We start from the raw sequence: 57,671 nt of genomic DNA, 5'->3' as shown, positions 1-57,671 counted from the left end.
ATTGTGCCGCCCGATGGCTGGCTGAAAGCCATGCGCGATGTCTGCACCGAGCTGGACATTCTGTTCGTCGCCGACGAAGTCATCACTGGCTTTGGCCGCACCGGTCCCTTGTTTGCCTGTACAGACGATGGCGTGGTACCGGATCTGATGACCACCGCCAAGGGCCTCACCTCTGGCTATGTGCCGATGGGTGCGGTGTTCTTGTCCGACAAGATCTACAACACCATTGCCGATGGTGCCGGATCGGCAGCGATTGGCCATGGTTATACCTATTCGGCCCATCCGGTCAGTGCCGCTGTTGGCCTTGCCGTTTTGAAGCTTTACGAAGACGGCTTGCTGGACAACGGCCGCAAAATGGGCGCACGTCTGATGGCTGGGCTAGAAAGCCTGAAAGACCATCCATTGGTGGGCGATGTGCGCGGTCGCGGCATGCTGGCCGCCATTGAAATGGTGGTGGACAAGGACAAGAAAACCCCGCTGCCAGCCGCCGCCGCACCTGCCACGCGGGTGTTTGACCGGGCCTGGGACAATGGCCTCGTCATTCGCGCCTTCGCCAATGGCATTCTGGGCTATGCGCCACCGCTTTGCTGCACGGAAAGCGAAATCGACGCCATTGTCGAGCGCACCAGGAAGACGCTGGATCAAACGCTGGAAGATCCGGACGTTCGCACTGCCATGGCCTAAGACCACAGCCAGTCGGACGAAATACCGCCGAGCGATCAGATTCAGAATTTTCTGCCGTCTGAAGATCGGCATTCAGGAAGAAACAGTCCCTATCTCCTGTAATACTTCGAATGCGCCCCGGTAGAAAATGCCAGGGCGCATTCAAGATAGAAACAAAAGCCAGATAAAAACAAAATTAAGCGAGGAAACCGAGGGATCGTGAGCAAAAGGAACGGCATTTGCCGGACCTGATGCATGAGGATGTGCAAGCTAGAGGATGCAGTGATGGCAAAGGCCTTTGCGGATTTCAAATATCTCACCTTCGACGTGGTCGGCACGCTGATTGATTTTGAGAACGGCATTACCGATTGCCTCGCTGAGATTGCCGCAGAGACAGGCGTGACGATGGATGGAGAACACGCCCTTTCGCTCTATCGTGCGGCCCGCTATGACGATGAAGCCTTGCTTTTTCCCGATGATCTCGCGCGGGTCTACGTAAAGATCGCCCCCGCCCTCGGCCTGCCGACAGATGCGGCGTTTGGCGAGCGCTTGCGTGGCTCCGTCACCGATTGGAAGCCTTTTGCCGATAGCGTTGCCGCGCTGGCACAGCTGAAAACCCGCTACCGGCTGATCGCCATGACCAATGCGCAGCGCTGGGCTTTTGCGTATTTCGATGAGGCTTTGGGCGAGCCCTTCCATGCCGCCTTCACCACCGATGATACCGGCACGGAAAAGCCCGATCCGGCGTTTTTCGAAACGGTTTTCGCGTTCGTGGAATCGGAGGGCAACAGCCGCGCAGACATCCTGCATGTGGCGCAAAGCCAGTATCACGACATCGGCATCTCACGCCAACTCGGCTTGACCAATTGCTGGATCGAGCGGCGCCATGCCCAAAAAGGCTATGGCGGCACGATCGAGCCTGAATCCTTCGTAAAACCCGATTTTCACTTTACCTCGATGGCGGGACTTGCCGAGGCCATAGAGTTGAATCGTGCCGCCTGAAGCCAACACACGATGACATCAGCATACAATGACGTGCCACCAAAAGGCCCGCAAAACAGTCAACAACAATAAGGGGAATGTCATGACAGACAAGCAGACGACAAACTGGACCGGCGCTGACGATGCCATGGTGGAGAACGCCATTCGCCGCGGTGCCACCCGCCGGGAATTGATGCAGATGATGCTGGCTGGTGGCGTTGCCCTCACCGCCGCCGGCTCCATCATGGGCCGCGCCTCAAGCGCGCTGGCCGCAACGCCGGTCAAGGGCGGATCTTTGAAAGCCGCCGGCTACTCTGCCTCCAATGCTGATACGCTGGACCCGGCCAAGGCCTCGCTCTCCACCGACTACGTGCGCTGCTGCGCGCTCTATAACCGCCTGACCATTCTCGATAAAACCGGAGCTCCGCAGATGGAGCTGGCAGAATCGGTTGAAAGCAAAGATGCTCAGGTCTGGACGATCAAGCTGAAAAGCGGCGTGACCTTCCACGACGGCAAAACGCTGACCGCCGACGACGTGGTCTATTCGCTGAAGCGCCATCTCGATCCGGCCACCGGCTCCAAGGTTGCCAAGATCGCTGCCCAGATGACCGGCATCAAGGCCGTCGACAAGCAGACCGTGGAAATCTCCCTGGCCCATGCCAATGCTGACATGCCGTCCATTCTCGCCATCCATCAGTTCATGATCGTTGCCGATGGCACCACGGATTTCTCCAAGGGCAATGGCACCGGTGCCTTCGTTCTCGAAAAATTCGAGCCCGGCGTCCGCTCGATCATGAAGCGGAATGGCAATTACTGGAAAGCTGGCGGCCCGAATGTCGACAGTTTCGAATTCTTCGCGATCAGCGAGGACAATGCCCGTGTCAACGCGCTCCTGTCGGGTGACATCCAACTGGCCGCCTCCATCAATCCGCGCTCCATGCGTCTGGTCGATACCCAGGACGGCTTCGTGCTGTCGAAGACGACATCGGGCAATTACACCAATCTCAACATGCGCATGGACATGGCGCCCGGCAATAAGAAGGACTTCATCGACGGCATGAAGCTGATCGTTAACAGGGAGCAGATCATCAAGTCGGCAATGCGCGGCCTTGGTGAAATCGGCAACGACCAGCCGCTGTCGTCTGCCAGCTTCTATCATAATGCCGACCTGAAGCCGAAGGCCTTCGATCCCGACAAGGCGAAATTCCACTTCCAGAAGGCGGGCGTGCTTGGCCAGTCCATCCCGGTTATCGCATCAGAAGCCGCAAGCTCTTCGATAGACATGGCGATGGTTATCCAGGCATCGGCGGCCGAAATCGGCATGAAGCTCGATGTCCAGCGCGTACCCTCCGATGGTTATTGGGACAAATACTGGTTGAAGGCACCGGTCCATTTCGGCAATATCAACCCACGTCCAACACCAGATATCCTGTTCTCGCTGCTCTATTCTTCCGATGCTCCGTGGAACGAAAGCCAGTATAAGTCGCCGAAATTCGACAAGATGCTGCTCGAAGCTCGTGGCCTTCTCGATCAGGCCAAGCGCAAGGAAATCTATGGCGAAATGCAGGTGATGATCGCAGAGGAAGCAGGGACGGTTATTCCCGCCTATCTTTCCAATGTCGATGCCATCACCGCCAAGCTGAAAGGGCTTGAACCCAGCCCGCTGGGTGGCATGATGGGTTATGCCTTCGCCGAATATGTCTGGCTGGAAGCCTGATACAAATTCGGCAGACCTTCTACGAGCGGGCCTTGGCAAATGGCTTTGGATCGATGCGTACTTTATCCAGCGCATCGCGGCAAAACCGTTTGCCAGCCTGGCGGCACACTATCACGGTCATCCGCATTCCGATTACCCGAAGCGATTGCCGAAGATTGATCGCCCTAACCCAGCTGGAGCATGTGCGTGAACGCCCGAGCCTTTTCCCTTGTTGTCAACAGGCTGATGATCGCCCTGATCACCTTGATCATCGTGTCGCTGGCCGTTTTCATGGCGACTGCGCTCTTGCCAGGCGATACGGCGACCATGCTGCTCGGTCAGGCCGCGACACCGGAAGCCGTCGAGGGCCTGCGTCAGACCATGCATCTCAACGATCCCGCAATCTTGCGTTTCCTGCGTTGGGCAACGGGCTTGTTGCAAGGCGATCTCGGCACGTCCTACGCCAATAACATGCCGATTGCCGAGCTGATTTCCGGCCGTCTGGTCAATTCCATGAAGCTTGCCGGCATTACCGCCCTCCTGGCTGTTCCCATCGCACTGACGCTGGGTATTACCTCGGCCATGCTGCGCGGCTCTCTCTATGACCGCTGCGTCACCGTGGTGACCATTGGGGTGATTTCCGTGCCGGAATTCATGATTGCCACCTCCGCCGTTCTGCTGTTTGCGGTCTATCTGAAATGGCTACCGGCGCTGTCCTTTGCCAATGAGGTTCACACATTTGCTGGCCTGGTGCGGGTCTATGCCATGCCTGTCATCACACTCACCTTCGGTGTTTCAGCCCAGATGATCCGCATGACCCGGGCAGCTGTGATCGAAACCCTCGATACGCCCTATGTGGAAATGGCTTTGCTGAAAGGCGCCTCACGCCGCCGCATCGTGCTGCGCCATGCGCTGCCCAATGCGCTGGGGCCAATCGTCAATGCCATGGCGCTATCACTGTCCTATCTGATCGGCGGGGTCATTATCGTCGAGACGATCTTCAACTATCCCGGCATTGCCAAGCTGATGGTCGATGCCGTCGCCACCCGTGACCTGCCGCTGATCCAGAGCTGCGCGATGATCTTCTGCGTCGGCTATCTCGTGTTGATCACCATTGCCGATATCGTTTCCATTCTCTCCAATCCGAGGCTGCGATGACTATGACGCCACTGAACGGCACGCCATCAACAGCACCAATCGCTCGCAGACGCCGGTCATTCGGCTATCGCATCAATGCCGTTGGCATTGCTGGCCTCACTGTCATCAGCGCTTGGGCGCTGGTGGCGATATTCGCGCCCCTGCTCATTCCGCATCCGGTCGGTGAGATCGTCGATTTCGACTATTTCGGGCCGATGAGCAACACGCTCTGGCTGGGGTCCGATTATCTCGGTCGGGACATGCTGTCGCGCATCATCATGGGTGCGCGCTACACGGTCGGCATTTCGCTGGCCGCCGTCACTATCGCCTGCTTTTCCGGCGTCGTGCTCGGCATGATCGCCGCCGTCGCCGGTGGCTGGATCGATACCGTGCTCAGCCGTTTTCTCGATGCGATGAACTCCATTCCCAGCAAGCTCTTCGGTCTGGTGGTGGTCGCTGCCGTCGGATCGTCGATCCCGGTTCTGGTCATGACCCTATCGGTGATCTACACGCCCGGCGCCTATCGCTTTGCCCGCGCGTTGGCCATCAACATCAATGCCATGGATTTCATCAGCGTCGCACGCATCCGGGGCGAAACTATTTTCTACATCATCCGCTCTGAAATCCTGCCGAATATTACCGGACCGGTGCTGGCGGATTTTGGGCTGCGCTTTGTCTTCATCGTGTTGCTGCTCTCAGGGCTTTCCTTCCTGGGCCTCGGTGTCCAGCCACCCAATGCAGACTGGGGTGCGCTGGTGCGCGAAAATATCGGCGGCCTGCCCTTTGCGGCACCAGCGGTGATTTTCCCGTCACTGGCGATTGCCAGCCTGACGATCAGCGTCAATATGCTGATCGATAATCTTCCCCGCAAGATCCGCGACAGGAGCGCATGATGGCAAACCTCGTGGAAATCCGCGACCTCAAGGTCCAGGCCACCACCGATTCCGGCCGCAAGGTCGAGATTATCAAGGGCATCAGCCTGGACATACCGGAGGGCGAAATCGTTGCCTTGATCGGCGAGAGCGGCTCTGGAAAAACCACCATCGCCTTGACGCTGATGGGCTATACCCGCCCCGGATGCCGTATAACCGGCGGCACGATCAGTGTCGCGGGCAAGGATATGGCCGCACTTTCCGAGCGCGATCGCGCCGGTATTCGCGGCACCGATGTCGCCTATGTGCCGCAATCGGCGGCGGCGGCTTTCAATCCGGCCATCCGGATCATGGACCAAGTGATCGAGGTCACCCGCATTCACGACCTGATGTCGAAGGAGGAAGCCCGCACCCGCGCCGTGGCGCTGTTTCGGGCGCTGTCGCTGCCCAATCCCGAAACGATTGGCACACGCTATCCGCATCAGGTCTCCGGCGGACAGTTACAGCGTCTGTCAGCGGCCATGGCGCTAATCGGCGACCCGAAGCTGGTGATTTTCGACGAGCCAACCACGGCGCTTGACGTGACGACGCAAATCGAAGTGCTGCGCGCCTTCAAGTCGGTGATGCGCAAGGACGGCATCTCCGGGGTCTATGTCTCCCATGATCTGGCCGTCGTTGCCCAGATTGCCGACCGGATCGTCGTGCTCAAGGGTGGCGAAGTGCAGGAAACCGGCACCACCGCCGAGCTGCTGGCGCATGCGCAACATCCTTATACCCGTGAACTTCTGTCTGCCTTTGAACCGAAGCCCCGCACAACACCGCTTGCCGAAGACAAGAGCCTCAAGCCCCTGCTGGAAATCGAAAACCTGATTGCTGGCTATGGTGATCTGCAAGCGGATGGCCTGCCACTCGTTCAGGCGGTGCAGTCCGTCAGCCTGACGGTGCGCAATGGCCGCAACCTCGGCATTATCGGCGAATCCGGCTGCGGTAAATCCACCTTAGCGCGTAGCATTGCCGGTCTCCTGCCATTGGCGGCAGGCCATATCATTTTCAATGGCCGTGAACTGGGCCGCCATGCCCGCGACCGCACCCGCAATCAGCTGCGCGAAATGCAGATCGTCTTCCAATCCGCCGACACGGCACTGAACCCGGCGAAATCCATTGAGGACATCCTCGGTCGCCCGCTGACCTTTTACCATGGCATGAAGGGCAAGGCGCGTGATGCGCGCATCAACCAATTGCTCGACATGGTGCATCTGCCGCAATCGCTGCGCCAGCGCCGCCCGTCGGAACTGTCCGGCGGCCAGAAGCAGCGGGTTAATTTCGCCCGGGCGCTGGCGGCGGAACCAAAGCTGATCCTGTGTGACGAAATCACCTCGGCGCTCGACACCGTGGTCGCCGCCGCCGTCATCGAGCTTTTGAAGGAATTGCAGCGCGAACTTGGCCTGTCCTACATTTTCATCAGCCACGATCTTTCGGTGGTGGAAGCGATCTGCGACGAGATCGTGGTGATGTATGCGGGCAAAAAGGTCGAGCAGATCTCGCCGCAACAGCTTGCCGCCCCGCAGCATCCCTATTCGAAACTGCTGTTTTCCTCGGTGCCGAAACTCGACCCGACCTGGCTCGATACGCTGCAACAGGACCCGGAACTGGTGAGGACCTACCGCATCAATCCGTGAGGCCTGGATTTCGAGACCTCAATCCCTGCCAACCGTATGCTGGGTCAATGTGCTGCTGGCATCGCCGACAATTTCGACATGGCGATAGGCCGCTTCGGCAGCGGCAGTCTTTTCACCGCGCAGGATGGCATTGACGATGGCCTCATGTTCCTGGAAAGACAGAGACAAGCGGCCCGTCAAGCGAAACTGTGCCCGGCGAAAGGGCGCCAGCCGCGACCGGGTCTGCGTCACCAGTTCCAGAATATGCTGGTTATGGGCGCCCTGATAGATCCGGTTGTGAAACTCGATATTATAGGCGGAATAGTCCTCCGTCTGCCCCGCCTGGACGATGCGGATTGAATCGCGGTGCATCCGCTCCAGCAACCGGCGCTCCTCCAGCGTCATGCGCTCTGCTGCAAGTCTGGCGCACATCCCTTCAAGCTCCGCCATCGCCTCGAACATCGAGGTCAGAAACCCGCCGGTGACGTTGGTGACAACAGCGCTCTTGTTCGGCTTGCGCTCCACCAGACCCATGGCGCACAATTGTCGAAGCGCCTCGCGCACCGGCGTGCGTGACACCTCAAAGCGGGCGGCAAGCGATCCTTCATCCAGTTTATCATCCGGCTGCAAATCACCGACGATAATCAGGTCGGCAATGGCGCGCACCAGCTGTTCGACCGTGTTGCCGGCACGAACAAGTTCGCGCACCCTCGGCTGATTCATTGAGATTTCCCAGTCTTATTATCGTCTGTATGCAGTTTTAAAAATCACTTGTTTTGGCAGGTTAACCCACTGCCCTACTGATATCAAAGCACGATTTTCACAAAAATACACAACTTTCGTGCGAGATCAGGAACTTTTCCCTGAAGGATTTAGCAAATTTAATAGTCGCGCTCAAAAAATATTCATCTGAATTTTAAAAGTGCATACAGATGCACGGGCAGCAACCAGAGACCGCCAGGAAGCTCCTTTCGAGCATAGCCTTCAGATCTGGCATGGTGATTGCATACACTTTCTCAAATCATCCGCACCGGACGAGAGCCGGATCAAACAGGGGAACCTATCGATGACCAGATCGCCTTCCTTTACCCGCCGTCATTTCCTGCAAACCTCCGCCCTGGGTGCCGCTGCCGCCATTGCCGCCCCCGGCATGCTGCGTTCAGCGCAGGCTGCCGATCTCACCGTCGGCTTCATCTATGTCGGGCCGAAGGATGATTATGGCTATAACCAGGCCCATGCCGAGGGTGCTGCCGTGGTCAAGGCCTTGTCCGGCGTGACAGTGGTCGAGGAAGAAAACGTACCTGAAACCGTCGATGTCCAGAAGACCATGGAATCGATGATCAATCTGGATGGTGCCAGCCTGCTGTTTCCGACCTCTTTCGGCTATTTCGACCCCCATATGCTGGCGGTCGCGCAGAAATATCCTGACGTGCAGTTTCGCCATTGCGGCGGCCTCTGGCAGAAGGGCAAGAACCCGGACAATACCGGCTCCTATTTCGGCTACATCTTCCAGGGCCAATATCTGAACGGCATTGCCGCCGCCTATGCCACCAAGTCGAAGAAGATCGGCTTCGTCGCCGCCAAACCCATTCCGCAGGTGGTGCAGAATATCAATGCCTTCCTGCTCGGTGCCCGCTCCGTCGATCCGTCCATCACCTGCCAGGTGATTTTCACAGGCGAGTGGTCGCTGGCCGTCAAGGAGGCCGAAGCCACCAATGCGCTGGTCGATCAGGGCGTCGATGTCATCACCTGCCATGTCGATAGCCCGAAGGTCGTGGTGCAGACCGCGGCTGGTCGCGGCGCTTTCGTCTGCGGCTATCACGCCAACCAGAGCCCGCTTGCCCCTGAAAAATACCTGACGGGCGCAGAATGGGCCTGGGGCAATGTCTATACCGATTTCGTCAAGAAGGCTCAGGCAGGCGAAAAGCTCGGCAATTTCGTGCGCGGCGGGTTGAAGGACGGCTTCGTCAAGATGAGCCCGCTGGGTCCCGGCGTCTCCGCTGAGGCCCGCACCAAGTTTGAAGCCACGCTTGCCACCATGAAGGCAGGCGGCTTCTCCGTCTTCAAGGGCGGCCAGAAGGACAACAAGGGCAATACCGTCATCCCCTCGGGCAAGGACTATGCCGAAGACGCCATCGAGCTGGAAAGCATGAACTACCTCGTCGAAGGCGTCATGGGGTCGATGGGCTGAACCAATGGAGGCGCGGGCCATGACCACGACACCTGAGAGCCGGACACACCTGCCGCATGGCTTGCAACCCAAGTCTGCGGGGCGCCACGCGCTGCGTCCGGTGGTGGAATGGCTGGCCCGCCGCGCCGAGCCGGTGGCCATCACGCTGCTGGCCGTGCTGATCGGGCTTTGCCTGTTCAGCCTGTTCATCACCGCCATCGGCAAATCGCCACTGCAACTGTTTCAGCTGATGTTTGCGGGCGGCTTCGGCTCGTGGTTTTCTCTGCAAAATGCCCTTAGCCGGGCAGCCCCGCTGCTGCTGACCGCACTCTGCGTGGCGCTTCCCGCCCGGCTCGGCCTGACAATCATTGGCGCGGAGGGCGCGCTGGTGCTGGGCGGCCTGGCGGCGGCGGCCATTGCCGTACCACTCGCGCCGGGCTTTAGTCCCCCTGCTCTTTGGCTTGTCATGGGGCTTTGCGCCATGCTGGCGGGCGGTGTGTGGATCGGCTTTGCCGGGGCGTTGAAACATTATCGCGGCGTCAATGAAACCATCTCCTCGCTGCTGCTGGCCTATATCGCCATCGCGCTGATGAACCACCTGATCGAAGGTCCGCTGCGCGATCCGGCCAGCCTTAACAAGCCCTCGACCCTGCCCCTGCCCGCCGCCGACATGATCGGCAAGATCCCCGGCATGGACGTGCATTGGGGGCTGGCGGTCGGCGTCATCGCCTGTATTCTCTCCTATATCGTTATCGAATGGACCAGCATCGGTTTTGCGGCCCGGATCGCTGGCGGCAATATGCGCGCCGCCCAGATCCAGGGCTTGCCAGTTGGCAGGTTGATCGTCGGCTTCACCGCGCTGGCCGGCGGTTTTGCCGGTCTTGCCGGGATGATCGAGGTGGCCGCTGTTCAGGGCAGCGCCAATGGCGCGCTGGTGGCGGGCTATGGCTATACCGGCATTCTCGTCGCTTTCCTCGCCCGGCAAAATCCGCTGGCGATCATTCCCGTCGCGATCTTCCTCGGCGGCATCACCGCGTCCGGCGGCTTGATCCAGCGCCGCATGGGCCTGCCGGATGCCACCGTGCTTGTGCTTCAAGGCACGCTGTTCGTGGTCATCCTGTTTTGCGAAACGCTGTATGGCCGGTTCCGCATCTTTAATCCCGAGCTTTGGAAACAGCCGGACGCCGCGAAAGGAGCCCAATGATGGACGATAGCGCACTTGGCCTCTGGGGCGTGCCGCTGGCGATATTGGCTGGTGCCATCCGTGTCTCCACCCCCTTCATCTTCGTCAGCCTTGGCGAAACCCTGACGGAACGGTCGGGCCGCATCAATCTCGGTCTTGAAGGCACATTGGTGTTCGGTGCCATGGCCGCCTATGCCGTGGCTGTCATAACCGGTTCGCCCTGGGCTGGCGTGGCGGCTGCCATGGTGGCCGGATCGCTGTTTGGCCTGCTGCATGGCTTTATCTGCAAGTTTCCAAAGGTCAACGACATCGCCATCGGCATTGCGATGATGCAGTTCGGGCTGGGCCTCGCCTTCTTCTTCGGCAAGCCGTTCATCCAGCCGGTCGCCCCGAAACTGCCGGTGATTTCGCTCGGCTTCTGGTCGCATCTGCCGCAAATCCAGGCGGCATTGACCGTCAACATCCTGTTTATCATCGGTCTTGTGCTGGCACTGGTACTCTGGTGGGCGCTGAAGAATACCCGGATCGGCCTGATCCTGCGGGTGGTAGGCGACAGTTCGGATGCGGCGCGTGCCATGGGCATCAACCCCGACACCGTGCGCCTGCTGGCAACCATGGCAGGCGGGGCGTTGGCAGCGGTGGGCGGCGCCTATCTGTCGCTGTTTTATCCCGGTTCGTGGAACGAGCGGATTTCGTCCGGCCAAGGCCTGATGGCGGTGGCGCTGGTGATTTTCGCCCGCTGGAACCCACTCGGTTGCGTGCTGGCGTCCCTGCTGTTTGGCGGGGCTGGTGCGCTCGGCCCGGCGTTGCAATCGGTCGGCGTTAGCGAGGGCTATTATCTGTTTTACGCCGCACCCTATGTGCTGACCCTGATCATTCTCATCATCACATCGTCACCGACACGGGCGCTGTCCGGCGCACCGGCGGCGCTTTCCTTGACGAAATAAAGCACAGGAGGTTCCCATGAACGGATTGGGCGGATTGAACAAATCGGAACACGGCGTCGGCATTGGCCTCGTGCAGCTACAACTTCCCGTCACCGTGACGCCGGAAGATCTGGCCCGCCAGACCCAGGTGATCGTCGATCTGGTCGGCAAAGCCCGGCGCAACCAGACAGGCATGGATCTGGTGGTGTTTCCCGAATATGCCCTGCACGGCCTGTCGATGGACATCAACCCCGAGATCATGTGCCGGATGGATGGCCCTGAAGTAGCCGCCTTCAAGGCTGCCTGCAAACAGAACCGCATCTGGGGCTGTTTCTCGATCATGGAATACAATCCCGGTGGCATGCCCTATAATTCCGGCATCATCATCGACGATACCGGCGCGCTGAAGCTCTATTACCGCAAGATGCATCCGTGGGTGCCAGTCGAGCCATGGGAGCCGGGCGATCTCGGCATTCCCGTCATCGACGGGCCGAAGGGCGCAAAGCTGGCGCTGATTATCTGCCACGACGGCATGTTCCCGGAAATGGCGAGGGAATGCGCCTATAAGGGCGCAGAAATCATGATCCGCACGGCGGGCTATACCGCACCGATCCGCGAATCCTGGCGCTTCACCAACCAGTCCAACGCCTTCTGCAATCTAATGGTGACTGCCAATGTCTGCATGTGCGGGTCGGACGGCACATTCGACAGCATGGGCGAAGGGATGATCTGCAATTTCGACGGCTCGATCATCGCCCATGGCACATCAGGCCGCGTCAACGAGATCATCACCGCCGAAGTCCGGCCCGATCTGGTGCGCGAGGCGCGGCTGGGCTGGGGCGTGGAAAACAACATCTACCAGTTGGGCCATCGCGGCTATGTCGCAGTCGCTGGCGGCGCGCAGGATGCGCCCTACACTTACATGCAAGACCTGGCAGCAGGCCGCTATCGCCTGCCCTGGGAAGACGAGGTGAAGATCACCGACGGCACAGCCTGCGGCTTTGAAAAACCCACTCGCCTCTACGGCAAGCCTGCCAAATCCGCCGCCGAATAGGAGCCATCATCGATATGTCCACAGAGACAAAACTTCACACGCTTGCCGCCGATCCCTATCCCTGGCCCTATAACGGCGATTGGCGTCCGGATAATACCGCACTCATCATCATCGACATGCAGACCGATTTCTGCGGCCCCGGCGGTTATGTCGATCATATGGGCTATGATCTGTCGCTGGTGCGCGCGCCGATCGAGCCGATCAAGGCGGTGCTGGCAGCGATGCGGGCCAAGGGCTACCACATCATCCATACCCGCGAAGGCCATCGCCCTGACCTCGCCGACCTGCCCGCCAACAAACGCTGGCGCTCGCAACGCATCAAGTCCGGGATCGGCGATCCCGGCCCCTGCGGTCGCATTCTGGTGCGCGGCGAGCCGGGCTGGAACATTATCGAGGAACTGGCTCCGCTGGACGGTGAAACCATTATCGACAAGCCCGGCAAAGGCTCTTTCTGCGCCACCGATCTCGAACTGATCCTCAATCAGAAGCGTATCCAGAATATCATCCTGACCGGCATCACCACCGATGTCTGTGTGCACACCACGATGCGCGAGGCCAATGACCGCGGCTTTGAATGCCTGTTGCTGGAAGATTGCTGCGGCGCGACTGACTACGGCAATCACCTCGCCGCCATCAAGATGGTGACGATGCAGGGCGGCGTGTTCGGCGCAGTCTCCAATTCGAAAGACCTGATCGAGGCACTGCCGTGACCACATGTTTCCGCGCCTCGGTTTACCGCGTTGCCGCCGCTGCCCCGGATGACATATCCGGTGTTGAAGCGCTGATTGCTGGTGGCCTCGATCCGCACAGTATCGTCGCGGTGCTGGGCAAGACCGAGGGCAATGGCTGCGTCAACGATTTCACCCGTGGCTTTGCCACAGCCACATTTGAACAGCTGTTTGCCCGCCACGGCGTGACAGGCGTTTCCATCGTCATGTCCGGCGGCACGGAAGGGGCGCTCTCGCCGCATTGGACGATTTTCACCCGCGAACGGGTGGAGGCAGCGCCCAACCGCTCGCTCGCCATCGGCGTTGCCCGCACCGCCTCGCTTCTGCCGGAACATCTGGGCCGCAAGGAACAGGTGGATCTGGTCGCCCAGGGCGTACGCACTGCCATGGCCGATGCCGGGATCGACGATCCGGCGGATGTGCATTTCGTTCAGATCAAATGCCCGCTGCTAACCTCGGCGCGCGTAGCGGAAGCCCAGGCGCGTGGCAAACGCACGGTTATTGCCGAGACGCTGAAATCCATGGGTTATTCACGTGGCGCCTCGGCGCTAGGTGTGGCTGTGGCGCTGGGCGAGCTTGACATGGACGACATCAAGGACACCGACATCTGCCGCACGCTGGACCTCTATTCCGCCCGCGCCTCCACCTCGGCTGGTGTTGAACTGACCGATCACGAAATCATCGTTCTCGGCATGAGCGATCATTGGAGCGGGCCATTTGCCATGACGCATACGGTGATGTTCGACGCCATGGATGCGCCGAGCGTGCGGGCCGCCTGGTCCGACATGCCGCTTGGAAAACTGAGCGCCGTGCTGGCCAAGGCCGAACCAGATCCGCGCGGCACCGTGCGGGGCAAGCGCCACACCATGCTCGAGGATAGCGACATTTCCGGCACCCGCCATGCCCGCGCCTTTGTCGGCGGCGTGTTGGCGGGCGTGTTCGGCGAAACGGACCTGTATGTGTCTGGTGGAGCCGAACATCAGGGACCGCCCGGCGGTGGGCCGGTGGCAATTATTGTCGAGCGGGAGGACGTGATATGAAGCCGCACGAAAGTGCCATAGGCATTGAAACCGCCGCCATGACCATGCGGTTCGGCAGCTTCACCGCCCTCGATGCCGTCTCCATCAAGGTTCAGGCCGGTTCATTCCACGCCTTGCTGGGCGAAAACGGTGCAGGAAAATCGACTCTGGTCAAATGCATCATGGGCTTTTACCGCCAGACCTCAGGCCAATTGCTGGTCGAAGACCGGGAAGTGGAAATCGCCTCGCCCCGCGATGCGGCAGCGCTAGGGCTTGGCATGGTCTACCAGCATTTCACGCTGGTGCCGTCGCTGACCGGAGCGGAAAATCTGGTCATCAGCCGTAATGCCGTGCCTGCAATGATCAACTGGCGGCGAGAGCGTCAGGCGCTCAACGATTTCATGGCAACCATGCCCTTCCAGATTCCGCTGGAGCGCCCGGTGCGGGAATTGTCGGCGGGTGAAAAGCAGAAGCTGGAAATTATCAAGCAACTCTATCTCGGACGCCGGTTCCTGATCCTTGACGAGCCGACATCGGTGCTGACCCCCGCCGAGGCGGATGACATGCTGGGCCTGGTGCGGGGCATGACCGAGCGTGGGGCGCTGACCGTGCTGATGATTTCCCACAAATTCCACGAGGTGCAAAAATTCGCCGATTCGGTGTCAGTGCTGCGGCGTGGCAAGCTGGTTGGCTCGGGCCGCACAGCAGACCTGACAACGCAGGACATGGCGGCAATGATGATCGGCGATGTCAAACTGGCCGAGCTGGACAGCCGTTTGCCGGTCGTGGAAGAAAGCCCTTCCATCCTGTCGATCCGGGGTATGAAAACCCGTGATCGCAGTGGCTTGAAGAGCATCGAGGTCGATGATCTCAAAGTCCGAGCTGGCGAAATCGTCGGGATTGCCGGCATTTCCGGCAATGGTCAAAAGGAACTGGCCGAAGTGCTGGCTGGGCAACGGCCTGCCGAGGCGGGCGATATCACCGTCAAGGACCGGCCTTATACGGCCACCCGTCAGGAAACGCGGGCCGCCAATGTCCGCTTCATCCCGGAAGAACCGCTGCTGAATGCCTGCGCGCCGAGAATGTCGGTGGCTGAGAACCTGAATTTTCGCGATTTCGATGTGGATGCCGAGGGAAAGACCCGGTTCTGGCTGAATGCCAAGGCGATGCGCGAGACAGCCGGGCGGTTGATTGCCGATTTCAAGATCAAGACGGCCTCGCCCGCCTCGCCGATTGCCTCGCTGTCCGGCGGCAATGTGCAGCGCGCTGTGCTGGCGCGGGAGCTGACCGGCGATGTCGATCTGCTGGTTGTCTCCAATCCATGCTTTGGTCTGGATTTCTCCGCCGTCGCCGAAATCCGCGCCCGGATCATGAAAGCGCGCAACAATGGCAGCGCCGTGCTGCTGTTTTCCGAGGATCTGGACGAGTTGATGGAAATGTCCGACCGCATTGTCGTGATGTCGGATGGCAGGCTGGTTTATGAGACCCCGGCGCGCGGCGCCGACATTGCCGTGATCGGCGCCCATATGGCAGGACATGCATGATGGTGGATATCAAGGCCCAACCCTTCGCCTTCCCATTGAAGCTGGACCAGGCGGCGATTGTCATCATCGACATGCAGCGCGATTTCACCGAGCCGGGCGGCTTTGGCGAAACACTTGGCAATGATGTCAGCCTCGTCAGCGCCATCGTGCCGGATGTGAAACGCTTGCTGGAGGCGGCCCGCGCCCACGGTCTTACCGTGATCCACACGATGGAATGCCACAGGCCCGATCTCTCCGACCTGCCGGATGCCAAGCGCAATCGCGGCAATCCTACCCTGCGGATCGGTGATCCCGGACCGATGGGCCGCATCCTGATTTCAGGGGAATACGGCACCGGCATTCTGCCGGAGCTAGCGCCTGTTGACGGCGAGTTGGTGATCGAAAAGCCCGGCAAGGGTGCGTTCTATGCTACCACTCTCGGTGAAGAGCTTACAGCGCGCGGCATTACCCAGTTGATCTTTGCCGGTGTCACCACCGAGGTCTGCGTGCAGACCACGATGCGCGAAGCCAATGACCGGGGCTATGACTGCCTGCTGATTGAAGAAGCCACCGCCAGCTATTTCCCGGCCTTCAAACAATCAACCCTGGAGATGATCCGCGCCCAAGGCGGCATTGTCGGCTGGACCGCCCATCTCGACCCCTTTCTGGAGGCGCTTGCCCATGGCTGAAACGACCCGTGACCATATGCTTTTAGGTGGCTGGAAAAGCCTGCCCTATGAGCCGTTCCGCAAGGGTGTGACCATTCACTGGATCCGCCACTTTGAGGGTGACCAGCCCGGCGTCGCGCTTCTCGCCTATCAGGCCGGAGCCTCGGTTCCTCGCCACCGCCACGAGGGGCTGGAAACCATTCTGGTGTTGGAAGGCAGCCAGTCGGACGAGACAGGCACCTACGGCACCGGCTCCTATATCGTCAATGCGGCAGGCACCGAACATTCTGTGTGGAGCATTGATGGCTGCACCGTCCTGATCCAATGGGATCGCCCCGTAACACTATTGGAAAATTGATCCATGGCATTTTCTCAAGCTTTTGATATTGCATCGCTTCACGCCGCCTATGCCTCTGGCTGGACACCACAGGAGATGATCGAAGAGGTATTTTCCCGCATCGCCGCCATCAACGATCCCGGCATTTTCCTTAAGCTTGCCGACAAGGCGGTCTTGCTGGAGCAAGCGCAGGCGCTCGGCGCTTTTTCACCGGAGACAAAGCCGCTCTGGGGCATTCCTTTTGCCGTCAAGGACAATATCGATGTCGCGGGCCTGCCAACCACCGCCGCCTGCCCGGACTATGCCTATACGCCCGAAACCGATTCAACTGTGGTGCGCCTGTTGAAAGAAGCCGGTGCCTTGGTGATCGGCAAGACCAATCTGGACCAGTTCGCCACTGGCCTGGTCGGCGTACGCACGCCCCATGCCATTCCCCGCAACGCAATCGATCCCAAACTGGTCCCCGGCGGCTCCAGTTCCGGTTCGGCTGTGGCGACGGCGCAGGGCATTGTCAGCTTCGCGCTCGGCACCGATACGGCAGGCTCTGGCCGCATTCCAGCCGGGTTGAACAATATTGTCGGGCTAAAGCCCTCGGTCGGGGCGCTGTCGGCCACCGGCGTCATCCCCGCCTGCCGCACCCTCGATTGCGTATCGATCTTCGCACTGACGGTGGAAGATGCCCACAAGGTCTTCACCGTCGCTGCAAAACTCGACGTAACGGACGCCTATTCCCGCCCCATGCCGGTGGGCCATGCGTTGGCGTCCGCGCCAGTCCTGCGCATTGGCGTTCCCGCCAAGGCCGACCGCGAATTCTTCGGCGACAGCCTTATGGAAGCAAGTTTCGAAAAAGCGCTGGCGGAGCTTTCGGCCATGGGCCACACGCTCGTGGACCTGCCGTTTTCCGGCTTTTACGAGGTCGCAAACCTGCTCTATGAAGGCGCCTGGGTGGCCGAGCGCTATGCGGCGGTCAAAGACTTTTTCGATGCGAAGCCCGAAAGCTTCCATCCGGTGACGCACACGATCTACAGCGCGGCGAAAACCCTGACTGCCGCCGATGCGTTTTCCGGCATGTACCGCCTGCAAGCGCTGAAGCAGCAGTTGGTGCCGGTGATCTCCTCCGTCGATGTGATCTGCGTGCCGACAGCCCCAACCCATTACACACTGGCCGATCTGCAAGAAGAGCCGATCAAGGCCAATTCACGCCTCGGCACCTATACCAATTTCGTCAATCTTCTGGACATGTGCGGCATTGCCGTGCCAACAGGCAAGCGTGGCGATGGCCTGCCTTCAAGCGTCACGTTGCTGGCACCCTCCGGTGCCGATGGCCTGACCGCAGCACTGGGTTCAGCCTTGCACAGCCGCCTTGGCACCACCATTGGTGCCACCGGATGGCCGCTGCCGCAAGCACCTGAAAGGCCAGTGGAAAAGGCGGAGGGCCTGATCCCTGTCATCGTCGTCGGCGCGCATCTGTCCGACATGCCGCTCAATCACCAACTGACCAGCCTCAACGCCAGGTTCCTGCGGGCAGGTACAACATCGGCCAGCTACAAGCTGTTTGCCCTACCCAACCAGACACCGCCCAAGCCTGGCCTGGTCCGGGTCGAGCAAGGTGCCGCGATTGCCGTGGAAATCTGGCAGTTGACGCCCGCTGGCTTCGGCCAGTTCGTCAACATGATTCCCTCGCCGATGTGTATCGGCACGGTTTTCCTGGATGACGGATCGAGCGCCAAGGGCTTCTTGGTAGAGCCTTCGGCGGTCGAAGGCGCTGAGGACATTACCCATCTCGGCGGCTGGCGGGCCTATATCGCCAGCCTTTGAGCCTCAATAAGCCCCTCAAGACCGTGGCGGCTGCGGCCAAGTGCTGATCCGCCCGGTCCAGCTTTCAAACAGTTTCGACAGTTTCAGCACGGTCAGATCAGCAAACCGTGGACCGACGATCTGCAAGCCAATCGGCATGCCGCTGCTTGAAAAGCCGCAATTGATCGATGCCGCAGGCTGTTCCGACATGTTCCACGGCACCGTGAAGGCAATATGCTCGAAAGGCTTCTGCGGATCATTGGTCGGCGAGGCCCATTCCGCCGGGTAGGAAACGACAGGATTGACCGGCGACAGAACCGCATCGACGCGGGTAAACAGGGCGCCGCAGGTCTTACGCATCTCGATGGTTTGGCCAAAGCCCTTGACCGCATCGACGCCACTGACATTGGCACCGCCCTCGGCCCATTCATAGATATAAGGCAGGATCATCTGGCGCTTTTCCGTGCTGAGGGCGGCAATATCACCCCAGAATTTTGCTCGCCAGAACACATCCAGCCCATCCAGCATGGCGCGGTTCATCACCGGGCCAACCTCGAAAACCTCGGCCCCTGCCGCCTCGAACCGCTTGGCGGCGGCAATAATTGCCTCGCGCACCTCCCCCTCGGCTGCAAGACCGCAGCCGGCATCCAGCATGAGGCCGATTTTCATGCCGCTGATATCGATAGCCTCGTCCAGCCAGTTGATTTCTTCTGGGGGAAGACTGGTCCCGTCACGCCAATCCGGGCGCGCCAGTGTCATCATCGAATAGGCGGCATCATCAACGCAACGGGTCATCGGCCCGGCGCAACGCCCGACATAATACGGATCAACAGGGATGCGGCCATGGCTGGGCTTAAAGCCGAACAGCCCGGTCCATCCGGCTGGCAGGCGCACAGAGCCGCCAATATCGGTGCCGATATGCAGCGGGCCGAACCCGGCAGCCCCTGCCGCTGCCGCACCGGCACTGGAGCCGCCGGGGTTTTGGCTCAAATCCCAGGGATTGCAGCTGAGCGGATGAAAACTCGACAGGCCCGAAGACAACATTCCATAATCCGGGCAGGTGGTCTTGGCGAAAATCACCGCACCGTCTTCGCGCATCCGTGCCGCAATCGGCGCGTCTGCCGCAGCAGGCACGAGATCAACGGCGGCAGTGCCAAGCGGCACCGGCTGGCCTTTCGTGGCGATTAACTCCTTCAGCGAGACGGGAATGCCGTCGAGCGGGCCGAGGGCCGCGCCGCGCTGCCAACGATCCGTCGAGGCGCGGGCCTGGGTGCCGGCACTTTCAGGGTCATAGAGGTAAAGCGCCTGAACCGAGGGCTCGAAAGCGTCGATCCGAGCCTCAACGGCGTTCCAATAGTCTTCCGGCGACAGGGTCTTGGCGCTGAAACCGGCAATCAGCTCCCGGATGGTCAAATCAACAAGATCGGTCATTCCTGGCTTTCTATATCTTTGGTCTTTTATCGGATGAAGGTGTCAGTCCCGGCCATCACCTCGGCGCGGTGGCAGGCCGCCTCGCGTCCAGGCATGATCTCGCGCAGCGCTGGCTGTTCCATGGTGCAGCGTGTCTGCGCCAGTGGACAGCGAGCGCGGAACGCGCAGCCAATATCGGGATTGCCGCTGATATCAGGCAGAGGGGCAGGCTTTTGCGGCTTGCCGAAACGGTGAACGCTTGGCTCGGCATCGGCCAGAATTTTCGTATAGGGGTGCAGGGGCTGCTCGAAGACCGCATGGGCCGGTCCCTGCTCCACCAGCTTGCCGCGATACATCACCCCGACCCGATCAGCGATACAATCAACCACCGCCAGATTATGGGTGATGAACAGAAAGCTGACCCCGCGTGTGCGGCGCAGATCCATCAACAAGTTGAGGACCTGCCCCTGCACCGAGAGATCGAGCGCCGAGACCGCCTCATCGGCCACGACAAGTTTCGGTTCGGTGATCAGGGCGCGGGCAATGGCGATCCGCTGACGCTGGCCGCCGGAAAACTCATGCGGATAGCGCTGCACATGACCTGCCTGCAAGCCGACGCTTTCCAGCATCGCGGCAACTTTCTCGCCGATTGCTGCCTTACCCGGCCTTGGCGACAGCACATGCAAGGGTTCAGCGATAATCCGCCCGATGGTCTGGCGCGGATCGAGAGAGCCGAACGGGTCCTGAAACACCATCTGGAAAGCTTGCCGCTTGCGCTTCAGCGCTTCTGGCGACAGTGAAAACAGATCGTCGCCGTCAAACAGGACATGGCCCGACGTTGGACGGTCGAGCGCCATCACCAGCCGGGCAAGGGTGGATTTTCCACAACCGCTTTCACCGACAATGCCATAGATCTCGCCGCGCCCAACCGTCAGCGACACCTCATCCAGCGCCCGGCTGGTATGCGGCTTCCCGAACAGCGGACGGCTGGTATAGTCGCGGGCAAGCATGCGGATATCGAGAAGGCTGGTTCCGGTCATCCGCGGATCTCCCCTTGCTCAGCGCGCAGACAGCGCACACGGCGATCCTCGCCCTGCCTCGACCAACCCGGCGCAGTGAGACGACATTCCGTCATCACATCAGGGCAGCGGTCGGAAAAGCAGCAGCCTTCAGGCAGCTGCGCAAACCCCGGAACCGTGCCGGGAATGGTGACAAGCCTGCCTTGCTCGCCATCCTTTCCAGGCACCCGCTTAGGCACAGCGGAGAGCAGGCCCCGCGTATAAGGATTGAGCGGGGCGGTCAGAACATCGCGGGTTGGACCTTCCTCCATCCGTCTTCCGGCATAGAGAACCAGGGTTCGGTCGCACATGCGGGCGATGACGCCGAGATCATGGCTGACGAGGATCAACGCCATCCGGTATTCGCGCACCAGATCATCGAGAATATCCAGCACTTCGGCCTGGACCGTCACATCAAGCGCCGTGGTCGGCTCATCGGCGATCATCAGCGCCGGTTTCAGTGCCAGTGCAATGGCGATGCCGACGCGCTGGCGCTGGCCGCCCGACATTTCATGCGGATAGGTCCCGGCCCGGCGCTTTGCGTCGGGAATGCGGACCTGATCGAGAAGCACCACCGCCTCGCGGCGCGCCTGCCGCCAGCTGAGGCCACGATGCCAGACCAGGCCTTCGGCGATCTGGTCGCCAATGGTCATCGCCGGATTGAGTGCCGTCAGCGGCTCCTGGAAGATCATGCCAATCCGGTTGCCACGGACCTTGCACAGCCGATCTTCGCTGGCGCTCAACAGGTCCTCTCCGTCAAGCAGGATCTGGCCAGCCGGGCGCGCAACGCGTGGCAAGAGGCCAATAACCGCGAGCGATGCCAGTGATTTTCCCGATCCGCTTTCACCGACAATGCCAAGCGTTTCGCCAGCTCGCAGATCAAAACTCAGGTCATCGATAATGGGCATGGAACGGCCATCGGGGAGATCAACCGCAATGGACAGGTCTCGAATGGAGAGCAATGGTTGTTCGCTCATGAACGCCCCTTTTCACGCGGGTCGAGAAGATCGCGCAGCCCATCGCCCAGCATGTTGAAGCCGAGCACGGTGAGCGCGATGGCAAGGCCCGGCAGGATAGCAAGCCAGGGCGCGGCAGCCAGATAGGTCTGGGAATCGGCCAGCATCCGCCCCCAGGTCGGCGCCGGTGGCGGCATGCCGAGACCAAGAAAGCTCAAGCCCGCCTCGGTCAGAATGGCCAGGCCAAGCTGGATGGCGACCTGTACGATGATCTGGCTGGCAATATTGGGCAGGACATGTTCGATGGTGATCAGCACCTGACCCTTACCTGCGGCGCGCGCCGCCAGCACATAATCCCGCGACCAGACCTGGAGGGCCGCACTGGCGGTAACGCGGGCAAAAACCGGCACCATGAACACGGCGATGGCGATAATGGCGGTAAACCGCCCAGTGCCGAGCAGCGCGCCGAGCATCATAGCCGACAGGATCGGCGGAATGGCGAAAATGACATCGTTGATCCGCATGGTCAGCGCCTCGACCATGCCGCGCCGCGCCGCAACCGTGACGCCGAACAGCGTGCCGACGCCTGCGCCAAGCACCACAGCCGCCATGGCTGTCGTCAGGGAATTCCAGGCGCCGACCATCAGCATCGAGGTCAGGTCGCGGCCCAGCTGGTCGGTTCCCAATAGGCCATGCACCAGCGGCGGTTTCAGCTTGTAGATGATTTGCATCCGGGTTGGCGGCAACGGTGTCCAGACCAGCGACAGCAGTGCGATCGCCACCAGCAGGATTATAATCAGCCCGCCGATCAGCAATGTCGGGCGAAGAAAAAGACGGGTCACCCTTCCGCTAGACGGTTTTGAGGTTGTCACGGTTGTGGTCATTTGCCCCTGCCCCGCAATCTTGGGTCCAGTACGAGATAAGAGAGATCGACAAGGAAATTCATGATGATGACCAGGCCCGCAAAGAACAGCACAACATCCTGCATGACGATAATGTCGCGCTGGTTCAGCGCCTGATAGGCAAGCCGCCCCAGACCCGGCAGGTTGAAGACATTTTCAATCAGGATGGCCCCGGCGATCAGGAAGGTGAATTGCAGGCCAAGAATGGTCATGACAGGCACCAGCGCATTCGGCACCGCATGACGCCACAAAGCCGCCCGTCGTGTCAGGCCCTTGGCGCGGGCGGTGCGGACGAAATCCTCGTTCATCACCTCAAGCACCGCCGAGCGGGTCACGCGGGTCAATACGCCTGCCTGCGGCAGCGCCAGTGCTATGGCCGGCAGGGTTAGCGACAGCAGCGCCGGGCCGACCCCTGCCTGCCACCCGGCAAAGCCACCAGCCGGCATCCAGCCAAGCCCTATGGAGAAGCCGAGCACCAGCAGCAGACCAACCCAGAAACCCGGAACGGCGATGAACAGTTGCGACAGAAAGCCAGCCGTATAATCAAAGCCGCTATTGCGTCGGGAGGCCGAGGCCACACCCATCGGGATGGCGATTGCCATGGACAAAAGGATCGCCATCACCGCCAAAGGCAGCGTAACGGTGAGGCGCTCGCCGATCAGGCCAGCCACCGGCACGCCGTAGGTATAGGACTGACCCAAATCCCCCGTCACGGCACCTGCCAACCAGTGCAGATAGCGGATCGCCAGCGGTTGATCGAGGCCAAGTTCATGGCGCAGCGCCGCCAGCGTATCGGGGCTTGCCGAGGTGCCTAACATGACGGCGGCGGGGTCGCCAGGTAACACATCCATCAAGATAAAGATCAGGATGGACACGGCAGCCAGTGTCAGGACAAGGCCGCCCAGCCGCCTGAGAATAAGGGCAAGCATCTCTGGTTTTCCTTCCGCACGGATTTTTCGGGCCCGCTCCGTGCTAGGACGAAACAGTCAATCTCACGTGCTCTTGCATCGGGAGGCGATGGCCGTTTCAGGTCATCGCCGATCAGGATCAATCCTCCCAATACACCTGTGACAAAACATTGGCGGGGATCGGTTCGTTTTCCCACAAGCCCTTGATTTTCTTGTTCCACACGCCAAGCTTCGGCATGACGAACAGATAGAGCGCTGGCACATCTTCGGCAAGAATCTGCTGCGCCTGACCGTAGAGCGTGGCCTGGGCCGCCGGATCGGATGTGGCCTGGATTTTCTTGATCGTCTCGTTGAAGACCGGGTTCTTATAGTTGAAATAATAGGGGTCGCGGGCATAGATATCGATATCCATTGGCTCGGCGTGAGCAACGATGGTCATGTCGTAATCCGTCCCCTTGAACACGTCCGACACCCATTTTCCCGGAAACTCGGTGGGCTCTATCGTCATCGTCACGCCAATTTCGGCCAGCATGGCCTGCATGATTTCGGCGCTGCGTGGCGCATAGGTCATTTGCGGGGTCTTGATGGTGAAGCTGAACCCATTCGGATAACCCGCTTCCTCCAGAAGCGCCTTGGCCTTTTCCGGGTTATAGGGCAGAACCTTGGTGGTATCGATATAACCCGGATCGTTCGGCGTATAATGGCTGCCGATCACAGTGCCGTAGCCGGACCAGGCGCCTTCCACCAGCGTCGAACGATCAATTGCCATCATCAACGCCTGGCGCACACGCTTGTCGTTGAATGGCTTGCGGGTGTTGTTCATGCCCGCCACGACCTTCAACTCGGTATTGCCGACCACAGTCGCAAGCTTGGCGTCGTCCTTGAAACTGTCCATCAGTTCCGGCGCGCTGAACTCTGGAAAGGCATCGACGCCGCCGGATTTCAGCGCCGCCGCCTGGGCCTGAGCATCGGGAATGAAGCGGAACACCACCTTGTCGAGGCCAAGCTTCACCTGCTTGTTCCAGTAATCAGGGTTGGCGGCAAGCTCCACCCGGTCGCCCTTGGTCCAGCTGACGAATTTGAACGGGCCTGTGCCGATGGGATTGGTCTTGTCGTCAGCAGCACTTTTCGGGGCCACCATCACGGAGGCGGGCCAGCCCAGCCAGTAGAGCAGCGAGCCCGCTGGTTCCTTCAGTTTCAAGACCAGCGTTGCCTTGTCCGGCGTCTCGATACTGTCGATGGCGCTGAAAAACCGTTTCTGGCCATTGGTCGAGTCCGGGCCACGCGCCCGGTCGAGCGTGAATTTCGCCACGGAGGAATCAAACGCCTCACCATCGTGGAACGTCACGCCCTCCTGGAGCTTGAATGTGTAGGTGAGACCGTCGGGGGAGATCTCCCAGCTTTTCGCCAGCTGCGGCACGATCTTGCCGTCACGGTCGATGGCAACCAGCCCTTCAAAAATATTCTGCCAGGTCACCTGGCCGATGGCCACGGGGGCTGCCACCGTCGGATCAAGCCCGGTCGGCTCGATATTCATGCCGAGTGTCAACGTCCTTTGGGCCGCCGTCGCCAGGCCGGGGCCGACAAAACAGACCGTCGTCGCCGCCAGCGTCATCAACGCGATGCGACGCAAAGTGCCCGGCTTGAAAAAGCGTGCATGAACCATCGTCAAATTCCCCTTCGTGAACGCTCGTTTTTCCGTGTTTACCACGGGTGGCGTCATTGCCGAAAATACTGTCATTTCGCAAGCAACCACACAATGCGGTTTTTTGTGTTCTGCGTGGAGCGCAAAACGCTACACGCATGTCTTCATTTCCCCATCTGCTCGCGCATGAACCGCTCAACCGCATCCACCAGCTTTGAAGCGGCAAACGACAATTGCCGGTCACCGGCGACGCAAAGATCGATGGGTGTGCGGATACCCGCCCCACCGGCAATCGGGATTACCACCAGTTCTCCAGACCGGCGTTCACGCGCCACCGTCTGGGCTGGTAGCAATGTCAGGGCGGCACCGCGCAAGACCAGTTCCCGCTGCATTTCCAGCGATCCCGTCACAAAGACCGGATCAAGCTCCAGACCGGCCTTGGAAAACCAGGCATCGAAGGCGCGGCGTGCACCAAAGGACCCATCCGGCACCGCCAGTGGAAAGCGGGCAAGCTCGGTGATGGTCATTTCCGCCAAGTGCGCTGCCGGATGATGGCTGGCGGCGATGACATCATAAATGATTTGCGCCCGTGCTCGCACCCTTATGCCCGGATCAGGCTCGGAAAACAGGGTAACAGCCATGTCCGCCTTGGCACTCGATAAGGCCTCCATCGCCTGACCAGCGCTGGAAATGGTCACCGAAAACCGGATATTGGGATAGACCAGGCTGAAATCGGCCAGAGCCGGTGCCAGCAAATTGGCAACCGTCGCACCGTTTGCGTGGATAGTGACATGGCCGCGCTTCAAGCCCTGGAGATCGTCGATCAGCTGGTGAACATGGTTCAGCTCCCGCAATGTCTTGCCCGCTCTTGCCGCCAGCAGCTCGCCCGCCGCCGTCAACTGGATGCCCCGGCTCGATCGCTCGATCAGCACCGTCCCGAAGTAATGCTCCAGCTGGTCGATCTGTCGGGCAAAGGCAGTCGGCTGCACATTCAGACGCTCGGCAGCAGCCCGCATCGAGCGGGTTCGCACCAGTTCATCGAAATAGATCAGTGCTTTTATCTGCATGCCCGTTCATCCCCGCCGCAGCAGAATTGCCAGATTTCTCCATGCCTTCCAAGTCCCGTCTGGGGTGATGTTTTTCCCATATTGGCCCTGTCGCTCCGTTAAGCGCGGTCGTTGCAGAAGACACAAGCGCGCAACCATTAAAGCCTATTAAATGGGCGAAAATTCCTGTTGACTATATTTTAACCTGGGCATAGCCTGCAAGTGAGCTTCCGATAATCCACACGGATTTAGGGGCAAACTGGCGACAGGACACCATTTATCGTCATTGTCGCCGATCACATGGCTTTGATGCCGAAGGCAAACACGCCCCGCCACTCGTCTTCACGGACGGGCCGGGGCTTTTTTTATGCGCGATTTTGACTGTCAGAGAAAATCGCATGACCAGAGAGACTGCATGACAAGGATGACCGTTCCGATTTCGATCCTGTTCTCGACCACCGGGCCCTATGCAGCACTCGGTCGGGAAGCCGTCGACGGGGCGATGGCGGCCATTGCGCAGATCAATAGCGATGCGGCATTTGCTGTTCAAATCGAGGCGAAACTGGCTGATCCCGGTGGTAATGCCGAGCGCTATGGACTGATGGCGGAAGCGGCCACCCGCGACGATGGCTGCAAGCATATCATCGGCGCCATCACATCCTGGAGCCGCAAGGAAGTCCTGCCGGTGGTCGAACGGTCCGGAGCCCTGCTCTGGTATGCCTTTCCCTATGAAGGCTATGAAGCAAGCGACAGCGCGCTTTATCTGGGTGCCTGTCCCAACCAGCACCTTCTGCCGCTGTTTGCGCATGTCCTGCCACGGTTCGGTCGGCAGCCTTTCATTGTCGGGTCCAATTATATCTGGGGCTGGGAAGTCAGCCGGATCGCCCGGGAACTGACCGAGGCCAGCGGCGGCCAGGTGGTCGCCGACCGGTATATGCCGCTCGGCTCGACCCAGGTTGATCACCTGATTGCCGAAATCCGTCAAAAGCGGCCCGATTTCATCCTGAGCAATCTCGTCGGCCAATCGGCAGCCGCCTTTCTGGCAGCCTATGACGCCCTGCGGCGCGAAGATCCAGATTTCGGCCCAGAACACTGTCCCGTCACCGCCTGCAATCTCTGCGAAACGGATCTCGCCGGTCTGGAGCCATCCGCCCGGATCGGCCACATTACCACATCTGTCTATTTTCAGGGATTGGAAACCGAGGAAAACCAGGAGTTCAAGGCAGGAATCGCACGGCGCCATGGGCAGGATCGCCGCCTGACCACACCTTTCGTTTCTGCCTATACCGCTGTCATGGTCCTGGCACAGGCCATTGCCGATGTGGGCAGCGACATGCCGGAGGCCGTGCGCCATGCCGCCACGAACCGGCTGTTTCGCACCCCGCTTGGGCCATTGAAAATCGACCCCCGCACCCAGCACGCCGCGCTTCGCCCGCATATCGCGCTTTCGGACCACGATGGTTCCTTCACGCTGTTTCAGAGTGCGACGGCGCCCATCGAGGCTGATCCCTATCTGGTGCGCAGCCAGCCAAAGCGAATGGAAGACACCCCGCCCGCCCCTAAACCTCAGACCTCACCGTCGCTGAAGGTGATCAAATGAAGCGGCCAGATCGTCCCCTGCTTGCCAATTGGCATGCGATCATCCTGCACCGTCCGCATCCTTCCGTCGATGCGCTGCAACGCCAGCTCGAACTCCTGCATATCCGGGTAACAATTGCTTGGCCGCAGCTGGATGAGAGCCATGCCGGGGCTGATATCGTGTTTTTCGACGCCGACATGGGCCATGACGGTCAATTTCCCTGGCCAGCCGGCTTTGCGCCAATGCCGATGGTCGCGCTGATCGGCTCGGAAACCCCGGGGCGGATCGAATGGGCGCTGTCGCAAGGCTCCAATGCCCATCTCCTAAAACCGGTCGGCTCTACCGGTGCCTATAGCGCCCTTTTGATCGCCGCCCATGCCTATCAGGCAGCCCGCAGCCAAGCAGATGACATCCGCAGTCTGGAAAACCGGGTCCGTCAAAGGCCGGTCGTTGTGCATGCCGTGCTGGAATTGCTGCGGCAGGGTGCCTGCACCGAGGCTGAGGCCTGGCGCAGATTGCGCATGGTGGCGATGGACTGGGGCATGACAATCGAGGATGCCGCGGAGGCCATCTGCCGCAATGACCGGCATATCGGCGAGCTTCCCATCCCGAAATCCAACTGAAACAGAATTGCAGTCCATAAGGAGTTTTTGCGTGTCGAGTATTGAAGGTTTCGCCCCCTACGGCGAGTATCAGACCTGGTACCGGGTCACCGGCGATCTCACCTCCGGCAAGCCGCCGTTGATCGTGGCGCATGGCGGTCCCGGCTGCACCCATGACTATGTCGACAGTTTCAAGGACATCGCCGCAACGGGCCGCGCCGTCATTCATTACGACCAGGTCGGCAATGGCAAATCCACCCATTTGCCCGACAAGGGCGGCGACTTCTGGACCGTTGCGTTCTTCAAGGCCGAACTGCACAATCTGATCGACCATCTGGGCATTCGCGGCGCCTATTGCCTGCTCGGTCAATCCTGGGGCGGCATGCTCGGCGCTGAATTTGCCGTGGACCAGCCCGAAGGGCTGAAAGCTCTGGTGATCGCCAATTCGCCCGCCTCGCTGCGCACCTGGGTCTCAGAAGCAAATCGGCTGCGTGAAGCGTTACCTGCTGACGTGCAGGCGACATTGCTGGCGCACGAACAGGCGGAAACCACTGATAGCGAAGACTATATGAAGGCCACCGATGTCTTCAACCAGCGCCATGTCTGCCGCGTCGTGCCGATGCCAGCAGAAGTGCAGCGCACCTTTGATGCGATTGCCGCCGATCCGACTGTTTATCACACGATGAACGGCCCCAATGAATTCCACGTTATCGGCACCATGAAGGACTGGACAATTGAGGGTCGGCTCTCGACCATCAATGTCCCGACCCTGCTGATTTCCGGCCGGTTCGACGAGGCGACCGAAGCCTGCGTGCAGCCCTTCGCAGACGAGATCCCCGATGTGCGCTGGCGGATTTTCGAACAGTCCAGCCACATGCCGCATGTGGAAGAGCGCGATGCCTGTATGGCGGAAGTCAGCGCCTTCCTTGACCAGAAAGCGCCCTGATAACGGCCCCGACAAGAGCCGCCAGAATGAACACAACCCAATAAGAACCAGAGGGAATGAACTCCATGACCAGATCGACCAAAGCCTTGTCCTGCAAGGCAGGCACATTTCTCGCAACCTGCCTTCTCGCCCAGACCGCACTTTCCGGCCTCTCCTATGCAGAGGACCGGGCGGCGCTGATGGCCCAGCATCGCGGCGGCACCATGGTGCTTTCCGCCGTTTCGGCAGCAGGCACCATTGACCCCGCCATCAACTATACCGGCCAATACTGGCAGGTGTTGCAGATGACCAATGACGGCTTGGTCAAGTTCAAGCAGGCCGCCGGCACTGAGGGCTTCAAGATCGTGCCTGATGTGGCAGAAGCCATTCCCGAGCCGCAGGACGATGGCAAAACCTATGTGTTCAAGATCCGCAAGGGCATCATGTTCTCGACCGGGCAGGAGTTGAAGCCATCGGATGTGGCTGCCTCCTTCCAGCGCATCTTCAAGGTCAATGGCCCCACCACCGGCAGCTTTTACAACGGCATTGTCGGCGCAGATAAATGCATTGCCGATGCAGCAAACTGCACGCTTGAAGGTGGCGTGGTTGCCGATGACGCGGCGGGTACCGTGACCATTCACCTGACCCAGGCGGATTCGGAATTCTTCGACAAGATGGCCGTGCCACATGCCAGCATCCTGCCCGCAGATACGCCCGCCAAGGACGCTGGCACGACGGCCCTGCCTGCCACCGGCCCCTATATGATTGCCAGCTACAACCCGAATGAAAAGATGGTGCTGAAGCGCAATCCGCATTTCAAGGAATGGAGCGTCGATGCCCAGCCGGATGGCTATGCCGACGAGATCGTCTATCAGTTCGGCATGACCGAGGAAGCCACGATCAACGCCATCCAGAACGGTCAGGTAGACTGGATGTTCGACACGCCGCCCGCCGACCGTCTTCCTGAACTGGGCTCGAAATATGCCAAGCAGATGCATATCGATCCGCTGGCCGCCTTCTGGTACCTGCCGATGAACACCAATCTGGCACCATTCAACAATATCAAGGTGCGCCAAGCGGTAAACTATGCGCTCGACCGCGACGCGCTGGTTGGACTGTTCGGCGGCGATGCGCTGGCCTCCCCAACCTGCCAGATCCTGCCGCCGGATTTCCCCGGCTATGCTCCCAATTGCCTCTATACCAAGAACCCCGGCGAAAGCTGGAGCGAGCCTGATATGGACAAGGCCAAGGCGCTGATCAAGGAAAGCGGCACAGCTGGCCAGAAAGTGACGATCATTGCCGAGGATAATGCGGTAGGCCGCGGCATCGGCACCTATGTGCAAAGCCTGTTGAACGAGCTGGGCTATGACGCCTCACTGAAAGCGATCTCGCCGAATATCGAGTTCACCTATATCCAGAACACCAACAACAACGTCCAGATCAGCGTCACGCAGTGGTACATGGATTATCCAGCCGCGTCCGACTTCATCAACGTGCTGCTGTCCTGCGACAGCATCCATCCGGGCAGCGATTCCTCCATCAACATCGCCGGTTACTGCAACAAGGAACTGGACAAGCAGATGCAGGACACGATGGCCCTCTCCATAAAGGACCCGAAAGCGGCTGACGCCAATTGGGCCAAAATCGACAAAGCCTTCATGGAACAGGCACCGCTCGCGCCATTGTTCACGCCAAAGAGCGTCAACTTCACCTCGGCACGGCTAGGCAACTACCTGTTCAACAAGCAGAACCGCTGGGTGATCTCGCAATCCTGGGTCAAGTAAAGGGCAGGCATACTGACGGGCGAAGCGTAAAAAAGCCCTCCCCTTTTGGGGAGGGTTGGGGAGAAGTCTTTTACTTAAAAAGCCTTCTCCCTCCATTTCCTCCATGAGCAAGCTTGAAGAGAAGCGCAGATGAACGATGTGTCGGAAGGCATGGCCAGCCATGCCCAATCCAATCGAGAGCCTGAACCGCAGGCCCCCAGAAAAGCCGGTGGCGCCAGCCCGTGGCACCGTGCCTGGCGGTTGCTTCGAAGGGATAAATCGGCCATTGCCGCCGCGCTCGTGCTGCTGGTCATCATCGCCTCCAGCCTCGCCGCCCCGCTCTATGCCTCGATGATCTCGGGCACCGACCCGTTCCGCTCCAATCTTAGCGGCAGGGTGACAATCGACGGTCAGCGGGTGAAGGTCATGCAGGCGTCTACCGAAGGCCTTGGCCTTGGCGTTACCCCCATTGGGCCAACCCTCAAAGGCCCGTACTTCCTTGGGGCCGACAGCCAGGGCCGCGATATTGCTGCCCGCCTGCTCTATGGCGGACGCAATTCGCTACTGATATCCGCATCATCAACCTTGATCTGTCTGGTGCTGGCCGCAATCGTCGGGATTTCGGCTGGCTTCTTCGGCGGCGTCACCGATATGGTCCTGTCGCGCATTCTCGACATTCTCTGGGCTTTCCCGGTCTATCTTCTGGCCATTTCACTGTCCATCGTGCTGATTTCGCAAGGCATTACCATCGGCCCCATCGAGATCAATTCCAGCAGCCTGCTGCTGCCCATCGGCATTATCGGCATTATCTACGTGCCTTACGTGGCGCGTCCGGTGCGCGGGCGGGTGCTTTCGCTCAAAAACAGCGAATTCGTGCTGGCCGCCATCGGCCTTGGCATTCCCAAATGGCGTATCCTGTTGAAGGACATCTTGCCGAATGTCTCGACCACGCTGATCGTTTTCATTCCGCTGATGATGGCGCTGAACATCATCACCGAATCCTCGCTGTCCTTCCTCTCCATCGGCGTACAGGCCCCGGATGCCAGCTGGGGCACGATCATCCAGGATGGCCAGGGACTGCTTTACACCCGCCCGCTGGTGGCCCTGGCGCCGGGCATTGCCATTGTGCTCTGCGTGCTGGCGCTCAACGTGCTGGGTGACAGCGTGCGCGATGCGCTCGACCCGCGCACCAAAGTGATTTGAGGAGCCGCCCGATGATTTACGCCCTCATTCAACGTTTCGCCCAGATGATCTTCGTGCTGTTCGGCATTTCGGCGCTGGTGTTCCTGATCTTTTTCGCCACGCCCGGCGCCGATCCTGCCGCCCGCATTGCCGGACGCAATGCCTCGCCGGAAACCGTGCAGGCGATCCGCAAGGAGTTCGGCTTCGACCGGCCGCTGCCGGTGCAATACGGCATCATGATGAAACGGCTGTTCATCACCCAGGATCTCGCCTCCTTCGTCAACCGCGGCATGAAAGTCGTGCCGCAAGTAACGGCGGCCGCCCCCGTGACCCTGTCGCTGGTATTCGGCGCCGCCGTGCTCTGGGTGATCGGCGGTATCGCGGTCGGGGTGATTGCCGCCATGGCCCGCGATACGGCGCTCGACCGCGGGTTGATGGTGCTGGCGCTGATCGGTGTTTCCATGCCGGTCTACTGGCTGGGCGAGGTGATGAACCTCATCTCCCAGAACCGATTCCACGACACGATCTTTTTCTCCTGGGTGCCATCGCTTGGCTACAAGCCGTTATTCACCGATCCCGCCGGATGGTTCAAGACGCTGATTATCCCGTGGTGTACATTGGCCGCACTTTATATCGGCATCTATGGCCGGGTGCTGCGGGCAACGCTGGTCGAATCCTATCAGGAAGATTTCATCCGCACTGCCCGGGCCAAGGGTCTTAGCCCGTCGCGCGTCATGCTGCACCATGCGCTCCGCACCTCACTCATTCCGTTCGTCACCATGTTCGGGCTGGATTTTGGCGCATTGGTCGGCGGCTCGGCACTGCTGACGGAAGTGGTGTTCGGGCTGAACGGCGTCGGACGCCTGACCTATCAGGCCCTGCTCAATCTCGACCTGCCGATGATCCTTGGCACTGTGATCTACGCCTCCTTCTTCGTCGTCATCGCCAATGCCCTGGTTGATGTCGTCTATGTGCTGATCGATCCGCGCGTGCGGGGGAATTGAGATGACCCAAGTAGAAAAACCCCTGCTGCTCGACGTTAACGGTCTCAGTGTCTCCTTCGCCACCGATCGCGGCTATGTGCGGGCCGTGCGCGATGTGTCCTTCGCCGTGCGCGAAGGCGAAATCCTGTCTATCGTCGGCGAATCCGGCTCCGGCAAATCAGTGACGCTGTTGTCGCTGCTCGGCCTGCATGACCGCAAGACCACGCGGGTGGACGGCACCGTCACCTTTCGCGGCCAGCGCATTCTGGAGATGTCGGCGAGCCAGATGCGGCGCATTCGCGGCAAGCAGATCGGCCTGATTTCCCAGGACCCGATGACGGCGCTGAACCCGGTGAAATCAGTGGGCTGGCAGATCGCCGAACAGATCCGCGCCCATGAGCCGATCTCGGCTCGGGCGGCACGGCTGCGGGCCATCGAACTGTTGGGCGAAGTCGGCCTGTCCAATCCAGGTGAAGCGGTGGACCGCTATCCGCATCAGCTCTCCGGCGGCATGCGCCAGCGCGTCGTCATTGCCATGGCGCTCTCCTGTAGCCCGGCGCTGCTGGTGGCCGACGAGCCGACAACGGCACTGGACGTTACCGTTCAGGCACAGGTGCTCGACCTGTTGATCCGTTTGCGCAAGGATTTCGGCTCGGCGATCATTCTCATCACCCATGACATGGGTGTGGTCGCCGAAGTCGCCGACCGGGTGGCGGTGATGTATGCGGGCCGCATCGTTGAGCGCGGCACAACCGACCAGATCTTCTCGACACCGATGCATCCGTATAGCTGGGGCCTGATGGCTTCGATACCGCCTTTGACCGGGCCGCGCCTGAAGCGGTTGAAATCCATTCCCGGCATGCCGCCCACTCCAGACAGCCTGACGGAGGGCTGTGGATTTGCACCGCGCTGTATGTTTGCGCGGGAGGGCTGCGCAGCACATCCGCCATTGCGGCGCATGGGAGAACAATCAGCGCTCTGCGTGCTGGAAGGGCCGGAGCGTGAGGCCCTTCGCCAAGACATCCTGCCGCTGGAGACCCTGGCATGAGCGAAACATCTCACACCACGCCCCTGCTCTCGACACAGGATCTCACCAAGAGTTTCACTGTCGGCAAGACCATGCGTCCCGGCTCCGGCAAACTGCTGCGCGCCGTCGAAGGCATCAGCCTCGACGTCTATCCCACGGAAACGCTGGGCCTGGTTGGCGAATCCGGCTCCGGCAAATCGACGCTCGGGCGGTGCCTGACCCGCCTTTACGATGTCAGCGGCGGATCGCTGACCTTCGACGGACAAGACATTACCAAGGTGGACGGCAAGACGCTGAAATCGGTGCGGCGCAAGATGCAGATGATCTTCCAGGACCCCTCCGCCTCGCTCAATCCGCGCCGCAAGGTGCGCGATGTACTGAGCGAAGTGCTGAAGGTTCACAAGATCCGCGAGGGTGCCGCTATCGAGGACCGGTTGGCCGAACTGATGGATCTCGTCGGGCTCCGGCGCGAATATCTCGACCGCTATCCGCATGAGTTTTCCGGCGGCCAGCGCCAGCGGATCGGCATTGCCCGGGCCCTGGCGGTCGAGCCGAAGATGATTGTTGCCGACGAGCCGGTCTCGGCGCTCGATGTTTCCGTGCAGGCGCAGATCGTCAATCTGTTCAGCGATTTGCGCGAAAAGCTCGACCTCACCTATGTATTCATCGCCCATGATCTCGCCGTGGTGCGGCAGGTGTCAACGCGGGTGGCGGTGATGTATCTCGGCTCCATCGTTGAGATCGGCGACACGGATGCGCTCTATGCCAATCCCAGCCATCCCTACACACAGGCGCTACTGTCGGCCATTCCGCAGCCGCATAAGCGTGACAAGCGCGAACGCATCCTGCTGACGGGCGAGATTCCAAGCCCCCTCAATCCGCCGGGCGGCTGCAAGTTTTCCACCCGCTGTCCTTATGCGAAGGATATCTGCCGCGACCTGCGGCCACCGCTGACGCCTGTCTCGGCAGAGCGCAAGGTCGCCTGTCATTTTCCGCTGGATTGAAGAAAAGGGAGCCTGCCATGTGCATCGCCTGCACCCACACCATCCACCGCGCCCAGCATCACTTTGGCTGGGACAAGGATTTCAAACCGGCGCTGGTCGCAAAGCCCGGCGAAACGATCCTGTTTGAATGCATGGATGCCTCCGGCGGCCAGCTTGGCGCCGATGCAACGGCTGCGAGCCTTGCGACCCTGGATTTTGCCGGAATTAACCCGGTGTCCGGCCCGGTTTATATCGAGGGCGCCATGCCCGGCGATGTGGTCAAGATCTCCATCCGCAAGTTTCATCCCTCCGGTCTCGGCTGGACCGCCAATATTCCGGGCTTTGGCCTGCTGGCCGATCAGTTCAAGGACCCGGCCCTGCATATCTGGCACTATGATGCGGTGTCCATGGCCCCTGCCCTATACGGCCCAGGCGGCAAAGTGCCGCTGAAACCCTTTGCCGGAACCATCGGGCTTGCGCCAGCCGACCCCGGTCCGCATTCGGTCGTGCCACCGCGCCGAGTTGGCGGCAATCTCGATATTCGCGATCTCTCAGCGGGCGTGACGCTTTATCTGCCGGTTGAGGTCGAGGGCGGATTGTTTTCGGTCGGCGATACCCATGCCGCCCAGGGCGATGGCGAAGTGTGCGGCACCGCCATCGAAAGCCGGATGGATGTGGAACTGACACTGGATCTGGTGAAGGGCATGAGCCTACAAAGCCCGCGCTTTACCGTGACCGAACCCGTCACCCGGCATCTGGACGGCGCGGGCTATGAGGTGACAACCGGCATTGGCCCGGACCTAATGACCTGCGCCCGCGAGGCCGTGATGCGGATGGTCGATCTTCTGGCCGACGAGCACGGCATGGCCCCGGTTGATGCCTATATGCTTTGCTCGGTCTGCGGAGACCTGAGGATCAGCGAAGTGGTCGATATGCCGAACTGGGTGGTGAGCTTTTATTTTCCCCGGATCGTTTTCGCCTGATGGCATGATGAAGGCCGCATAAGCAGCCTTCATCAATGTCTTCGCGTATCAACTATTGGTCAGCAGCTTGCCGCCCTGTTCCATGCTTTCACGGCTTCCCGCATATTCGAAGGGGAAGACCGAGAAGGCCCGGTTAGACTGATAGAGATCACCGATCACCTCGATCAGGCCGGACACGTCTTCCGGCTCCGGCAGGAACTCAGTCGGATACATCCAGTGCATGATCCGCTTCAGGCAATAGCCAAGCCAACCCGATCCGTCCGGTAGGGAAGCAGGCATGCCACCAGCGTTGGCCACGGCAAACTGGATGCAGCAGGCGGCCGCATTCAGGCTGCAATAACGGTCCGTCAATGCATAGAAATTGGCGCTGTTGGAAAATCCGCGACCAAGTCTCGCCTGATCGTCACGCCGGGCCTGATCCAGCTTGACGACCTCATCCATCACGCTCAATGCCAGCGCATATTCGCTCTCCGACACCAGCGGCTTCAACTCACGCAATGCATCGGGAAGTCCAGCCAGACTGATATCGTCGCCATTGCCGGACAGGCCGAGCTTGCTCCAGCGCGGCGGCCCCACAGGGCGGCGGATATCGTAGATATCATCCAGCAACGCCCGGCGCGCTGCATCAAACGGCTGTTCACGAGCGGCCAGCGCCTTGCCAAGCGCCAGTTCCATCTGGCTGCCAACGACACGCATGTTCACATAGCTATTGCCATCGACAAAGCCGGTCATGCCGATATCGCGCAGCAGCTTCTGGAAGACGCCGTGACCGAAACCATCGCGCAGGTAGAAGCGCGCGCCAATCACGGTTGCCAGGCTTTGCAGCGATTGTTCCAGCCGCTTCGGCACCAGATATTTGGAAATAGAGGAATAGAGGAAAAGCTGGCGAGGCAGGCAATGCACCAACCGAGTGGCAGAGGCGACCATAATTTCCGAAATCATCAGATCGGCATAGGCATCGGCGATCTGGCGACGGCTGACCGGCAATTCGATCACCTTCTGGTTGCCATAGAGGCTTCGGTTGGCAGCAAAGCCATAGGCCAGCCGCAAGCCGGTATCGACAGCGCCGAGGCACATGGCAGCCACGCCAAGCCGCAGGGATTGCTGGCTTTTCAGCGACACTTCCAGCCCCGCACCTTCGCGGCCAAGCACCTGACCAACCGGCACCTTGGCATCCTCGTAGCGCACCCCGCCCAGCGGCAGGCCGCGCACGCCGTAAAGACGTTCATTGGGCAGAACCCGGTAGTTCTTGCGCTCAAGATGACTGCGATCAACGATCAGCATGGTGTGAGAGACCGGCGAAATCGCCTCGTCGGTGCGGGCGTGAACAATCATCGCACCGGCCCGGTCGGCAAAACCAATCGGCCATTTCTCGCCGTTGACGCGGTAGAACTCACCATCCTTGATCGCCGTGGTCTCGTTGGTCAGAAGGTCGCTGCCATGACGGCCTTCGCTCAATCCCCAGGAAATCGAGCCACCGGAGGCGACGAAGCGTCCATATTCCCGGATCTGCTCTTCCGTACCGCAGGTGACAATCGCCAGATAGCCGATGAAGGGCAGGATGGCGATGGTTGCCAGCGTCATATCGCGTCGGGCAATGGCCCGGTACATTTGCAGGGATTCCGGATAGGAAAACATCATGCCGCCAGCACCTTCCGGTACCAGCCATTGGCTGATGCTTTCGCCCACCAGCGCATCATAGGGACGGGCCGGGAACCGCTCTGCTTCGTCATCGGCCATGATCTGCGCGAAGGAGGCCGGTGCTGCCGTATCCCACGGATCGCCCATGGCCAGATCCAGCTGCCGCAATGTCGCCAGGACCTCGGCAGACCCTTTTTTCTTCACCTCGGGAAATAGCATCTGAAACTCCTGATCAAAATGTCTTGCGTGGCCCTATCGAGACCACCTGAAAAAACGAGAGAAATCATCGACCGCTGCTAAACCGCAGCGTGCCGTCTTTCATCACCATAAACGTCTTCACCAGCCCCCATCGCCTCTGCAAGACGATGCCAAGCCGCCTGATAGAACCGATCTTCTCCGCCGAAGGCATAGCGATCACCGGCCAGCAGGCGTTGCAGCATGAAGGGCAGAAGCGCGTCCCCGCCCTCAGCCAGTGCCGATAGCGCGCAGCAGGACACGGCATAGAGCCGCGCAAATTGCGCTCCCGCATTGACGGCTTCCGGCCGTTCGCCCTGGCGCAGGGCCAGCAGTTCAGCCATGCCCTCTTCCAAGCTGGCAAACCGTGCCTCTGCCTCATGCAGCGCGTCCACCACCGCACGGTCTTGTTCGGATGCCGCCTTGGCAAACCGCTCGGCAAGGCCGGGCAACAGATCCGTCAATGGCTCACCAGCCCTGTTCAGCATCGGCACCTTGGCAAGCACCATGGCCGGGCAAGGCGAGGACGGTGACAGTTCCGCCTGCAATTGCGCAAACAGCGCATCCGCAAGGCCCGGCTCCAGCTTGGTGCGGCGCTTGGTCAGACTGGGCAATTGATTGGCCAACATGCCGAGGTTAACCTGCGGATTGATATCCATATATTGCGCCACTTCACCGTCGCGGCGCAATTTCTGCAGGATTGCCGAGACCGGCTCCTGCGCCAGCACCGAGCGAGCACCCAGGGCTGCCATCAGGCTGGTAAAAATCCGGCTGCTGAATTCCTGGGCGATCTGTTTGGCGACCGCCGCCGCCACCGGAAAATGCTGCGGACGGAAAGACGCGAAGCGGGCTGCGGCTTTCGCGACACTGTCCATGATCCGGTAATCGGCATAGGCACCGGCCAGCAGAAAATGCTGATGCGGATGGCCGCCATTGGCCTGCTTAGCTATCTCCCCATAGGTCAGCCGCAAGGCGCTTTCGCAAGGACCGAGCATGGCGCCAATCGACAGAAGCTTGATGACGGATTCGGCGCGAAATACCAGCTCGATGCCTTCGCCTTCGCCACCCACCCGCTTTGCGACATTGACACAGGCCACATCGATATCGACATCGGCGACATCGATGCCGCGCATGCCGGACAGCTCTGCTCGCGGATGTGGCAGGGTGGATTCCCATTGCGGTTGACGGTCGATCAGAAACAGCGAGAAGGCCGCCGGTCCGCCTGCCCCCGTCTTGGCCATGACCATCAAGGCCCGCGCCTTTTCGGCCTGACCGACCAACCATTTGCGGCCATTGATCACATACCAGTCCCCCTGACGTTCCGCCTTTGTCTGGTTGTTGATCAGATCGCTGCGAATGCCAGGTTCGTTGACGGCAAGGGCTACGCTGTGGCCCGCAAGCAGCCAGTCCGACAGGATCTTGCGCTGCGCCTCGGTGCCAGCCAGATCGAGCACCGTGATTGCCCCGATGGAATACATCAGCCGGGGCATCAGCGATGGATTGCGGCCCGCCAGAAGGCGCGCCATTTCAAGCACGGCTTCCAGATCCACCAATTCCCCGCCCGTCTTCCAATGGGCGGGAATGATCTGCCGGATAAAGCCGGACTCGACCAGCGCCGTGGCCTGAAGATCCAGACTATCGCCGGTGAGATCGGCCTTCACGGCAGTGGCGAAGGAAAAGGGGTGGTCATCTTCAAGCGGATCGCCCAACAGCGTCCGCAACCGGTCGAGATAGAAGGCGGATGTTGTCATAGCGGCGCAATCTCATAGGACATCGGATGGGGGAAGCGAACACCGGCCATGGCCAGCCAGTGCAACCGCGTCTCAAAGGCCGCGCCCTGCAACAGATGAGTGGCGACATCCACCACGCGGCGTCCCTCCGCCTGTTCCAGATAGGTGCCAGCCGTCCATTCGTTAAAGTCACCAATCGCCGGACCGCTCCAGATCTGGTAGTCGATCTGACGGCCTTCTTCCCCGGCATTGGCCCAATGGGATGCCTTGCCGAGATAGGCGCGAAACACCAGCGCCATCTTGCGCTTCGGATCGGCCTCTGCCTCCGTGACCTGTTTGGGGTCGCGGCCAATGAAATAATCCGCCGTCATCCGCCAGACATCGGCAAGGCTTTGCTTGAACAGCTTCTGCTCCAGCTCCTGCACCACCGGTTCCGGCAGGGCATTCAGACTGTCATAGCGGCGATAGAGATCGTAGAGCATCTTGGCGCGGCTGGCGAACAGCGTGCCACGCTTCAAGACCTGCAACTCCACCCCCAGCTCGAACATATCAGCAGCCGGTGCCATGGTCGTATCGGCAAAGCCGCATTTGGCCAGAAGGGCGCGCACCGAAGGCGACGAGCCGGATTCCTGACAGGCCTGATTGACCGACCCGGTCACCACATAGGCGGCACCCGTTGCAAAGGCGGCGGCAATTGCCTTGGGCGAGCCAAGCCCACCACCGACACCGATGCGGATCGGCTTGGCGTAACCGTTTTTCTCGGCCACTTTCTGCGCCTGCCGCAGCAGGATCGGCAGCAGCACGACCAACGGTCTGCGGTCGGTATGCCCACCGGAATCGGCTTCAGCCGTAATGTCGTCGGCAATCGGCACCTGGGCAGCCAATGCCGCCTGTTCCTCGCTGATCGCGCCTTGGACCAGCAGCTTTTTCAAGATGTTTTCCGGCGCTGGCTCCATAAAGACCGAGGCCACTTCCGAGCGGGAGACCTTGGCGATCAGCCGATGGCCGATCTCGATGCTGCCATCCTCCGTACGACGAAGGCCAAGCGCCCGGTAGCGCACCAGTGCAGGCGTCAACCCCATGAAGGCGGAGGCTTCGACAATGGTGACCCCATAGCGCAGCAGAATATCGATCAGGCCGTTTTCCATGGCCGGTTCGCTGGGGCTATGGATAAGATTGACCGAAAATGGCGCGCCCTGAAGCGCCGAGGTAATCTTGGCCAGCGCCTGATCGACCTGCTCCAGCCGGACACCGCCCGCACCATAGCTTGCCAGAAAGCCCTGCTGCGCCAGCGCAATAACCAGGTCCGGCGAGGCGATGCCATTTGCCATCGCGCCTGCCATATAGGGGAAGCTGAGATCGTAGCGGGCCAGGAAATCCGGGTCCCCCAGCGCACTTGGCGCCAGGGCAGGATAGCGGCAGACCACTTTGAAACCGGCTTCCAGCGGCTCCAGTTCCGAGGTCACCCCAAGCCGGGTACCATCGCTGACCACTGAGCCAGGTTGATCCAATTTTTGCAATTGCCGACGGATTGACGGGGTGTCCCAGACAATAGCCGGCGTTGCGGAGGCGTCTTCAAATCGTGCATTGATCGTCATGATATCCTCCTTGGATTAAGCCGGCTTGATGGAAATGCTCATCGACAGCGCTTCGTAGATACGCAGCCGGTCATTGAACAAATCGGTATCGGCAATCACCACCAGACCCTGGTCTTCGCGGCGGATTTCCTTGATATGCACTTCGAGGCCCATGCGCTTGTCAGTGCGCAGCAACTGGCCGCGATAGCGCCAATTGACGGGCACGCCGACCGCGATGCCGAAGCGTGGATTGGCAATCCCCGCGTCCAAACCTGTTTGGATGGCAAAGAGCTGCATGGCTTGCAGGATCGCTTCCAATCCCAGTGAGCCGGGCATGACCGGATCGCGGTGGAAATGGTTGGTGAAATACCATTCGCCCGCATCAATCATCCGCTCGCCCTTGACATAGCCGAGGCCGAACTTTCCGCCCTCGCGCACCAGGCTTGCCTGATGCAGCAACCGGAACCGATGGCCGGGCGGCAAGCGCCAATGGGGTTTGTCCGCTGTACCAGCAAACAGATGGGCGGAGGCAGGGTTCAGAAGGTCGAATTCCTCGGTTTTCGCGCTGTTTTCCTCCAACCAGAACTTGCTAAGCTTGCCCTGGTCAAGGCCAAGCTGGTTTTCGAGCGCCCGCTTGGTGAAGTAGCCGAAGGAAGACTGGCCCTGATAGAAAGGCTGGCCATCAACCTTCAGGTTGAAATCGAAGTTTTGCAGGATCGAATCCGTCACCATGGCATTGCTGAGCAGTTTCTGGCTGTGGCGGATCGTCGTGCCGCGCACATCCGGGTCGGAAAGATAGACCGCCGTGCCATCCAGATTGCGGATCGAATATTCCTTATCGGGATATTTCAGGGTTGGTCCCAGCGCATAGCCATTGAGAATGGCCGCCTGAAGCGCCGATTCCAGCACCACAAAATTCGGGATATGCGGATGGCTGTTTTCCTGGAAATACCAGCTGTCGGCCGCCGCATCATATTCAGTATCCATGACGGCACCGGGGACCAGCTGGCCGCGCGTGCCTGTTGTTTCCAGGCAGCGATCGACAAACTGGAAGCAACCATTCGGAATATGCGGGGCGCGCAATTCCTCGCCGTAAATGTTGAATTCCGGGCCGAGACCAATGCGCAATTCGCCCTTGGCGGCGTGGTGCATGCTCATTTCATTGAGCACGACCTTCTCACCGCTCTTGGTCTTGCGTCCGCTGAACCAGGTCGGATCGCCAAAGCGCGGCTCAACCGAGACCCCAGGCTTTTCCACCACCTGCAAGCCGAGATTGGACACCCGCACCAGCGGCTTGCCATGCTCGTCATAGATCAGCACATCGGCAATTACATAGGGGCGCGGCAACAAGGCGCTTTCTTGAATGAACAGCTTGTAGTGGACCTTCTTCACCTCAGGGGTGATCTGGCCACGCACGGTGATCTGCATTTCGCGGTGTGTGACCGGCTCAAACACCCCATCGGCAAAGCATTGATGCATGCCATTGGCAATCAGATAGACCTTGAGCAGCTGGGTCGCACCTTCGGCAATCAGCGAGCCCGGCAGAACCGGATCATCAACAAAATGCGAGGTATAATACCAGCCATCGGCGTCAAAGCTCTTCTCGGCCTCCATCACATAGTGTTCGCCCTGCCAGGAGCCGATATCTGTGACGCGGTCGATCATCAGCAGCATTTCGGGCGGCAGGCGAATGGAGCTGCCGCTTTCCGGATGCTGCGAACCGGGGCCAAAGATCTCGCCGATCCGCCCCTCGGACAGCGCCACCAGATCGGATTTTTCCAGCGTTTCGCGCACCCGTGGCAGAAGGGGTTTGACCAAGGTGAGCGGGGCTGCGGGCGGCTGCTTGATGACCACGCCGCCACCGGCATTCAGCTCGTCCTCGGTGAAGAAACCGGCGCAACCGCTGTGCAATTGCAGCGCCAGTTCGCCATCGACATAGCCGTCATAGCGGAAGAAGAACAGCAGACCATCGCCCTGCCAGACGAACCGGTCGATGGTGATATCAAAGCGCAGCGTGCTGCCCGCCTGCGGCAGGCGACCGTAAAAGCTCAACCGCCCATCCAGAAGCCGGTATTTGCGGACACCCTTGTTCTTGAAGTCAATTCCCAGCAGCGCGACCAGCAACAAATCGGACTGGCCGGATTCCACCGCAATGCCGGGCGGCATCTGGCCGTCGATCAGATACCAGGCATCGGCTGGAACATCATATTCTGTTGTCAGCGAGCAAGGCTTGTATTCGCCGAACTTGGCATCGACCTTGGTAACGCGCGACACGAAGAAATAGGGCGGCGCTGGCAGACGAACCCGAACCGGATAATCATCGATTGGCGCAAATTGCGCGCCCAAGGCATCGGCAACCTTGCCGCTGGCAAAGGTCAACAGATCCTGTTCGTCCAGAAACCAGCCATTTTCCTGCTTTTCACGGGCGCTAGTGGGCAGCACGGTGGCCGTGGCAACAGGTGCTGGTGTGCGCACTGGCGCAGGCGCAATGGCGACTGGCTGAGGTGCCTCGATCTCCAACACCGCAGGCGCGGCATCAATGGTTGCCGGTTGGGACAGGCTACGCTGACCCGGCCGTACACTGTGTGACCCATTTCCATGTGCCCCATTTCCGGCATGCTCACGCCAGATCTGCACGAGGTCGGATTGGGTTTGCAGGAAAGTTTGATGGCCGAGGCGCTGGCGCTGCAAAAAGGCTTCGACAGCCTGGGCGATCCGCTGAGACTTATCCTGGCTGATGGTAATATTCTTGGCCATGAATGGTTGATCCGCTTCGACAGGTTTCGGGGAAAGAGATGGAAGACCGGGACTTGGTCTTGCTGGCTGATCGTCCGGCTGGATTTCGTCTTGGGTGTCGTCGTCTTGGGTGTTGTCATCCAACAATTCGTGAACCAGGCTGGTGCCTTCGAGGATGAAGGCTGCCGTCGGTCCCCAAGCAATAGAGCTTGCTACAGCGCTGGGCGCGAATGGCAGCGCCACAACGGGTTTGGTTTCCAGCGGCCTGACCGTTTCACTAGCAGTTGCGCGCAGAGCGGCACCACCCGGTTGCAGGCTGATGACTGTTTTGGAGCGCTCGGCCTTCACCCCAGGCACCAGGCTGGTAAGATCGACCCTGACACCGTGAGAAACCAGCCGGGCCAGAGCCGCAAGCAGGCTGCGCCCATCGTCGGCACCACGCTGGTTGAGATTGATCGACAGATAATCCCGCCCCGCAAGGCACGAATTCACCCAGCGACTGCATGTGGCCGAAGGTCCGCATTCGATGAAGATCCGGTAGCCATCGTCATAGGCCATATCGACCAGCCGCACGAAATCCACCTCGGAGCACATCACATCGGTAATGGTCCGCGACAGGCCCTCACGGCTGAAATCCGTCATCCGCCCATAGGTCGAGGTGGTATAAAGATGCAGATTGTCCGGAGGTGCGGTGGTCGGATGATCGTGCAGGGCGGAAATCTGATGCGCCACCCTTTGCAGCAGCGGCACATGCAGGACATGCGAGACCGGACTGCGATAGGCGGAATAGCCGTCCAATTGCTTGACCACAGCCGTCACGGCTGCGGGCAGACCGGCAATCACCACTTCCTTGGGGCCATTGACATGGGTGATGAACACATCGGCACGGGGGGCAATCGCGTCGCGCACCGTCTCCACCGGAGCAAGCAGCACATAACTCGACCAGACCTGATTGTCACGAACCTCAGGTCCGATACCGAATGTGTCACGCACCGCCTGACGGGGACCGCCAATCGAAGTTTCGAACAGTGGCAGGTCGTTGCGCAAGCCATGCTGGTCTATCGGCCAGATGCCATTGGCAAACAGCATGCTGACTTCGCCCATGGAATAGCCAAGCGCACCATGAGCCTGCACACCGAACTGGTCCCGCAGCAAGGCGGTATACATCAGGGCAAAACCGACGCCGGTTTTCATCATCGCCGCGATGTCCTGCTGCATCCCGGCTTCGGTCTGCATCAACCGCACAGTCGCGTCCTGCCCAGGCTTATGGCGCGGATAGAGCTGGTCATGGCAGAGCGTTGCTGCCGGATCATCAACGAATTGCTCGAAAGCGCGCAGGCTGTCCGGGTAACGACGCAATAGCGTCCGTCCCATATGCGGATAGCTGTTGAAACCACCGGGATACATGAAGGCGATCTTGCCCTCTGCGCCCTGGGGCCGGTCGGTAAAATAGCTACCCGCTGGTGTCTGGAACTCCACCCCTTGGCCTTCACCCAGGAATTTCTGCGCCTGACGCGCTTCGGTCAGCAATTGCGCCGGGTCTCGACCGGACAGGACCAACACCCGTGCACTGGGCCTTTCACGAAGATTGGCCAAGGCTTCGGTTTGCAATGCCTGCCATGGCGTTCCCTGTTCAAGCGCAGCGATGACCGTAGCCAGAACACCCACCAGGGCTCCCCGGTTCTCGGCTGCGACCGGCAGGAAGGGTGGGTAATCCGCTTCCGGCTGGCGCAGGGTTTCCACCACCGCTTCGCTGAGACGGAAGGCGGCGTAGCTGCCGAATGGTCCAGCGGCACCCACGCCCGCGACAAGCGGACGGCTCCGCTCCTGGCGCGTCCACGGCACGCTTTCGGCCAGAAGTCCAAGTCCGGCCTGTTCGATGGCAACCGCCAAAGGCTGGCTCGTCTCCGCATTCAGCCAGGCCGGGGGCGTGGCCGGAAGATAGCGGCCCGACAGACATAGCGCCGCCCGGATCAGGGCCGCCATCGGTTGGGCAACCTTGCAATGACCGCTCAAATGTTCAACACCGCAGACAATGGCACCGGGAGCATGGGCGGAAACTGCTGCCAGCTCCACACCATCGCCGCCGATCTGCCCGGCCATGTCCATCAGATCGAGACGATGACCATCGGCGATGGTCGCCAGCGCCACCGCGACGGCACTGTCCTCACCGTTGCCCACGTGACGGATGGAGATGTGATCAAGAACCGCATAGGGCGCAGCACTTGCGCCCAAACCGGCGGGAGCAAGCAGGATTGCGCCTGCACCATCGCCTAAGGATTTGGCGGCTTGTGCACTCGCGCCAGGGGTCCCGGCTTGTTCCAGCGCATAGGCTTCCAGCCCGGCATTGAGATCAACCGCGACGATCAGCGCTGCTTCCGCCTTGTCATCGGCAATCATCAACCCGGCCTGTTCAATAGCATAGGCAACGCCCAGCATACCGGCAGAAAGCGTGAAGACCGGTCCGGTGAAATTCCATTGCGAGGCAATGCGGCTTGCACAGATATTGCCGATATAACTGGTGATTTCCGTGGAGCGCAGCGGCCCCAGAACAGCGCGTTTGCAGGCCTCGATCAGGCCTTGGCGTTCATCCTCACTGAGGCGAAGACCTTGGCCCGCCAGCGCCTGGTCAATCCAATCCGGCACCAGCGTGCGGCCACGGCGCAGATGGGCGCTCAGGTCCAGTTCCAACACCACCAGCACCGCTACCGGGCGGGCGGAGCGCTTTTCGCCGATATGGCCATAGCCAGCATCGGACAGCGCCTCATTGGCCACCTTCAGCACCAGTCCCTGCTGGGCGTTGAAGGCTTCGGTTTCCGCTGGCGGAATGCGGTTGCGCAGAAAATCGATATCATAGGCATTGATGGCAGCCTGAGGCGGCGCATCGGCAGTTACCGTAGCGCCACGCCAGCGGCGGCTGGACGGTTCCGCCCAGACGGGTTCCCCGCCGAAAGACGCCGCTTCAAAGGCCTGGAGGCTGGCGGCATTGCCGTAATGGGCGGCCATGCCCCGGATTTCCAGCGGCGGCGGTTGGAGGGTTTTTGTAGCGCCATTATCTCCTTGCGTCCGTTCCCCTGAGAACGTCCGGTCATCGGAGACGATCATATGCGCATTAGTGCCGCCAAAGCCGAAGGCGGAAATGGCCGCATGACGCTTGCCAGCCTGTGTCGGCCAGCTCTGGTTTTCGACCACCAGCCGCTGCTCCATGCCTGGCGCGTCCATGCTTTTTTGCAATTTTCCAATGCCGGGCGTCGCCGGAATGGTGCCTTCCTGCATGGCCAGGATAACCTTGGCCAGACTGCTCATGCCCGCCACGGTCAGAAGATGGCCGACATTGGCCTTGACCGATCCGATTAGCGGGAAGTGCTGCTTATCCGCGCCGAAAAAGCGTTGCAGCGATGTCAGTTCTGTGCGGTCGCCAAGCGGCGTGCCGGTGGCATGGCATTCGACGTAATCAATCTCTTCAGGCTGCACGCCGGTGCGGGCATAGGCGCGCTGATAGGCCAATCGCTGGCCATCGGCATTGGGGACAAGCATATGCTGACCAGTGCCGTCATTGGACAGACCGACACTTTCAATGACCGCAAGGATCACGTCATTGTCGCGCAGCGCATCTTCCAGCCGCCGCAGCACGACAACGCTGGCGCCCTGACCCGTGACGATACCATCCGACGTGCTGTCGAAGGGCTGGCTGACGCCATTGTTGGGAAAAGCGCCGAGATCGCCGAAGGAAACATGGATCAGCCAGGGATCCGGCAGGCAAACGCCCCCCGCCAGCATGGCATCCGCATGACCGCTCCGCAAATAGCTGGACGCAAGTTCGATGGCGTAAAGGGAGGAAGAACACGCAGCGTCAAGGCTGAAGCTTGGGCCACCGAGGCTCAAGCCGCGTGTCACGGCATAGATGCCATCGGCGCTGAGCACACCATGCTCGGCAGGCGGTGCCGTCAAGGACGTGTCCACCAACGTCCCGGGCGAAAGCCCGAGACCGTCTTCCAGCCCTGCGGCGATTTCCCGCTCCCAGACCGGGACAACGGCATTGTTGGAGGCGAAGGTCGGGAAGGTATAATTACCAAGCACCATGCCAACCCGGCCAAGATCGACCCGCTCGCCAAGCCTGCTGGTCTGCAAGGCTTCTTCGGCAACCCGCCGGGCCAATTGCCAAGGCAGATCGAGGCCGTCGCCGCCTTCGTCCGAAAGCCCCTTGGTCACCTCGTCCAGATCGACGAAGCCGCCGCGGAGCCAGCGAACCTGATCAACATCCTCCTGACTATCCCTGAGATAGAAAGGGTCGATCCGGAAGTCCTTGACCCCGCCCGTCGAGCGGGAGTCGTTTTTTGCAAGGAGGTTGCGCCAGTAACTATCCAGGTCGTTAGCGCCCGGAAAGCAGAGCGACAGGGCGGTGATCGCGATGCGGCTCATTTAACGGCCTCGACGGATTTCGATCCCTGCGCGCCAGACGGTGCCTCGTCCCGCTTGACCGTGGTTGCCACCAATTGCATCTGCAAGCGGCCATCAAGGTCGTAGCCGGTCAGTTCCCAATCCAGCTCCTGGGCGCGGCTAGCCTTGAGGCGAGCGGCAATCAGCCAATCTGATCCCGGCTCAGGCCGGCTCGTCAGCGTCGCCGATCCAAGCCGCATCGGCAGGCTTGGGCTATCGGCTTCCAGCCGCGTCGCGGCCAGCGCTGCTTGCAGCACGGCATCGACGGAGACGGCATCCAGCAATGTGCTGTCTGCAAATCCATTCAGTGCCGCACTATGGATGGCCGCTGGCTGAGCGATGCGGAACAGGTAGCTCGCGGTTTCCAGCTTCCTGTAGGTCTTGAGCATTTGCAGGCTCTCGCCATGGAACAGCGTGCCATCAGAATAAAAGCCATTGGCAGGCGTCGAGGGTTCCAGCGACGGCAGAGCTTTGCCCGGCTGTGGCGGCGCGAAGGCGGCCTTGCGCAGCAGGATATTGTCCGCCTTGTAGCGTGGACGACCAGACCCATCGGCCAGCATCACATCCAGCCGGATGGTTTCTTCCGTCTCGGCGCGGAGTGCGCTGAGCGACAGTTCGAAATCACCGCGCCAATCCTTGTTGATGACAAGGCCGTTCAACACGTTGAACTGATCGAAGCCCGAGAAGGTCCAGCCTGGAAGCAGGCTTTCCAACCCATCGGCCACCAGACCAAGCACGAAGGCGGCGGGGACGACGGGACGTCCCTTGATCTGATGATCGGCCAAGAGCAAGGATTTCGTCCAGTCGTGACCGCTGAGCGCCAGACGTCTTGGTGCCTGCGGCAATTCGGCAAAGGGAACGAAACGGGCATTGATAGGCTTCAACCCACCCACCAGGACTGCACCGGTTGCTGGCAGAGGCATGGCGGTTTCCCGGGCAAAGAATTGGCCGCCGATATCGCGTGGGATGATCGGAACGCCGCGTTTCATGAAGATATCGCGGATTTCCGGTGTGACCATGCCGCCAAGCCACGGACCCCAATTGATCGCCCGGACATCGACGCCCTTCACCGATTGGCTGGCGGCGAAACGGTTGAGCATTTCATTGGCCATGGCGTAGTCGGCCTGACCTGGATTGCCAAACAGACCGGCAACCGAGGAAAACAGCAGGACGCGGTGGAAGGGTTTGCCCGTCAGCGCCTTGATCAGACCGGCCAGACCGAAGATTTTCGGTGTGAAGACACGGTCCATTTCGCTGATTTTCTTCTGAGCAATTGCCGCATCGGCAAGCGCGCCAGCCCCATGCACAAGGCTGATTTTCGCGGCCTTCTGAATTTCGGGGTGATCGCCAAGGCTGGAAATCGCCGGAGAGGAAATATCGAGCGACAGATAGCTGGCATGGCTGCCGAGCTTTTCCAGTGCGGCCAGCAACTGGCGGATTTCACGGCCCGCCAGAACCCCACGCACGGTCTGATCGATCAGCTTCGGCGTCACCGGCGCTTTCCCTTCGCGCAGTGCGGCAAGGGCTCCACCCTTCAATTGCGCGTCGGTTTCGAGACCCGCAGCCCAGGCCGGTTCGGCTTCAAGGGCGGAGCGACCGAGCAGGAGGAAGCGACGAGGAGCGGCAGAGGCCAGGGCCAACACGCAATCGGCTGTCACACCCCGCGCACCACCGGTGACGATGAACAATTCATCGGGATCGGCAACCGTCACCGCATCGCTGGAGGAAATCGCCTCGATGGAGGGCTTCCAGCGTCCCTGCCCGTCAAGACCGATTTCGGTGATGCTATGGCGGGCATCGAAGACTTCCTGCACCAGCAGATCGGCAGCAGCAGCATCTTCGATCTGCGGCGCGATATCGACGGCGCGGGCAAAGATATGCGGTGCTTCGGCGGCGTAAGTCTTGACCAGGCCGGACAAGGCACCGGATGCCACCGTTGCAAGGCTGCCATCCCGGTAGCCGAGGGCTCCATCCATCCGCGACAGCGTCATGAACACCGTGCGACCCTGGGAAGCCCGCGCCGTGAGCGGCGTAATCGACAGCTTGGCGAGCAGCAAGGCCCGTTTCAGCCAGAGGACCGATGCGTCACTTTCAGCGCCGGGGAGCGCGTTGTCGATTGTCTTGGGATGAACATAGATCACCCCATCCCAAGGACCCTGAGCTTCGAATTGCTGTTTCAGTTCGGCCTCGTCCTTGCCAGCCGCCAATTGCGGACCAGCCTTAGAGGAAACCTTGCCTTCGAACCGCAGCCAGACAGCTTCGATACCCTTGCTTTTCAATCCCTTCTGAAGGGCAAGGATCAGTGCATCATCGGTACCGGTCAGTAGAAACTTTGCCCCCTTTTGAAAGGCCTGTTGCGTCACCAGATCGAGCGGAGCTGGCAAAAGGGTGACGACACCGCGCCCGATCAGATCGTCACCATCCTTAAAAGAAGCGAGAGCTGCCTCTTTCTGCTGGGGTTCCCCAGCGTTTGAAGCCTCACCTTCAGCAAGGGTCAGAATTTGGGCCAGGGTACGCAATTCACCCATACGGTCAGGCGAAAGTTCCGCCATTTGCGGCAGGCGTTCTTTCAAGGCGCCGAGAATTTCCACACGCTTGATCGAGTCGATGCCGAGATCAGCTTCGAGGTCCATATCCAGATCGATGACATCGGTTGGATAACCGGTCTTTTCACTGACGACGGCGAGAAGTGCTTCGCGGACAGCGCCAGCAGGCAACCCGGCAGTTTCAGGAACAACTGTCTGTGTCGGAGCGAGCGCCGGGACAGCGACCGTTGCCGGGACCGGTGCCGCTGCGGAGACAGCAGGCGCATCAGCGACAGCACCCTGGGTAGCCAATGCCAGAATTTGGGCCAGCGTGCGCAATTCACCCATGCGGTCAGGAGAAAGTTCGGCCATTTGCGGCAGGCGCTCTTTCAGCGAGCCGAGGATTTCCACACGCTTGATCGAGTCGATGCCGAGATCGGCTTCGAGGTCCATGTCGAGGTCGATGACATCGGCGGGATAGCCGGTCTTTTCGCTGACGACAGACAGCAGGGCTTCCCGCACGGCTCCGGCCGCAACAGCAGGAGAGGTCGCCGCCGATACGGGAGTAGCGATAGATATGGCGGCGGGCTGTGCGACCGGAGCAGGAGCGACGGAACCGGCGAGTTCGAGGATTTGGGCCAGCGTGCGCAGCTCACCCATGCGATCAGGAGAAAGTTCGGCCATTTGCGGCAGGCGCTCTTTCAGCGAGCCAAGGATTTCCACGCGCTTGATCGAGTCGATGCCGAGATCGGCTTCGAGATCCATTTCAAGATCAATGACATCAGCGGGATAACCGGTCTTTTCACTGACAACCGCCAGCAAGGTTTCCCGGATGGCTCCGGCCGCGACAGCCGGGGCGAATGCCGCTGGTGTCGGGGCGACGATGGACGCAGCAGCGTGCTGCGCGGCCGGAGTGGCAGAGGCTTGAAGCGCCGGGGACGCAGAGCCTGCCAGTTCGAGAATTTGGGCCAGCGTGCGCAGCTCACCCATACGATCAGGGGAAAGCTCCGCCATTTGCGGCAGGCGCTCTTTCAGAGAGCCGAGGATTTCGACGCGCTTAATCGAGTCGATACCGAGATCGGCTTCGAGATCCATGTCGAGGTCGATGACTTCTGCCGGATAGCCGGTCTTTTCGCTGACGACAGCCAACAAGGTATCGCGGACAACCGCCGCTGGCGCAGCGGATGCAGCAGCATGAGCCGCGGCTTGTGCAACCGGCGCGGCAACAGGCTTTGCCACCACGGGAGCGGGCGGTGCCACGGAAACCGGTTTGGCGGCTGGGGGCTGAACAGGAGTGGCGACCGGCTCAAATGCCTTGGCTGTGACCGCCGGTTTGGCTGCGGCAACAGGTGCGGCATGGGCGACGGCGGTTTCAATCATCCGTTTGACGGGTTCATGCCTTGCAGGCTCATGCTCGACCGTCCTGACGCGGGCAGCTGGCAATTCGCCCTGACCAAGGAACAGGCTGGGCAGGCTGCGCATGAATTCACGGTGGGTGAGGTTGGTTTCCTCGTGGATCTCGCAGAGCATATCGACATGGGCAGCGCTCAACTCGCCTGCATTGTGCACCAGGGCTTGCAGGGCGCTTTGCTCGAATTTGAGATATTCGCGATGCAATTCGCCATTGGACCGCGCCAATTCAGCGACGATATCGCCACCACCGAGAGCCACAGCTGGCTCGGAAGAGGATTCATTCTTCAGGATGGACATGGGTTTCTCCGCAAATGACGATCTGGAGGCAGGCGCCGTCAGGGCAACGGCTTGTTTGGGTGCCAAAGGCTCGGACGGCTTTTGCACGGATGCCGCTTTCATTGAAGGCACCGGGGATGATGCCGGAACGCCGAACGCGACATTTGCAGCGACTGGCTTTGCTGGTTCCGACCGGACAGGCGCGGGGGCAGCAGCCAGCGGCTTTGCGGCGACAGGCTGTGGCGGCGTGGGAACCGGTTTGGGGGCAACGACGACTGGATTGGCCAGCGCCTTAGCAAAGGCCTCCTTGCGAGACGGTGACACGTAATTCATGCCATTCAGATTGATCTCACCCTTCTTGGCCGGCGCCTCGATAAGGCCTTCGGTCCCGACCGGGCTTTCAAGTGCAATACCGGCAACCGCCAGATCCACCACCGCTTCGATCAGACCGGCATCCGCCTTGTCCGGCTGACCATGGTCAAGCGCAATTGCCAGGTGAGGCCGGTCGCCGAGAATATCGGCGGTCATTTTCGACAGCGTCGAGCGCGGGCCGAACTCGATGAACACCCGGATGCCATCGGCATACATCTGCTCGATAATCTTGATGAATTCGACAGGCTCGCGCAATTGCCCCTTGAGCTGGGCCGCGACATCGGCAGCCGATGCAGCATAAGGCTTGCCATTGCGATTGGCATAAACCGGGATCTGCGGCACGGCAAAACTGGTCTGGTCGATCCGCTCGGCAAATGCCGTGACGGCACCTTCGACCTGCGGCGTGTGAAATGCCCCGGCAACATTCAACCGGACAAAGCCGATTGAGGCAGCCTTGAGGTCGGCCTCGAATTTCTCGATGGCCTCAACTGCTCCGCCAACTACAGTCTGCTTCGGCGTATTCAGATTGCAGAAATGAACGCTGCCCTTGGTGGCGGCAATCAGGCTTTCCAATTGCTCACGACCAGCCTTGACAGCCGTCATCGTGCCAGCGCCGTCGCCGGTTACAGCAGCCATGGCATCGCCACGCGCCTTGGCCAGGCTTGAGAAATCGGCATCGCTCAAGGCCCCGGAAGCCCAAAGCGCTGTCAATTCGCCGAAGCTGTGGCCAGCCACGGCTTCCAGCTTGAGGCCGAGATTTTGCAGCCAGCGATAATGGCCTGCCGACAGTGCGCCGATTGCTGTCTGGGCATATTGCGTGCGGCGCAATGCCTGTTCCTGGGCCTTGCGATCCGCATCATCAAAGGCCGGGATCGGATACATGACCTGGCTGAGGGGCTGAGCACCGTCCTTGGCAAACAAGGTATCGGCAGCACCGACGAAATCGCCGAGCGCCGGAATGGCAACCGCCGCCATCCGGCCCATATTGGGATGCTGCGACCCCTGCCCGGCAAACAAGCCGGCCAGCTTAGCGTTTTCAAATGCACTGGGGCGGAAAGTGATGCCCTTTGGATGACGCCATTCGGCTGTGGCTGGGCGGCTGTCGAGCAGCGAAATCGCTTCACTCAACAAAGCGCGACGGCTGGTCTCGTCTGCGGCCACCAGGCCCAGACGCGGATGGTTCGCCGGAATTGCAACCTCGAAAGGCCAGGCCGTTTCGCCTGTGGCGGTGAGAAGCTCTTCACAACGCTTGCGCAAAGCAGCGACAGTCGGGGCTGCGACGACGATGGGTCGTGGCAGGACGCTGCGCAGCTTCGGTGCCTTTGCGGTCTGTGGTGCTTCCTCAAGGACCAGATGGAAATTCGTGCCACCAAAGCCGAAGGCGCTGACGCCAACTCGGCGCTTGGCGGTCTTTGGATCGCGGAACCATGGACGCGCCGTGGAATTCAGATAGAGCGCCGTCTCGTCCAGACCCAGCTTCGGATCGGGCCGGTTAACATTGATGGTCGGGGGCAGGACGCCGTGCTGCAAGGCAAGCGCTGCCTTGATGGCGGAAGCCGCACCCGCTGCTGCCTTGGTATGGCCGATCTGCGATTTGACCGAGCCGAGTGCGATGGGCGAAGAAGACCCATCATTGTCCCAGCTTTTCAAGAAGGTCTTGAGACCATCCACTTCGGTCGCATCGCCAACCGCCGTGCCGGTACCATGGGCTTCCCAAAGATCAACATCATGAGGAGAAATGCCCGCCTGCTGATAGGCGCGTTGCAGCGCCTTGACCTGTCCAGCGGCGCGCGGTGCGTAAATGCTCTTGAACTTGCCATCGCTGGCCGAACCGAGACCCTTGATGACGGCATAAACCTGGTCGCCATCGCGTTCAGCATCTTCCAGCCGCTTCAGCAGCATCATGCCGATGCCTTCGCCAATCAACGTGCCGTCGGAATTCTCGTCGAACGGCGAAATCACCCCCTTCTTGCTGAAGGCGGGCGTCTTGGAAAAGCACATATACATCAGGATGGTGTTTTCGGCATCGCAGCCGCCGGTCAGCATCATGTCGGCGCGACCGCTATGTAGCTCATCGATGGCCATGCGCATGGCCGCCAGCGAACTGGCGCAGGCCGCATCCACCGTGCAATTGATACCGCCAAGGTCGAAGCGGTTGGCGATGCGTCCGGCGACGACATTGCCCAGCATGCCGGGGAAGGAGTTTTCCTCCCAAGGCGCGTAGGCAAGCTTCAGCGTCTCGACGATATCGTCAACCTGGGCCTTGGGAAGGCCCCGGCTCTCCAAAACCTTCTGCCACAGCGGATATTGCAGGCGCGAGGTCAGCGGCGTCACTAGCGAATTGGCACCGGTAATACCGAGCACCACGCCGGTCTTTTCGCGGTTCAGCTTGGCATGCTCGTAGCCCGCATCCAGAAATGTCTGCTTGGCAACGCTGAGGCTGAGGATCTGCAGAATGTCAGTAACATCAAGCTGAGACGGCGGCAGACCGAACTCGACGGGGTTGAAGGCCGTTTCAGGAATGAAGCCGCCCCGGCGCGCATAGGTTTTGTCAGGCGTTGAAGGATTTGGATCGTAATAATCGGAGATTTTCCAATGGGTCTCCGGCACATCCTTCAGGCAATCCTTGCCTTTAACAATATTGCTCCAGTATTCATCAGCATTTTTTGCTTCCGGAAACAAAGCTCCTACGCCAACAATTGCGATAGGAGAAAAGACATCGTATACACGCTGCGAGAACCCGTCCATTATTCGGCCCCTTCCAAAAGGTTTTCGTCAATATATTTCAAATCAAACGGTGCGATATATTTTCAATATGTGTTGAAATGTGATCCAGGGCCTGCTGCTCAAGCAACATTTCGTAATGGCCCAGCGGCAGATTCGAGACTGTGAGATTGGGCGCCAACTGCCCCCACCCCATGTCTTCATGCAGATGAAATATTTCGTATAATGGGTAATCCGACCGAACCAGATGCACGGGAAACCCGTAGGATTGCGGCTTGTGCGCAAGAATGACCGCGATGTTACGGTTCATTCCCCGCGAAAACTCCCGGTAAACCTTGGAGAACCCGACGAAGCTGGTGGTTTCCGGCAGGCCGCCATTGGCAATCAACTGGAGACGCATCAGCTCGATTAGATCGTCTTCCGACAGGCGATGGGCATCGCTGCCTGCCACGTCCCAGGCAACCCGCTTCAGCGCCCGCATATAGTCCGTGAACCAACGAACCCTGACCACTTGTGAACGGCTGAGCGTTATCAACCGCTCTGTCTGCGTCCCATCCATCACGCCATTGAACAAGCGTGGTGCAATGCTGTCGAGCAGGACGGCGCCGCAAGCGCCGTCTGTACGCCGGCTTGCCATCTCGCACGCCAGCACACCTCCAAAGGACCAGCCCAGCAGACAGAGCCGCTCGGCGTTCCAGACCTCTCCCAAATCCGCGATTGCTTCATCGGCAATCTCCCCGAGAATGCCTTCGGGAAGATCGGTCTTGCCCAACGCCGAGGTGTAGCGCTTGTTGAGAGAAAGCTCGACCAGATGCCAGGAATAGCCTGTCATTCGCTCCGCAAGCTGTATGTAACTGCGGATGGGCATTCCGCCGGGATGAACGCAAACCACAGTCATCCCGGCATTCTCTCGGTGGGCAAGTTCACTTGCAGATTTCGGCATCTCCATTCGCCATACCTCGCTGGCCATACCTCGCTGGATTTTGGCTTCTGGAATTCAGAGTTCGCCTTTTTCGAAGAGATCCTTGGCCTCGACGAGATAATTGGCCAGCTTCTCGATGGTCGGATGATACCACATGGCTGTTGGCGGCAATTCGAAGCCGAGCCACTGTTCCATTTCCCCTGCAAGCACCAGGGTTTCAGTGGAATCCAGGCCGAAATCGGTGAAGATCTTGTTCACATCGATTTCCGATGCCGGCACCGAAAGCTTGTAAGCGAATTTTTCGACCAGCCAGGTCTTGGCTTCTGCGTAGCTGAACTTTGTTTGAACGTCAGACATTATTCGTCACCCTTTGTTGCGTTGAAATGCATTTTAAAAATCGGCCACGTCACCGCGTGACCATGAAAAACAAGGCGCAGATCGCGAAAACATTGGCGAGGGTTCCCCAGAGATACCAACGCTTCGCCAAGGCGCGGAACGGCTCGGCAATCGCATCGAAATCCGATGCCTGGTTGAGAAGCCTTCGCTGGCGGATCTGATTGGGAATGAGCCCCAACATCCAGGACAGGCCCGACAAAAGAAAACAGCCCACTCCATACAGCAACCACGGCGTGTCGAGGAAATTCATACCGTAGCTGCGAGCCATATATCCGCCCGTCGCAGATAAGAGTACAGCCCCACCGAACGTAAATACATAAT

Annotated in this window: 41 protein-coding genes (2 of these 41 only partly in view); 25 read left to right on the top strand and 16 right to left on the bottom strand. The window is 60.1% G+C overall.

From position 1 onward, the window contains the following. The 6 genes from AVCG78_RS20125 to AVCG78_RS20100 all read left to right on the top strand — a co-directional run. On the top strand, positions 1 to 684 hold the 3' end of the coding sequence (locus AVCG78_RS20125) for an aspartate aminotransferase family protein (protein ID WP_071204084.1). It extends 690 nt beyond the left edge of the window; the window shows 684 of its 1,374 coding nt (coding positions 691–1,374); its start codon lies off the left edge, out of view; its stop codon occupies positions 682 to 684. Positions 685 to 948: 264 nt separating this feature from the next. Then, a complete protein-coding gene (locus tag AVCG78_RS20120; RefSeq protein WP_071204187.1) occupies positions 949 to 1,665 on the top strand; it encodes an HAD-IA family hydrolase in 717 nt (238 codons plus the stop codon). Between the two features lie 82 nt (positions 1,666 to 1,747). Continuing rightward, positions 1,748 to 3,361 (top strand): ABC transporter substrate-binding protein, encoded by a 1,614-nt coding sequence (locus AVCG78_RS20115; protein ID WP_156582611.1) that lies wholly within the window; start codon positions 1,748 to 1,750, stop codon positions 3,359 to 3,361. 180 nt (positions 3,362 to 3,541) lie between these two features. Then, the gene (locus tag AVCG78_RS20110) at positions 3,542 to 4,498 is read left to right on the top strand and encodes an ABC transporter permease (protein WP_156582610.1); all 957 of its coding nucleotides are present in this window, start codon (positions 3,542 to 3,544) and stop codon (positions 4,496 to 4,498) included. A 2-nt stretch (positions 4,499 to 4,500) separates the two neighbouring features. Beyond that, the gene (locus AVCG78_RS20105; protein ID WP_071204080.1) at positions 4,501 to 5,370 is read left to right on the top strand and encodes an ABC transporter permease; all 870 of its coding nucleotides are present in this window, start codon (positions 4,501 to 4,503) and stop codon (positions 5,368 to 5,370) included. Continuing rightward, positions 5,370 to 7,028, top strand: a complete 1,659-nt coding sequence (locus AVCG78_RS20100; RefSeq protein WP_156582609.1) for an ABC transporter ATP-binding protein — start codon at positions 5,370 to 5,372, stop codon at positions 7,026 to 7,028. Before AVCG78_RS20105 ends, AVCG78_RS20100 begins: the two co-directional genes overlap by 1 nt. 18 nt (positions 7,029 to 7,046) lie before the next feature. On the opposite strand, the gene AVCG78_RS20095 is transcribed toward AVCG78_RS20100, so the two are convergent. Further along, entirely contained in the window at positions 7,047 to 7,730 is a 684-nt protein-coding gene (locus tag AVCG78_RS20095; RefSeq protein ID WP_012653988.1) for a GntR family transcriptional regulator, read from the bottom strand. A 343-nt stretch (positions 7,731 to 8,073) separates the two neighbouring features. Between AVCG78_RS20095 and AVCG78_RS20090 the strand changes: the two genes are divergently transcribed. From AVCG78_RS20090 to atzF, 10 genes are read left to right on the top strand one after another with little or no spacing between them, the layout of a single operon-like run. Next, positions 8,074 to 9,198 (top strand): BMP family ABC transporter substrate-binding protein, encoded by a 1,125-nt coding sequence (locus tag AVCG78_RS20090; protein WP_060717603.1) that lies wholly within the window; start codon positions 8,074 to 8,076, stop codon positions 9,196 to 9,198. Positions 9,199 to 9,217: 19 nt separating this feature from the next. Further along, entirely contained in the window at positions 9,218 to 10,381 is a 1,164-nt protein-coding gene (locus tag AVCG78_RS20085) for an ABC transporter permease (RefSeq protein WP_234665035.1), read from the top strand. Next, on the top strand, positions 10,381 to 11,307 hold the full coding sequence (locus AVCG78_RS20080; RefSeq protein WP_071204076.1) for an ABC transporter permease: 927 nt from the start codon (positions 10,381 to 10,383) through the stop codon (positions 11,305 to 11,307). The genes AVCG78_RS20085 and AVCG78_RS20080 overlap by 1 nt, the downstream gene beginning before the upstream one ends. Before the next feature lie 16 nt (positions 11,308 to 11,323). Continuing rightward, the gene (locus AVCG78_RS20075; protein WP_071204074.1) at positions 11,324 to 12,340 is read left to right on the top strand and encodes a formamidase; all 1,017 of its coding nucleotides are present in this window, start codon (positions 11,324 to 11,326) and stop codon (positions 12,338 to 12,340) included. A 14-nt stretch (positions 12,341 to 12,354) separates the two neighbouring features. Beyond that, on the top strand, positions 12,355 to 13,050 hold the full coding sequence (gene biuH, locus AVCG78_RS20070; protein WP_139191379.1) for a biuret amidohydrolase: 696 nt from the start codon (positions 12,355 to 12,357) through the stop codon (positions 13,048 to 13,050). Next, positions 13,047 to 14,108 carry a cyanuric acid amidohydrolase gene (gene atzD, locus AVCG78_RS20065; protein ID WP_071204070.1) on the top strand — a complete coding sequence of 354 codons (1,062 nt, stop codon included), beginning with the start codon at positions 13,047 to 13,049 and terminating at the stop codon, positions 14,106 to 14,108. The genes biuH and atzD overlap by 4 nt, the downstream gene beginning before the upstream one ends. Beyond that, on the top strand, positions 14,105 to 15,631 hold the full coding sequence (locus AVCG78_RS20060) for an ABC transporter ATP-binding protein (RefSeq protein WP_156582608.1): 1,527 nt from the start codon (positions 14,105 to 14,107) through the stop codon (positions 15,629 to 15,631). The genes atzD and AVCG78_RS20060 overlap by 4 nt, the downstream gene beginning before the upstream one ends. Further along, complete coding sequence (locus tag AVCG78_RS20055) at positions 15,631 to 16,299, top strand: cysteine hydrolase family protein (protein ID WP_071204179.1); 669 nt, start codon at positions 15,631 to 15,633, stop codon at positions 16,297 to 16,299. Before AVCG78_RS20060 ends, AVCG78_RS20055 begins: the two co-directional genes overlap by 1 nt. Beyond that, entirely contained in the window at positions 16,292 to 16,636 is a 345-nt protein-coding gene (locus AVCG78_RS20050; protein ID WP_071204066.1) for a cupin domain-containing protein, read from the top strand. Before AVCG78_RS20055 ends, AVCG78_RS20050 begins: the two co-directional genes overlap by 8 nt. Positions 16,637 to 16,639: 3 nt before the next feature. Further along, complete coding sequence (atzF, locus tag AVCG78_RS20045) at positions 16,640 to 18,433, top strand: allophanate hydrolase (RefSeq protein ID WP_071204065.1); 1,794 nt, start codon at positions 16,640 to 16,642, stop codon at positions 18,431 to 18,433. A 15-nt stretch (positions 18,434 to 18,448) separates the two neighbouring features. Here the strand turns inward: atzF and AVCG78_RS20040 are convergent, their stop codons facing one another. The 7 genes from AVCG78_RS20040 to AVCG78_RS20010 all read right to left on the bottom strand — a co-directional run bounded on the left by AVCG78_RS20040 (position 18,449) and on the right by AVCG78_RS20010 (position 26,358). Continuing rightward, a complete protein-coding gene (locus AVCG78_RS20040; RefSeq protein ID WP_071204063.1) occupies positions 18,449 to 19,843 on the bottom strand; it encodes an amidase in 1,395 nt (464 codons plus the stop codon). Between the two features lie 26 nt (positions 19,844 to 19,869). Further along, positions 19,870 to 20,862 (bottom strand): ABC transporter ATP-binding protein, encoded by a 993-nt coding sequence (locus tag AVCG78_RS20035; RefSeq protein ID WP_071204061.1) that lies wholly within the window; start codon positions 20,860 to 20,862, stop codon positions 19,870 to 19,872. Continuing rightward, the gene (locus AVCG78_RS20030) at positions 20,859 to 21,857 is read right to left on the bottom strand and encodes an ABC transporter ATP-binding protein (protein WP_071204059.1); all 999 of its coding nucleotides are present in this window, start codon (positions 21,855 to 21,857) and stop codon (positions 20,859 to 20,861) included. Before AVCG78_RS20030 ends, AVCG78_RS20035 begins: the two co-directional genes overlap by 4 nt. After that, a complete protein-coding gene (locus AVCG78_RS20025; RefSeq protein ID WP_071584425.1) occupies positions 21,854 to 22,720 on the bottom strand; it encodes an ABC transporter permease in 867 nt (288 codons plus the stop codon). Before AVCG78_RS20025 ends, AVCG78_RS20030 begins: the two co-directional genes overlap by 4 nt. Then, complete coding sequence (locus AVCG78_RS20020; protein ID WP_071204055.1) at positions 22,717 to 23,667, bottom strand: ABC transporter permease; 951 nt, start codon at positions 23,665 to 23,667, stop codon at positions 22,717 to 22,719. Before AVCG78_RS20020 ends, AVCG78_RS20025 begins: the two co-directional genes overlap by 4 nt. 118 nt (positions 23,668 to 23,785) lie before the next feature. Next, positions 23,786 to 25,261 carry an ABC transporter substrate-binding protein gene (locus tag AVCG78_RS20015; protein ID WP_234665043.1) on the bottom strand — a complete coding sequence of 492 codons (1,476 nt, stop codon included), beginning with the start codon at positions 25,259 to 25,261 and terminating at the stop codon, positions 23,786 to 23,788. 194 nt (positions 25,262 to 25,455) lie between these two features. Further along, on the bottom strand, positions 25,456 to 26,358 hold the full coding sequence (locus AVCG78_RS20010) for a LysR family transcriptional regulator (protein WP_071204052.1): 903 nt from the start codon (positions 26,356 to 26,358) through the stop codon (positions 25,456 to 25,458). 394 nt (positions 26,359 to 26,752) lie between these two features. On the opposite strand from AVCG78_RS20010, the gene AVCG78_RS20005 reads away from it, so the two are divergent. The 9 genes from AVCG78_RS20005 to AVCG78_RS19965 all read left to right on the top strand — a co-directional run bounded on the left by AVCG78_RS20005 (position 26,753) and on the right by AVCG78_RS19965 (position 36,364). Continuing rightward, entirely contained in the window at positions 26,753 to 27,937 is a 1,185-nt protein-coding gene (locus AVCG78_RS20005; RefSeq protein WP_071204050.1) for a transporter substrate-binding protein, read from the top strand. Continuing rightward, positions 27,934 to 28,539: an ANTAR domain-containing response regulator gene (locus AVCG78_RS20000; RefSeq protein WP_071204048.1), complete on the top strand. Its 606-nt coding sequence runs from the start codon at positions 27,934 to 27,936 to the stop codon at positions 28,537 to 28,539. Before AVCG78_RS20005 ends, AVCG78_RS20000 begins: the two co-directional genes overlap by 4 nt. A 31-nt stretch (positions 28,540 to 28,570) precedes the next feature. Continuing rightward, a complete protein-coding gene (locus tag AVCG78_RS19995) occupies positions 28,571 to 29,464 on the top strand; it encodes a proline iminopeptidase-family hydrolase (RefSeq protein WP_071204046.1) in 894 nt (297 codons plus the stop codon). A 65-nt stretch (positions 29,465 to 29,529) separates the two neighbouring features. Then, positions 29,530 to 31,227 (top strand): ABC transporter substrate-binding protein, encoded by a 1,698-nt coding sequence (locus AVCG78_RS19990; protein WP_071204177.1) that lies wholly within the window; start codon positions 29,530 to 29,532, stop codon positions 31,225 to 31,227. 150 nt (positions 31,228 to 31,377) lie between these two features. Then, positions 31,378 to 32,409 carry an ABC transporter permease gene (locus tag AVCG78_RS19985; protein WP_174089748.1) on the top strand — a complete coding sequence of 344 codons (1,032 nt, stop codon included), beginning with the start codon at positions 31,378 to 31,380 and terminating at the stop codon, positions 32,407 to 32,409. 11 nt (positions 32,410 to 32,420) lie between these two features. Further along, positions 32,421 to 33,392: an ABC transporter permease gene (locus tag AVCG78_RS19980; RefSeq protein ID WP_071204043.1), complete on the top strand. Its 972-nt coding sequence runs from the start codon at positions 32,421 to 32,423 to the stop codon at positions 33,390 to 33,392. Position 33,393: 1 nt separating this feature from the next. After that, on the top strand, positions 33,394 to 34,419 hold the full coding sequence (locus AVCG78_RS19975; protein WP_071204040.1) for an ABC transporter ATP-binding protein: 1,026 nt from the start codon (positions 33,394 to 33,396) through the stop codon (positions 34,417 to 34,419). After that, entirely contained in the window at positions 34,416 to 35,402 is a 987-nt protein-coding gene (locus AVCG78_RS19970; protein ID WP_071204038.1) for an ABC transporter ATP-binding protein, read from the top strand. Before AVCG78_RS19975 ends, AVCG78_RS19970 begins: the two co-directional genes overlap by 4 nt. Positions 35,403 to 35,419: 17 nt before the next feature. Continuing rightward, positions 35,420 to 36,364: an acetamidase/formamidase family protein gene (locus AVCG78_RS19965; protein ID WP_071584426.1), complete on the top strand. Its 945-nt coding sequence runs from the start codon at positions 35,420 to 35,422 to the stop codon at positions 36,362 to 36,364. Between the two features lie 48 nt (positions 36,365 to 36,412). Here AVCG78_RS19965 and AVCG78_RS19960 read toward each other — a convergent pair whose 3' ends face one another. From AVCG78_RS19960 to AVCG78_RS19925, 8 genes are all read right to left on the bottom strand, one after another. Next, a complete protein-coding gene (locus tag AVCG78_RS19960) occupies positions 36,413 to 38,224 on the bottom strand; it encodes an acyl-CoA dehydrogenase family protein (RefSeq protein WP_071204034.1) in 1,812 nt (603 codons plus the stop codon). Positions 38,225 to 38,301: 77 nt separating this feature from the next. Further along, positions 38,302 to 39,990 carry an acyl-CoA dehydrogenase family protein gene (locus AVCG78_RS19955; RefSeq protein ID WP_071204032.1) on the bottom strand — a complete coding sequence of 563 codons (1,689 nt, stop codon included), beginning with the start codon at positions 39,988 to 39,990 and terminating at the stop codon, positions 38,302 to 38,304. Further along, complete coding sequence (locus AVCG78_RS19950) at positions 39,987 to 41,567, bottom strand: PfaD family polyunsaturated fatty acid/polyketide biosynthesis protein (protein WP_071204030.1); 1,581 nt, start codon at positions 41,565 to 41,567, stop codon at positions 39,987 to 39,989. The genes AVCG78_RS19955 and AVCG78_RS19950 overlap by 4 nt, the downstream gene beginning before the upstream one ends. Positions 41,568 to 41,582: 15 nt before the next feature. After that, positions 41,583 to 48,704: a beta-ketoacyl synthase N-terminal-like domain-containing protein gene (locus AVCG78_RS19945; protein ID WP_071584427.1), complete on the bottom strand. Its 7,122-nt coding sequence runs from the start codon at positions 48,702 to 48,704 to the stop codon at positions 41,583 to 41,585. Further along, the gene (locus tag AVCG78_RS19940) at positions 48,701 to 56,056 is read right to left on the bottom strand and encodes a type I polyketide synthase (RefSeq protein ID WP_156582605.1); all 7,356 of its coding nucleotides are present in this window, start codon (positions 56,054 to 56,056) and stop codon (positions 48,701 to 48,703) included. Before AVCG78_RS19940 ends, AVCG78_RS19945 begins: the two co-directional genes overlap by 4 nt. Before the next feature lie 37 nt (positions 56,057 to 56,093). Further along, entirely contained in the window at positions 56,094 to 56,930 is an 837-nt protein-coding gene (locus AVCG78_RS19935) for a thioesterase domain-containing protein (protein WP_174089739.1), read from the bottom strand. A gap of 99 nt (positions 56,931 to 57,029) precedes the next feature. Continuing rightward, positions 57,030 to 57,311 carry an acyl carrier protein gene (locus AVCG78_RS19930; protein ID WP_012653955.1) on the bottom strand — a complete coding sequence of 94 codons (282 nt, stop codon included), beginning with the start codon at positions 57,309 to 57,311 and terminating at the stop codon, positions 57,030 to 57,032. A 49-nt stretch (positions 57,312 to 57,360) separates the two neighbouring features. After that, positions 57,361 to 57,671, bottom strand: the 3' portion of a protein-coding gene (locus AVCG78_RS19925) for a DUF2269 family protein (protein ID WP_012653954.1). Its footprint extends 148 nt past the window's final position; only the last 311 of its 459 coding nucleotides appear in the window; its start codon lies off the right edge, out of view — the gene reads right to left on this strand; it ends in the stop codon at positions 57,361 to 57,363.

The organism is Gillisella vitis (assembly GCF_021559775.1).
Lineage (GTDB): Bacteria > Pseudomonadota > Alphaproteobacteria > Rhizobiales > Rhizobiaceae > Allorhizobium > Allorhizobium ampelinum.
Note: the sequence above shows the minus strand (reverse complement) of the source record. Positions and strands in the feature narration are given on the sequence as shown.

Coding starts and splice junctions, on each gene's coding strand:
- AVCG78_RS19970 (WP_071204038.1), top strand. CDS start 34,416: ATGAGCGAAACATCTCACACCACGCCCCTGCTCTCGACACAGGATCTC.
- AVCG78_RS19950 (WP_071204030.1), bottom strand. CDS start 41,567: ATGACGATCAATGCACGATTTGAAGACGCCTCCGCAACGCCGGCTATT.
- AVCG78_RS20100 (WP_156582609.1), top strand. CDS start 5,370: ATGGCAAACCTCGTGGAAATCCGCGACCTCAAGGTCCAGGCCACCACC.
- AVCG78_RS19935 (WP_174089739.1), bottom strand. CDS start 56,930: ATGACTGTGGTTTGCGTTCATCCCGGCGGAATGCCCATCCGCAGTTAC.
- AVCG78_RS19955 (WP_071204032.1), bottom strand. CDS start 39,990: ATGACAACATCCGCCTTCTATCTCGACCGGTTGCGGACGCTGTTGGGC.
- AVCG78_RS19980 (WP_071204043.1), top strand. CDS start 32,421: ATGATTTACGCCCTCATTCAACGTTTCGCCCAGATGATCTTCGTGCTG.
- AVCG78_RS19930 (WP_012653955.1), bottom strand. CDS start 57,311: ATGTCTGACGTTCAAACAAAGTTCAGCTACGCAGAAGCCAAGACCTGG.
- AVCG78_RS19945 (WP_071584427.1), bottom strand. CDS start 48,704: ATGAGCCGCATCGCGATCACCGCCCTGTCGCTCTGCTTTCCGGGCGCT.
- AVCG78_RS20005 (WP_071204050.1), top strand. CDS start 26,753: ATGACAAGGATGACCGTTCCGATTTCGATCCTGTTCTCGACCACCGGG.
- AVCG78_RS20110 (WP_156582610.1), top strand. CDS start 3,542: ATGTGCGTGAACGCCCGAGCCTTTTCCCTTGTTGTCAACAGGCTGATG.
- AVCG78_RS20030 (WP_071204059.1), bottom strand. CDS start 21,857: ATGAGCGAACAACCATTGCTCTCCATTCGAGACCTGTCCATTGCGGTT.
- AVCG78_RS19985 (WP_174089748.1), top strand. CDS start 31,378: ATGGCCAGCCATGCCCAATCCAATCGAGAGCCTGAACCGCAGGCCCCC.
- AVCG78_RS20035 (WP_071204061.1), bottom strand. CDS start 20,862: ATGACCGGAACCAGCCTTCTCGATATCCGCATGCTTGCCCGCGACTAT.
- AVCG78_RS20120 (WP_071204187.1), top strand. CDS start 949: ATGGCAAAGGCCTTTGCGGATTTCAAATATCTCACCTTCGACGTGGTC.
- AVCG78_RS20025 (WP_071584425.1), bottom strand. CDS start 22,720: ATGACCACAACCGTGACAACCTCAAAACCGTCTAGCGGAAGGGTGACC.
- AVCG78_RS20090 (WP_060717603.1), top strand. CDS start 8,074: ATGACCAGATCGCCTTCCTTTACCCGCCGTCATTTCCTGCAAACCTCC.
- AVCG78_RS20075 (WP_071204074.1), top strand. CDS start 11,324: ATGAACGGATTGGGCGGATTGAACAAATCGGAACACGGCGTCGGCATT.
- AVCG78_RS20015 (WP_234665043.1), bottom strand. CDS start 25,261: ATGACGCTGGCGGCGACGACGGTCTGTTTTGTCGGCCCCGGCCTGGCG.
- AVCG78_RS20080 (WP_071204076.1), top strand. CDS start 10,381: ATGGACGATAGCGCACTTGGCCTCTGGGGCGTGCCGCTGGCGATATTG.
- atzF (WP_071204065.1), top strand. CDS start 16,640: ATGGCATTTTCTCAAGCTTTTGATATTGCATCGCTTCACGCCGCCTAT.
- AVCG78_RS19975 (WP_071204040.1), top strand. CDS start 33,394: ATGACCCAAGTAGAAAAACCCCTGCTGCTCGACGTTAACGGTCTCAGT.
- AVCG78_RS19960 (WP_071204034.1), bottom strand. CDS start 38,224: ATGCTATTTCCCGAGGTGAAGAAAAAAGGGTCTGCCGAGGTCCTGGCG.
- AVCG78_RS20000 (WP_071204048.1), top strand. CDS start 27,934: ATGAAGCGGCCAGATCGTCCCCTGCTTGCCAATTGGCATGCGATCATC.
- AVCG78_RS19940 (WP_156582605.1), bottom strand. CDS start 56,056: ATGGACGGGTTCTCGCAGCGTGTATACGATGTCTTTTCTCCTATCGCA.
- AVCG78_RS20055 (WP_071204179.1), top strand. CDS start 15,631: ATGGTGGATATCAAGGCCCAACCCTTCGCCTTCCCATTGAAGCTGGAC.
- AVCG78_RS20060 (WP_156582608.1), top strand. CDS start 14,105: ATGAAGCCGCACGAAAGTGCCATAGGCATTGAAACCGCCGCCATGACC.
- AVCG78_RS20010 (WP_071204052.1), bottom strand. CDS start 26,358: ATGCAGATAAAAGCACTGATCTATTTCGATGAACTGGTGCGAACCCGC.
- AVCG78_RS20040 (WP_071204063.1), bottom strand. CDS start 19,843: ATGACCGATCTTGTTGATTTGACCATCCGGGAGCTGATTGCCGGTTTC.
- AVCG78_RS19965 (WP_071584426.1), top strand. CDS start 35,420: ATGTGCATCGCCTGCACCCACACCATCCACCGCGCCCAGCATCACTTT.
- AVCG78_RS20050 (WP_071204066.1), top strand. CDS start 16,292: ATGGCTGAAACGACCCGTGACCATATGCTTTTAGGTGGCTGGAAAAGC.
- AVCG78_RS20095 (WP_012653988.1), bottom strand. CDS start 7,730: ATGAATCAGCCGAGGGTGCGCGAACTTGTTCGTGCCGGCAACACGGTC.
- AVCG78_RS19990 (WP_071204177.1), top strand. CDS start 29,530: ATGACCAGATCGACCAAAGCCTTGTCCTGCAAGGCAGGCACATTTCTC.
- AVCG78_RS20020 (WP_071204055.1), bottom strand. CDS start 23,667: ATGCTTGCCCTTATTCTCAGGCGGCTGGGCGGCCTTGTCCTGACACTG.
- AVCG78_RS20115 (WP_156582611.1), top strand. CDS start 1,748: ATGACAGACAAGCAGACGACAAACTGGACCGGCGCTGACGATGCCATG.
- AVCG78_RS20105 (WP_071204080.1), top strand. CDS start 4,501: ATGACGCCACTGAACGGCACGCCATCAACAGCACCAATCGCTCGCAGA.
- biuH (WP_139191379.1), top strand. CDS start 12,355: ATGTCCACAGAGACAAAACTTCACACGCTTGCCGCCGATCCCTATCCC.
- AVCG78_RS20085 (WP_234665035.1), top strand. CDS start 9,218: ATGACCACGACACCTGAGAGCCGGACACACCTGCCGCATGGCTTGCAA.